The organism is Pseudoalteromonas sp. T1lg21 (assembly GCF_002964625.1).
Taxonomy (GTDB): domain Bacteria; phylum Pseudomonadota; class Gammaproteobacteria; order Enterobacterales; family Alteromonadaceae; genus Pseudoalteromonas; species Pseudoalteromonas gelatinilytica.
The window spans coordinates 1-57,671 of the sequence record NZ_PQBX01000060.1 but is presented as its reverse complement, the minus strand read 5'-3'; the positions used below and the strand labels follow the sequence as shown (position 1 = coordinate 57,671).

56 protein-coding genes, 2 rRNA genes, 1 pseudogene and 1 riboswitch (1 of these 60 running past the window's edge) are annotated in these 57,671 nt (G+C 41.4%); of the genes and pseudogenes, 22 read left to right on the top strand and 37 right to left on the bottom strand.

Annotated features, from left to right (window positions below; all coding sequences use genetic code 11):
• On the top strand, positions 1 to 522 hold the end of the coding sequence (locus tag C2M25_RS14145) for an alpha-L-fucosidase (protein ID WP_158679729.1). It extends 828 nt beyond the left edge of the window; only the last 522 of its 1,350 coding nucleotides appear in the window; its start codon lies beyond the left edge, outside the window; it ends in the stop codon at positions 520 to 522.
• Positions 523 to 647: 125 nt separating this feature from the next.
• Here C2M25_RS14145 and nqrM read toward each other — a convergent pair whose 3' ends face one another.
• The 11 genes from nqrM to C2M25_RS14085 all read right to left on the bottom strand — a co-directional run bounded on the left by nqrM (position 648) and on the right by C2M25_RS14085 (position 10,828).
• Positions 648 to 860: a (Na+)-NQR maturation NqrM gene (gene nqrM, locus C2M25_RS14140; RefSeq protein ID WP_036966498.1), complete on the bottom strand. Its 213-nt coding sequence runs from the start codon at positions 858 to 860 to the stop codon at positions 648 to 650.
• A gap of 340 nt (positions 861 to 1,200) precedes the next feature.
• Positions 1,201 to 2,232 carry an FAD:protein FMN transferase gene (locus C2M25_RS14130; protein WP_063706301.1) on the bottom strand — a complete coding sequence of 344 codons (1,032 nt, stop codon included), beginning with the start codon at positions 2,230 to 2,232 and terminating at the stop codon, positions 1,201 to 1,203.
• A 112-nt stretch (positions 2,233 to 2,344) separates the two neighbouring features.
• On the bottom strand, positions 2,345 to 3,571 hold the full coding sequence (gene nqrF, locus C2M25_RS14125) for an NADH:ubiquinone reductase (Na(+)-transporting) subunit F (protein ID WP_105175303.1): 1,227 nt from the start codon (positions 3,569 to 3,571) through the stop codon (positions 2,345 to 2,347).
• 19 nt (positions 3,572 to 3,590) lie between these two features.
• Complete coding sequence (nqrE, locus tag C2M25_RS14120) at positions 3,591 to 4,199, bottom strand: NADH:ubiquinone reductase (Na(+)-transporting) subunit E (protein WP_016708692.1); 609 nt, start codon at positions 4,197 to 4,199, stop codon at positions 3,591 to 3,593.
• Between the two features lie 10 nt (positions 4,200 to 4,209).
• A complete protein-coding gene (locus tag C2M25_RS14115) occupies positions 4,210 to 4,842 on the bottom strand; it encodes an NADH:ubiquinone reductase (Na(+)-transporting) subunit D (protein WP_063706298.1) in 633 nt (210 codons plus the stop codon).
• Positions 4,842 to 5,594, bottom strand: coding sequence for a Na(+)-translocating NADH-quinone reductase subunit C (locus tag C2M25_RS14110; protein WP_063706297.1), 753 nt, complete (start codon positions 5,592 to 5,594; stop codon positions 4,842 to 4,844). Before C2M25_RS14110 ends, C2M25_RS14115 begins: the two co-directional genes overlap by 1 nt.
• Positions 5,587 to 6,789, bottom strand: coding sequence for an NADH:ubiquinone reductase (Na(+)-transporting) subunit B (locus C2M25_RS14105; RefSeq protein WP_063706296.1), 1,203 nt, complete (start codon positions 6,787 to 6,789; stop codon positions 5,587 to 5,589). The genes C2M25_RS14110 and C2M25_RS14105 overlap by 8 nt, the downstream gene beginning before the upstream one ends.
• Positions 6,790 to 6,793: 4 nt before the next feature.
• A complete protein-coding gene (locus tag C2M25_RS14100; protein ID WP_063707181.1) occupies positions 6,794 to 8,137 on the bottom strand; it encodes a Na(+)-translocating NADH-quinone reductase subunit A in 1,344 nt (447 codons plus the stop codon).
• Positions 8,138 to 8,485: 348 nt separating this feature from the next.
• Entirely contained in the window at positions 8,486 to 9,679 is a 1,194-nt protein-coding gene (gene fabV / locus C2M25_RS14095; protein ID WP_105181392.1) for an enoyl-ACP reductase FabV, read from the bottom strand.
• A 177-nt stretch (positions 9,680 to 9,856) separates the two neighbouring features.
• The gene (locus C2M25_RS14090) at positions 9,857 to 10,168 is read right to left on the bottom strand and encodes a BolA family protein (RefSeq protein ID WP_054554277.1); all 312 of its coding nucleotides are present in this window, start codon (positions 10,166 to 10,168) and stop codon (positions 9,857 to 9,859) included.
• Positions 10,169 to 10,240: 72 nt separating this feature from the next.
• Positions 10,241 to 10,828, bottom strand: a complete 588-nt coding sequence (locus tag C2M25_RS14085) for an alpha-ketoglutarate-dependent dioxygenase AlkB family protein (protein ID WP_105181391.1) — start codon at positions 10,826 to 10,828, stop codon at positions 10,241 to 10,243.
• A gap of 41 nt (positions 10,829 to 10,869) precedes the next feature.
• Between C2M25_RS14085 and C2M25_RS14080 the strand changes: the two genes are divergently transcribed.
• The 4 genes from C2M25_RS14080 to C2M25_RS14065 are packed head-to-tail and all read left to right on the top strand — an operon-like array spanning position 10,870 to position 14,604.
• Entirely contained in the window at positions 10,870 to 12,003 is a 1,134-nt protein-coding gene (locus C2M25_RS14080; protein WP_105175306.1) for a methyltransferase, read from the top strand.
• Between the two features lie 13 nt (positions 12,004 to 12,016).
• Entirely contained in the window at positions 12,017 to 12,568 is a 552-nt protein-coding gene (locus tag C2M25_RS14075; RefSeq protein WP_105175307.1) for a YajG family lipoprotein, read from the top strand.
• A 2-nt stretch (positions 12,569 to 12,570) separates the two neighbouring features.
• A complete protein-coding gene (locus C2M25_RS14070) occupies positions 12,571 to 13,188 on the top strand; it encodes a peptidylprolyl isomerase (protein WP_063706285.1) in 618 nt (205 codons plus the stop codon).
• A gap of 36 nt (positions 13,189 to 13,224) precedes the next feature.
• Complete coding sequence (locus tag C2M25_RS14065; protein WP_063706283.1) at positions 13,225 to 14,604, top strand: AmpG family muropeptide MFS transporter; 1,380 nt, start codon at positions 13,225 to 13,227, stop codon at positions 14,602 to 14,604.
• Between the two features lie 118 nt (positions 14,605 to 14,722).
• Here the strand turns inward: C2M25_RS14065 and C2M25_RS14060 are convergent, their stop codons facing one another.
• A complete protein-coding gene (locus tag C2M25_RS14060; protein WP_054562310.1) occupies positions 14,723 to 14,962 on the bottom strand; it encodes a helix-turn-helix domain-containing protein in 240 nt (79 codons plus the stop codon).
• A gap of 311 nt (positions 14,963 to 15,273) precedes the next feature.
• Here C2M25_RS14060 and C2M25_RS21860 point away from each other — a divergent pair, with 311 nt between their 5' ends.
• Positions 15,274 to 15,447, top strand: coding sequence for a hypothetical protein (locus C2M25_RS21860; protein ID WP_165385093.1), 174 nt, complete (start codon positions 15,274 to 15,276; stop codon positions 15,445 to 15,447).
• Positions 15,448 to 15,486: 39 nt separating this feature from the next.
• On the opposite strand, the gene C2M25_RS14055 is transcribed toward C2M25_RS21860, so the two are convergent.
• From C2M25_RS14055 to erpA, 3 genes are all read right to left on the bottom strand, one after another.
• Positions 15,487 to 18,561 (bottom strand): efflux RND transporter permease subunit, encoded by a 3,075-nt coding sequence (locus C2M25_RS14055; RefSeq protein WP_105181390.1) that lies wholly within the window; start codon positions 18,559 to 18,561, stop codon positions 15,487 to 15,489.
• Positions 18,562 to 18,563: 2 nt separating this feature from the next.
• Positions 18,564 to 19,655: an efflux RND transporter periplasmic adaptor subunit gene (locus C2M25_RS14050; protein ID WP_234003583.1), complete on the bottom strand. Its 1,092-nt coding sequence runs from the start codon at positions 19,653 to 19,655 to the stop codon at positions 18,564 to 18,566.
• 104 nt (positions 19,656 to 19,759) lie between these two features.
• Complete coding sequence (gene erpA / locus C2M25_RS14045; RefSeq protein WP_036966451.1) at positions 19,760 to 20,098, bottom strand: iron-sulfur cluster insertion protein ErpA; 339 nt, start codon at positions 20,096 to 20,098, stop codon at positions 19,760 to 19,762.
• Positions 20,099 to 20,278: 180 nt separating this feature from the next.
• Between erpA and C2M25_RS14040 the strand changes: the two genes are divergently transcribed.
• The 7 genes and pseudogenes from C2M25_RS14040 to C2M25_RS14010 all read left to right on the top strand — a co-directional run bounded on the left by C2M25_RS14040 (position 20,279) and on the right by C2M25_RS14010 (position 30,722).
• A complete protein-coding gene (locus tag C2M25_RS14040) occupies positions 20,279 to 22,654 on the top strand; it encodes a diguanylate cyclase domain-containing protein (RefSeq protein ID WP_105181389.1) in 2,376 nt (791 codons plus the stop codon).
• A 71-nt stretch (positions 22,655 to 22,725) separates the two neighbouring features.
• Positions 22,726 to 24,057, top strand: coding sequence for a transporter substrate-binding domain-containing protein (locus C2M25_RS14035; protein WP_105181388.1), 1,332 nt, complete (start codon positions 22,726 to 22,728; stop codon positions 24,055 to 24,057).
• A 99-nt stretch (positions 24,058 to 24,156) separates the two neighbouring features.
• Positions 24,157 to 25,838 (top strand): annotated as a pseudogene (locus tag C2M25_RS14030) (chloride channel protein).
• Between the two features lie 20 nt (positions 25,839 to 25,858).
• Positions 25,859 to 26,293 carry a CopD family protein gene (locus C2M25_RS14025; protein WP_063706273.1) on the top strand — a complete coding sequence of 145 codons (435 nt, stop codon included), beginning with the start codon at positions 25,859 to 25,861 and terminating at the stop codon, positions 26,291 to 26,293.
• A gap of 104 nt (positions 26,294 to 26,397) precedes the next feature.
• Positions 26,398 to 27,414 carry an aspartate carbamoyltransferase gene (locus tag C2M25_RS14020; protein WP_063706271.1) on the top strand — a complete coding sequence of 339 codons (1,017 nt, stop codon included), beginning with the start codon at positions 26,398 to 26,400 and terminating at the stop codon, positions 27,412 to 27,414.
• Between the two features lie 72 nt (positions 27,415 to 27,486).
• Positions 27,487 to 28,767 (top strand): glutamate-1-semialdehyde 2,1-aminomutase, encoded by a 1,281-nt coding sequence (gene hemL, locus C2M25_RS14015; protein ID WP_063706269.1) that lies wholly within the window; start codon positions 27,487 to 27,489, stop codon positions 28,765 to 28,767.
• Positions 28,768 to 29,066: 299 nt separating this feature from the next.
• Positions 29,067 to 30,722, top strand: coding sequence for a methyl-accepting chemotaxis protein (locus C2M25_RS14010; RefSeq protein ID WP_158679728.1), 1,656 nt, complete (start codon positions 29,067 to 29,069; stop codon positions 30,720 to 30,722).
• On the opposite strand, the gene mrcB is transcribed toward C2M25_RS14010, so the two are convergent.
• The 5 genes from mrcB to C2M25_RS13985 form a co-directional block, all read right to left on the bottom strand.
• The gene (gene mrcB / locus C2M25_RS14005; protein ID WP_105181386.1) at positions 30,706 to 33,030 is read right to left on the bottom strand and encodes a penicillin-binding protein 1B; all 2,325 of its coding nucleotides are present in this window, start codon (positions 33,028 to 33,030) and stop codon (positions 30,706 to 30,708) included. The genes C2M25_RS14010 and mrcB overlap by 17 nt on opposite strands.
• 91 nt (positions 33,031 to 33,121) lie before the next feature.
• The gene (locus C2M25_RS14000) at positions 33,122 to 33,283 is read right to left on the bottom strand and encodes a YqaE/Pmp3 family membrane protein (protein WP_082401591.1); all 162 of its coding nucleotides are present in this window, start codon (positions 33,281 to 33,283) and stop codon (positions 33,122 to 33,124) included.
• A gap of 160 nt (positions 33,284 to 33,443) precedes the next feature.
• Positions 33,444 to 34,673: an ammonium transporter gene (locus C2M25_RS13995; protein WP_105181385.1), complete on the bottom strand. Its 1,230-nt coding sequence runs from the start codon at positions 34,671 to 34,673 to the stop codon at positions 33,444 to 33,446.
• A gap of 9 nt (positions 34,674 to 34,682) precedes the next feature.
• The gene (locus C2M25_RS13990) at positions 34,683 to 35,021 is read right to left on the bottom strand and encodes a P-II family nitrogen regulator (RefSeq protein WP_054554260.1); all 339 of its coding nucleotides are present in this window, start codon (positions 35,019 to 35,021) and stop codon (positions 34,683 to 34,685) included.
• 181 nt (positions 35,022 to 35,202) lie between these two features.
• Complete coding sequence (locus tag C2M25_RS13985) at positions 35,203 to 36,432, bottom strand: diguanylate cyclase (protein ID WP_063706258.1); 1,230 nt, start codon at positions 36,430 to 36,432, stop codon at positions 35,203 to 35,205.
• Positions 36,433 to 36,676: 244 nt separating this feature from the next.
• On the opposite strand from C2M25_RS13985, the gene C2M25_RS13980 reads away from it, so the two are divergent.
• The 7 genes from C2M25_RS13980 (at position 36,677) to C2M25_RS13950 (ending at position 43,361) form a co-directional block, all read left to right on the top strand.
• Positions 36,677 to 38,194, top strand: a complete 1,518-nt coding sequence (locus C2M25_RS13980) for a S10 family peptidase (protein ID WP_105181384.1) — start codon at positions 36,677 to 36,679, stop codon at positions 38,192 to 38,194.
• A gap of 117 nt (positions 38,195 to 38,311) precedes the next feature.
• Complete coding sequence (locus C2M25_RS13975; protein WP_105181383.1) at positions 38,312 to 38,878, top strand: hypothetical protein; 567 nt, start codon at positions 38,312 to 38,314, stop codon at positions 38,876 to 38,878.
• Between the two features lie 13 nt (positions 38,879 to 38,891).
• Positions 38,892 to 39,488 (top strand): 5-formyltetrahydrofolate cyclo-ligase, encoded by a 597-nt coding sequence (locus C2M25_RS13970; RefSeq protein ID WP_105181382.1) that lies wholly within the window; start codon positions 38,892 to 38,894, stop codon positions 39,486 to 39,488.
• Between the two features lie 54 nt (positions 39,489 to 39,542).
• Complete coding sequence (gene rpiA, locus C2M25_RS13965; RefSeq protein ID WP_105181381.1) at positions 39,543 to 40,196, top strand: ribose-5-phosphate isomerase RpiA; 654 nt, start codon at positions 39,543 to 39,545, stop codon at positions 40,194 to 40,196.
• Between the two features lie 14 nt (positions 40,197 to 40,210).
• Positions 40,211 to 41,440 carry a phosphoglycerate dehydrogenase gene (gene serA, locus C2M25_RS13960; RefSeq protein WP_063706246.1) on the top strand — a complete coding sequence of 410 codons (1,230 nt, stop codon included), beginning with the start codon at positions 40,211 to 40,213 and terminating at the stop codon, positions 41,438 to 41,440.
• 409 nt (positions 41,441 to 41,849) lie between these two features.
• Entirely contained in the window at positions 41,850 to 42,203 is a 354-nt protein-coding gene (locus C2M25_RS13955; RefSeq protein WP_105181380.1) for a hypothetical protein, read from the top strand.
• 216 nt (positions 42,204 to 42,419) lie between these two features.
• Positions 42,420 to 43,361: a hypothetical protein gene (locus C2M25_RS13950; RefSeq protein WP_234003582.1), complete on the top strand. Its 942-nt coding sequence runs from the start codon at positions 42,420 to 42,422 to the stop codon at positions 43,359 to 43,361.
• A 21-nt stretch (positions 43,362 to 43,382) separates the two neighbouring features.
• Here C2M25_RS13950 and C2M25_RS13945 read toward each other — a convergent pair whose 3' ends face one another.
• The 4 genes from C2M25_RS13945 to yaaA all read right to left on the bottom strand — a co-directional run bounded on the left by C2M25_RS13945 (position 43,383) and on the right by yaaA (position 45,909).
• A complete protein-coding gene (locus tag C2M25_RS13945; RefSeq protein WP_105181379.1) occupies positions 43,383 to 43,670 on the bottom strand; it encodes a type II toxin-antitoxin system RelE/ParE family toxin in 288 nt (95 codons plus the stop codon).
• Positions 43,657 to 43,914 (bottom strand): ribbon-helix-helix domain-containing protein, encoded by a 258-nt coding sequence (locus C2M25_RS13940; protein ID WP_105181378.1) that lies wholly within the window; start codon positions 43,912 to 43,914, stop codon positions 43,657 to 43,659. The genes C2M25_RS13945 and C2M25_RS13940 overlap by 14 nt, the downstream gene beginning before the upstream one ends.
• 161 nt (positions 43,915 to 44,075) lie before the next feature.
• On the bottom strand, positions 44,076 to 45,011 hold the full coding sequence (locus C2M25_RS13935) for a mechanosensitive ion channel family protein (RefSeq protein WP_105181377.1): 936 nt from the start codon (positions 45,009 to 45,011) through the stop codon (positions 44,076 to 44,078).
• 118 nt (positions 45,012 to 45,129) lie between these two features.
• Complete coding sequence (gene yaaA, locus C2M25_RS13930) at positions 45,130 to 45,909, bottom strand: peroxide stress protein YaaA (protein ID WP_105175317.1); 780 nt, start codon at positions 45,907 to 45,909, stop codon at positions 45,130 to 45,132.
• A gap of 221 nt (positions 45,910 to 46,130) precedes the next feature.
• Between yaaA and tal the strand changes: the two genes are divergently transcribed.
• Both tal and C2M25_RS13920 read left to right on the top strand, forming a co-directional pair.
• Entirely contained in the window at positions 46,131 to 47,081 is a 951-nt protein-coding gene (gene tal / locus C2M25_RS13925; protein WP_105181376.1) for a transaldolase, read from the top strand.
• Positions 47,082 to 47,267: 186 nt separating this feature from the next.
• Entirely contained in the window at positions 47,268 to 47,456 is a 189-nt protein-coding gene (locus C2M25_RS13920) for a DUF3545 family protein (RefSeq protein ID WP_063706234.1), read from the top strand.
• A 32-nt stretch (positions 47,457 to 47,488) separates the two neighbouring features.
• Here the strand turns inward: C2M25_RS13920 and ung are convergent, their stop codons facing one another.
• The 13 genes from ung to rrf (C2M25_RS13855) form a co-directional block, all read right to left on the bottom strand.
• The gene (gene ung, locus C2M25_RS13915; RefSeq protein ID WP_105181375.1) at positions 47,489 to 48,163 is read right to left on the bottom strand and encodes a uracil-DNA glycosylase; all 675 of its coding nucleotides are present in this window, start codon (positions 48,161 to 48,163) and stop codon (positions 47,489 to 47,491) included.
• Positions 48,160 to 49,017, bottom strand: coding sequence for a cobalamin-binding protein (locus tag C2M25_RS13910; RefSeq protein WP_105181374.1), 858 nt, complete (start codon positions 49,015 to 49,017; stop codon positions 48,160 to 48,162). The genes ung and C2M25_RS13910 overlap by 4 nt, the downstream gene beginning before the upstream one ends.
• 1 nt (position 49,018) lies before the next feature.
• Complete coding sequence (cobO, locus tag C2M25_RS13905) at positions 49,019 to 49,618, bottom strand: cob(I)yrinic acid a,c-diamide adenosyltransferase (protein ID WP_054562333.1); 600 nt, start codon at positions 49,616 to 49,618, stop codon at positions 49,019 to 49,021.
• A 9-nt stretch (positions 49,619 to 49,627) separates the two neighbouring features.
• The gene (locus C2M25_RS13900) at positions 49,628 to 51,112 is read right to left on the bottom strand and encodes a cobyric acid synthase (protein WP_105181373.1); all 1,485 of its coding nucleotides are present in this window, start codon (positions 51,110 to 51,112) and stop codon (positions 49,628 to 49,630) included.
• A complete protein-coding gene (gene cobU / locus C2M25_RS13895; RefSeq protein ID WP_063707175.1) occupies positions 51,112 to 51,639 on the bottom strand; it encodes a bifunctional adenosylcobinamide kinase/adenosylcobinamide-phosphate guanylyltransferase in 528 nt (175 codons plus the stop codon). The genes C2M25_RS13900 and cobU overlap by 1 nt, the downstream gene beginning before the upstream one ends.
• A complete protein-coding gene (locus tag C2M25_RS13890; RefSeq protein WP_105175322.1) occupies positions 51,636 to 52,442 on the bottom strand; it encodes an adenosylcobinamide-GDP ribazoletransferase in 807 nt (268 codons plus the stop codon). The genes cobU and C2M25_RS13890 overlap by 4 nt, the downstream gene beginning before the upstream one ends.
• 1 nt (position 52,443) lies before the next feature.
• Positions 52,444 to 53,505, bottom strand: a complete 1,062-nt coding sequence (gene cobT / locus C2M25_RS13885; protein ID WP_105181372.1) for a nicotinate-nucleotide--dimethylbenzimidazole phosphoribosyltransferase — start codon at positions 53,503 to 53,505, stop codon at positions 52,444 to 52,446.
• A gap of 3 nt (positions 53,506 to 53,508) precedes the next feature.
• Positions 53,509 to 54,498: a FecCD family ABC transporter permease gene (locus C2M25_RS13880; protein WP_105181371.1), complete on the bottom strand. Its 990-nt coding sequence runs from the start codon at positions 54,496 to 54,498 to the stop codon at positions 53,509 to 53,511.
• Positions 54,491 to 55,321, bottom strand: a complete 831-nt coding sequence (locus tag C2M25_RS13875; protein WP_105181370.1) for an ABC transporter ATP-binding protein — start codon at positions 55,319 to 55,321, stop codon at positions 54,491 to 54,493. Before C2M25_RS13875 ends, C2M25_RS13880 begins: the two co-directional genes overlap by 8 nt.
• A 103-nt stretch (positions 55,322 to 55,424) precedes the next feature.
• Positions 55,425 to 55,492: riboswitch (cobalamin riboswitch) on the bottom strand.
• Between the two features lie 60 nt (positions 55,493 to 55,552).
• Complete coding sequence (locus C2M25_RS13870; protein ID WP_105181369.1) at positions 55,553 to 56,170, bottom strand: histidine phosphatase family protein; 618 nt, start codon at positions 56,168 to 56,170, stop codon at positions 55,553 to 55,555.
• 84 nt (positions 56,171 to 56,254) lie between these two features.
• Complete coding sequence (locus C2M25_RS13865) at positions 56,255 to 56,683, bottom strand: FKBP-type peptidyl-prolyl cis-trans isomerase (RefSeq protein ID WP_105181368.1); 429 nt, start codon at positions 56,681 to 56,683, stop codon at positions 56,255 to 56,257.
• Positions 56,684 to 57,250: 567 nt separating this feature from the next.
• Positions 57,251 to 57,365, bottom strand: a 5S ribosomal RNA gene (gene rrf / locus C2M25_RS13860).
• 58 nt (positions 57,366 to 57,423) lie between these two features.
• Positions 57,424 to 57,538, bottom strand: a 5S ribosomal RNA gene (gene rrf / locus C2M25_RS13855).
• Positions 57,539 to 57,671: the final 133 nt, after the last annotated feature.

Below are 57,671 nucleotides of genomic sequence, written 5' to 3'. Positions count from 1 at the left end.
CCTACTAATCAAGAACGGTTAGGTAAATTACCATTAGAAATGGCACAAACAATGAACGGTAGCTGGGGATTCAGTTTAACTGATGATAATTACAAAACGACTAAAGAGCTCGTGCAAACCTTAGTAAGTGCCGCTGGAAGAAACGCTAATTATTTACTTAATACAGGCCCAATGCCAAACGGTAAAATCCAACCAGAAAACCTAAAAACCTTTGCCGAAATTGGTCAGTGGCTAAAGGTGTTCGGTAAGAGTATATACGGCACTCGAGGCGGCCCTATTTCCCCGCAAAACTGGGGAGTGAGCACTCATAATAATGAGAGTATTTTTATTCATATACTCAACTGGCAAGCAGATACATTAAGTATAGAACTTGCAACTCCTATCAAGTCTGCAACAAATTTAAAGACCTCAAAACCTATTAACTTTAAACAAGTTGAAGGTGTTATTACGTTAGAAAATTTGACGTTTGATAATGAAGAGTACGTTCAGGTCATTGAGCTAACGTTAAAACCAAATGATTAGCCGCTAAAAAGTTAAAAGTCTCGGTTTAAAAATAAAGATGACTGTCCACATAAAACATATTTAACAGTGACTGTCCTTGTAAAATTTAGGTATTAAAAAAGCGCCTTTGGGCGCTTTTTTTGTGGTTAAAGAATTTGATTCTCTTTCCAGGCTTGTTCTTTTGCCATGCGCTTTTTACGCTTGTCACATGGGTCGTCACAGTCGCAGGCTTTGTCAATTCCAACAGCGCCTAAGCCACCACAACTACTGGCCATAGATTTCTTTTGCACAATCATGCCGACAGCCATCGCTGCCACAATTAAAATAAGTAGACCAAATGTTAGAAGAAAAAGTGACATTGCTTTGCCCCTATCGTCAGCAATTAAATCAAGCCCAATGTATTGGGCTGCATGTATTATATACCCAAACCACCCCAAGGTGCGAGTTTCAGTTGGAATTAAAAGTGATTTAGGCAAGGCATTGATTGCAAGCAATAGTGGTTCTATTGTTAAAATCAATAACGCAGTATAAATCGCTTTTAAACCAACCTTTTGGGTGCTTCACAGGCGCTTACTCTCATCGTTGTTACTTCTTAAAAGGGACTGCCATTTTGCAAAGTAACGCCTTGATATTAAGCACCTGTGAAACGCTGAATTCTGCATCTTGGGGCGGCTTGGGTATACACTGCTTCTTGCCCTGCTACAAATAAGGTTTAAAAGCGGGGCTAGAATATGTCACTAAGCCATTGTCAGACTTACCAATTAAATACACAGGCAAATCGTGCTCTTCTGCGTATTTCTGCGCACGCTCCATGCCCATCACAGTTAGTGCGGTAGCTAAACCATCGGCTGTCATTGCTGATGGGCTTAATACAGTTACAGATACTAAATCATGACGACTCGGCATGCCTGTCATTGGATCAATTAAGTGGCTATATGTTACACCATCCATTTCGTAAAAAATTCGGTAATCACCCGATGTCGCAATACCATTGGTACCTGGTTCAATTACCTTATGTACTTTACGAACACCTGGCTCAGCATCTGGCTGTTCAATTGCAATTTTCCACGTGATGTTGTCTGGCTTAATACCCGATACACGTAGCTCACCACCAATCTCAACCATATAATTAGTCAGGCCATGGCTTTCAATTACTTCTGCTACTTTATCAATACCATAACCTTTAGCTGTTGCAGAAAATGACAGCTCTAAACCATCAATTGTTTTCATCAAACCCGCATCAGTAAGTTTAAGCTTATCAACGCCAATTTTAGCAACCATTGCAGCCAACTCTTCATCCGTTGGGCGCTTAGTTGGCTTTTTATCTGGACCAAAGCCCCACAAGTCAATTAGGGGCCCCATAGTGACATCTAACGTTTTTGTTGATTCACCAAGGCGGATTGATTCAGCTACCACATTTCTAAAATCAGCACTAATTGGCATCACCTGCCCTGCTGGTAGTTGATTAAACTGGTTAATTTCTGAATCAGGAATGTAAGTCGACATTGATTGGTTTACATCTTTAAGCACTTGCTTAATTTCAGGATGTAAATCAACACCTGCAAGTTGCGATGGCTCTGCATACACCTTTATATGATAGGTAGTCCCCATAGTCTTACCTTCAAAATAAAGCTCTTCGGCCTTATCAGCTTGACTGCAGCCAGCCATGAGTAAAGTCATAGTTAGTAGGAAAAAGGCCATCAAGCCTTGGCGATAAAACACTCTATTCATAGCATTCACCTTTTGGATACCACACAATTAGGTATAGAAATAAAAAAGCCTCGTAACACTGAGTGCTACGAGGCCTGTATTCTAACCAAAACTTATTGTTTTGTGTATGGTGTTAGCCACCGAAGTCATCTAATAAGATGTTTTCGTCTTCTACACCAAGATCTTTTAGCATGTTGATAACAGCCGCGTTCATCATTGGAGGACCACACATGTAGAACTCACAATCTTCAGGCGCTTCATGATCTTTCAAGTAGTTTTCATAAAGTACGTTATGGATGAAGCCTGTGTAACCTTCCCAGTTATCTTCTGGTTGTGGATCAGACAGTGCTGTGTGCCATACGAAGTTATCGTTTTCTGCAGCTAAGCCATCAAAATCTTCTACGTAGAACATTTCGCGCTTAGAACGTGCACCATACCAGAAACTCATCTTACGCTTAGATTTTAAACGCTTAAGTTGGTCAAAGATATGTGAACGCATTGGTGCCATACCTGCACCACCACCTACGAATACCATTTCCGCATCAGTGTCTTTCGCGAAGAATTCACCGAATGGACCAGAAATAGTCACTTTATCACCTGCTTTAAGTGACCAAATGTACGAAGACATTTTACCACATGGCAGGCTTAGGTCTCTTGGCGGCGGCGTAGCGATACGCACGTTAAGCATGATGATGCCTTCTTCTTCTGGGTAGTTAGCCATAGAGTATGCACGAATTGTTTCGTCATCTACTTTAGACTCCAGATTGAAGAAACCGAAGTGGTTCCAGTCGCCACGATACTCTTCAGGAATATCGTAATCAGCGTATTTAACGTGGTGAGCTGGTGCTTCAATTTGAATATAACCACCTGCACGGAACGGTACTGATTCGCCATCAGGGATACCAAGCTTAAGTTCTTTGATGAACGTTGCTTTGTTATCGTTAGAGATAACTGTACATTCCCACTTCTTAACACCGAAAATTGACTCTTCAAGTTCAATTTCCATGTCGTTTTTAACATTTACCTGACACGCTAAACGACAGCCTTCACGAGCTTCACCTTTAGAGATGTGATCAAGTTCTGTTGGTAAGATATCACCGCCACCTGAATGAATGTGTACACGACACTGACCACAAGAGCCACCGCCACCACACGCAGATGAAACGAAGATACCTGAATCAGCTAGTGCACCTAAAAGCTTGCTACCTGCTGATGTTGTAATAGCTTTTTCTGGGTCGCCATTAATACCGATGGTGATATCGCCGCTTGCTACTAATTTAGATTTAGCACCAATGATAACTAAAACTAAAATAACAACGATAGCGATGAAAACACCAACACCTAAGAAAATCTCATTCATGATTTATCCTCGCTACCTATTAAAGTGAAATACCAGAGAATGACATAAAGCCAAGACCCATAAGACCAACAGTGATGAAAGTAATACCTAAACCACGTAAGCCATCAGGAACGTCTGAGTACTTCATTTTTTCACGGATACCAGCAAGTAAAGTAATTGCTAGTGCCCAGCCCACACCTGAACCGATACCATAAACAACAGACTCGCCGAAGTTATAGTTACGCTCAACCATGAAAGATACCGCACCGAAGATCGCACAGTTAACTGTGATCAGTGGTAAGAAGATACCTAACGCGTTGTAAAGTGCAGGGAAGAACTTATCTAATGCCATTTCAAGAATTTGTACAAGTGCTGCAATAACACCGATGAAAGTCAAGAAACGTAAGAAGCTAAGGTCTGCCTCTGGGTAGCCAAGCCACTCTAATGCACCTGGTGCAAGAACAGCGTGATAAACCAAGTTATTTACTGGTACTGAGATACCTAGTACCACGATAACTGCCACACCTAGGCCGATTGACGTAGTTACTTTCTTTGATACCGCAAGGAAAGTACACATACCTAGGAAGAAGGCTAAAGCTAAGTTTTCGATGAAAACCGCTTTTACAAATAAACTAATATAATGTTCCACTGCTCGCCCCTTACGCTTTTGCTTCTACTTGGTCTTTCTTCACGGTACGAAGTACCCAGATGAATAAACCAATAATGAAGAACGCACTCGGTGGTAAAATCAATAGACCCATTGGTTGATACCAGCCACCGTTTTGTACTAGTGGAATAATATCAACACCGAATAGTGAACCTTTACCGAATAACTCACGGATGAAACCAACAGTTAATAGAACTACTGAGTAGCCTAAACCGTTACCAATACCGTCTAAGAAAGACATTACTGGTGGTGACTTCATTGCGTATGCTTCAGCACGACCCATTACGATACAGTTTGTAATGATTAGACCAACGAATACAGAAAGCTCTTTTGCCGTAGCGTAAGAGAATGCTTGTAGTACTTGGTCAACAACGATTACTAGTGATGCGATGATCGTCATTTGCACGATGATACGTACAGATGAAGGGATCTGGTTACGAATACACGAGATAAAGAAGCTAGAAAACGCAGTTACTAGTGTCAATGCGATTGACATGATTAGTGCATTTTTTAAGCTTGATGTTACCGCTAGCGCAGAACAAATACCAAGTACTTGTAGTGCGATTGGGTTATTTGCGAATACCGGGCCAAATAGGACCGACTTCATTTCTTTAGTATCAGCCATTATTTCAACGCTCCTTCACGTACTTTCGCAAGGAATGGACCAAAGCCATGCTCGCCAGTCCAGAAGTCAACTGTGTGATCAACACCGTTTGAAGTTAATGTTGCACCAGAAAGACCATCGATTTGATGTTCGTTCTTCGCACCGCTCTTCATGATATTGATTGGTAACTCTTTACCTTGCCATTTAGCAGTCCACTGTGGATTTTGGATTTCACCACCTAGACCTGGCGTTTCGTTGTGCTTGTAGAAATTGATGTTTTTAACAGTTTCAGCATCGCTTTCAAGCGCTAGGAAACCATACATTACACCCCAAAGGCCGTAACCTTGGATAGGTAGAATGATTGCGTCAATAGAACCATCTTCTTTTTTCGAGATGTATACAGGCGAGTTTTTAGTCATACGCTGAATACCAGCGATATCTTTAATACCCTCTGCTTTTAACGCGAAGCTGATGCTTTGATCGAACTTGCTTTTCTCGAAATCAAATGAGTTAGGATCAACACCTTCAACAAACTCACCTGTGTTCATGTCTACAACGCGAGCTTCGATTTTTGAGTTGAATGTATCAGATACAGAACCTGATACTGCAACACCTGCAGCCGCTAAGATATTACGTTGAATATCTTGTGTTTTGTTAGCTTGCTGTAAAGGACGAAGCTGAACTGAAGCAAACGATACGATGACTGCACACACTAAACATAGTGCAACAACAACGGATAGCGTTTTGCCGATTGATTCGTTATTACTAGACATTACGTGCCAACCTCCGCTTGATATTAGCTTGCACTACAAAGTGATCGAATAATGGTGCAAATAAGTTAGCAAATAAGATTGCTAGCATCATACCTTCTGGGAATGCCGGGTTAACAACACGGATCATTACAACCATAAAGCCGATTAACGCACCGTAAGCGAACTTGCCTTTGTCAGTGAATGATGCAGATACTGGGTCTGTTGCCATGAAGAACATACCAAATGCAAAACCACCAAGCACTAAGTGCCAGTGCCAAGGCATAGCAAATACTGCGTTAGTTTCAGAACCAACTGTATTTAGTAAGAATGCCGTTGCAACCATACCTAGGAATACACCTAGTACGATACGCCAAGAAGCGATACGCACATAAATTAGGAATAAACCACCGATTAATAGTGCTAGTGTTGACGTTTCACCGACAGAACCTTGAATGAAACCGTAGAACGCATTCCACCATAGTTCCATGTTGTTGTAATCAAGTGAACCAACCACTGCTTGACCAAGCATAGTTGCACCAGAGAATGAATCTACTGCAGTCCATACTGTGTCACCTGAAATTTGCGCTGGGTATGCGAAGAATAAGAACGCACGACCGGCAAGAGCAGGGTTAAGGAAGTTACGACCTGTACCACCAAAGATTTCTTTAGCGATTACAACACCAAACGTAATACCTAGTGCAACTTGCCATAAAGGAATCGTTGCAGGCAGGATTAGTGCGAATAATACAGATGTTACGAAGAAACCTTCATTTACTTCGTGCTTACGCACTGAAGCAAATAGTACTTCCCAGAAACCACCTACAGCAAACGTTACTGCATAGATAGGTAGGAAGAAGCAGGCACCGTAAAACATTTTCGCGCCCCAACCAGATTCAGCAGTTAATTCACCACCGAATAATTGGAACAGACCAACTTGCCATGTGTTTGCTAGTTCAAAACCTTGTGCTAAAGCACCTGCGGCCTGATGACCGATGTTGAACATACCAAAGAACATTGCAGGGAACGTCGCCATCCACACTAAAATCATCATACGTTTTAGGTCGATGTTATCGCGAACGTGTGTTTTGCCTTTATTTACGTAACCAGGCGTATAGAAAATAGTCGCTGCAGCTTCGTAAAGCGCATACCATTTTTCGTGTTTACCACCTGGTTCAAAATGCGGCTCAATATCTTCTAGAAATTTCTTTAAACCCATCTCTCTAGCCTTCCTTCTCGATCGTAGTCAAGCAATCGCGTAGGATTGAACCGTACTCGTATTTACCAGGACAAACGAAGGTACATAATGCTAAATCTTCTTCGTCAAGCTCTAGCGCACCTAACGCAATTGCACCATCAAGATCACGTGCGATTAAATCACGTAATAATAGTGTAGGTAGGATGTCTAAAGGCATAACACGCTCATAGCTACCAATTGGAACCATGGCACGCTTCGAACCACCTGTTGAAGTCGTCATATTAAATAGACGGCTAGGAGTAAGGTGAGATAAGAAGGTACGTGTTACTGAGAACTTGTTAGCACCTGGTGCAATCCAACCGAATAGCTCTTTTTCGCGACCTTCAAGTAATACAGATACTTGAACATGGTAACGACCTAAGAACGCGTGTGGACCTTGAGAAATAGCGCCTGATAATACAGAACCAGAAATTACACGGTTATCACCGTCTTCTAATTCGCCAGCAACTAAATCATCTAAAGATGCACCTAGCTGAGTTTTCACTAAGCGTGGGTTTTTAACACGAGGACCAGCAAGCGAAACTACACGGTCAGTGAAGATTTCACCTGTCAGGAATAAATTACCAAACGCGATTACGTCTTGGTAACCTAAGTGCCAAACCTGCTTACTTGCAGAAACTGGGTCTAAGTTATGAATGTGTGTACCAACAAGACCTGCCGGATGCTTGCCACCAAACTCATGTACTTCTACTTGAGGGATTGATGAGCTAGGCACTTGGCTACCTGCTTGTTTACAAACAAATACTTTGCCGTCAGTTAAACGAGATACCACAGCTAAACCAGCTTCAAATGCTTGAGTGTTCTCAGCAATGATTACTGCAGGATCTGCAGCTAGCGGGTTAGTGTCGATAGCCGTCACAAAGATAGAGCTAGGATTTGCATCCAAAGCAGCTACTCTGCTAAATGGGCGAGCACGTAGTGCTGTCCATTGACCTGACTGAACTAGTACTTCTTTCACTTTTTCACGGTCTAAGCTCGAAAGCTCGTCGGCCTTGAAAGAGTCAAAGGTGATTTGCTCACTGCCATTAACTTCAATAACAACAGATTGCAGCACACGTTTAGCACCACGATTGATTTCTTTAACTACCCCAGAAGCTGGTGCAGTAAATAAGACGCCTGGGTTCTTTTTGTCTTCAAAAAGTACCTGGCCTTTTTTGACTTGGTCATCCACGCGAACATGCATGGTTGGACGCATACCAATATATTCTTCACCTAGCACAGCTACACGTTTGACGGCAGAACCATCATGAATAACTTGCTGAGGTGCGCCCTCTATCGGTAAATCCAGACCTTTTTTTATGTTGATCATACGCACTTGCATTACATTAACGGAAAGAAACTGAAAAATCGTACCAACCACGTCGCTATTTGATATGCTCAAGTCACATTCTAAGTATCAAAGAACAGCTTGTTGAACACCCCAAACAAGCAACGCGGTAAACTCCTCACATATATTACCCGAATTTTAACATCAATCAGGGTGACTATGCGAGAGCAAATATTAAATTTATACGACAGATGTGGTTATTTAGACTGCAAAAACCGTTTGAATAAAATTCAATATAGACCAAAGTGCTATTGATGCAGATTTATTTTCATCCAGAAACAAAAAAGTCGCTTAAAAAAGCGACTTTTTAAAAATAAATTTGTTCAGCGATTAATCGATAAGCTGTGAAATCGCAACATCAGGATTCACATCTTGCTCGTAATCTACACTGTCGATACCAAAACCAAATAAACGTAAAAACTCATTGTGGTAACCCACGTAATCCGTTAATTCGTCAATCGTATCTGTATCTACTGTATCCCAAACATGTTGCACACGAGCTTGAACATCATCTTCTAACTCTTTGTAGTTTTGGAATAAGTGACCACCTTCGTCAAAACGTGGGGTCTCGCCGTAAAGGTTTTCAGTAAATAACGCATGAATTTGCTCAATGGTACCTTCGTATGTGCCGTCTGCTTTCATTACTTTGAATAAAGCAGAGATATATAAAGGCATAATTGGAATTGCCGAGCTTGCTTGTGTCACAACCGCATTTAATGAAGAAACATACGCTTCGCCATTTAAGTCTTTTGTAGACTCTTTGATTGCTTGCGTTGCACGGTCAAGGTCTTCTTTCGCTTTACCAATTGTCGCATGACCGTAAATTGGCCATGTTAATTCTTTACCGATATAGGTGTAAGCGGTTGTTTTGAAGTTATCAGCGAGTACATCCGCTTCTTTTAATGCGTCAATCCACATTTCCCAATCTTCACCGCCCATTACTTTAATTGTATTGTCGATGTCTTCTTGGCTTGCTGCTTCAACGGTTACTTCATCAATCACGCGCTTTGAAGTATTTAAGTTCTTCGTGGTGATATCAGAGCCAATTGGCTTAAGCGTAGATGAGTAAGTTTCGCCTGTATTTGGATCAGTACGACGAGGAGACGCAAGGCTGTAGATAACTAAATCAATTTTACCTAAATCAGCTTTGATAGTATCAATTGCTTTTTGCTTGATTTCGTTAGAAAACGCATCGCCATTGATATTTTTAGACCATAAACCAGCTTCTTCAGCCGCTGCTTGGAAAGCCGCAGTATTGTACCAACCTGCAGAACCTGTTTTACGTTCGCTACCTTCTTTTTCAAAGAAAATACCTAACGTTTTAGCACCGCCACCAAATGCAGCCGTGATACGTGATGCTAGGCCGTAACCTGTAGACGCACCAATCACTAATACATTCTTAGGTGCATTGCTCAGTGGTCCTTGCGCTTTCACATAATTAATTTGTTCTTGTACGTGCTCAGCACACCCTACTGGATGCGCGTTAGTGCAGATAAATCCACGAATTTTAGGCTTAATGACCATTGATCATCCTATATCTATCACAATAAAAATTAGCGCTAGTTTAAAGGCTAATAGTTAAAATACAGGTCTGATCAGTAAAACTTTTCAGACCCACTTAAATCTTTCGAGCTTAAAACCCCAAATGACAAGCCGTTTAGAGTGACTGTCCTTCTAACTTTGGGTGACTGTCCCGCTAAGTTAGTCGAACTTTGAACCACCTAAGCATTTTGGTGATTCAGGTGCCTGTCCATGTTGTTCACTGAACTCTTCTGGAGTAAATGTGTGAATCGCTAATGCATGAATGTGGTTTGCTAATTCATCTTTTAATAGTTCATTAATTTGACGGTGACGGGCAAGTAAACGTTTACCTGCAAATTCTTCACTCACAACCACCACTTTGAAATGCGATTCAGTTCCACGGCTATGCATATGGCTTTCATTGACAACATTCAGGTGTTTACATTCGATACCCGCAGCAAGCTTTTGCTCTATTTGTTGTTGCATTGACATGTGTCATAGACCTTTAATAAGAAAATAATGCCAGCTACTATATCAAGGGCATGAGTCATTTTGCCAATGATTTTATATGATTGAACGAAAGGTAAGGTTAATTCGAGGGTGTTTGAGTCTTTGCTGCTTTGGCAAACTATGCTGGTAATCACGCTGGCTAAAACCATTCATGATTAAACAGCTGCCACTTTGCAGCACAATGCTATGTTGTTCATTATTATGTTTGTGTTTTATTTTAAAAACGCGTTCAGCACCAAGTGAAACTGAAGCGATAGTTGGTTGCTCACCAAGTTCTTTCTCATCGTCACTATGCCAGCCCATACAATCATGACCATCTCGATACAAATTAACTAAAAGCGCATTAAATGGTATCTGCAAAGTTCTTGATAAGCGTATACGCATGGCATCAAGCACCTCTGGCCAAGGCTCAACGATTAACTGTGAACCCGAATAACCATAATTTACGTCCTGATCAGCAATAAAGCATTGCAAACGCGGGATCACATGGCTTTTTCCATATACCTTTATACTTGGTTGCTGCCAATTAAGATGCTGCTGAAGATAGTAAAATAACTCGAGGCTTTTTTGTGCGCTCAATGTATTAGCTTGGTAAGAAAACCCATCAGGCAAATGATTAGGGTTGGCGTTTGGCTGTTGCATGTTAGAATTTACCTATACATTAATACTTTCGTAAAATCATGATGACCACCCAAGCACAGCTCGGTGATAACACCTATACACTAGAACGCTTTCCGTTAGATCAAAAAAATCGCAGTCTTCAAGCGTGGGACTCAGGCGATGAGTACCTTATCGATTACGTACAAGAGCACTATCCAAACGCAAATTCAATTCTAATACTCAATGATAGCTTTGGCGCCCTAGCCTGTGCTTTTAATACATTAACAGTTTATTCAGTTAATGACTCGTATATTGCTCATCAAGCTACCCGTTATAATTTACAGGCCAATGAGTTATCGACAGATTCTTTAACGCAACTGGACTCATTAGCAGCATTACCTAATCAGGTTGATTTAGTGATATTAAAAGTGCCACGCAATTTAGGCTACTTGCAGCATCAACTTGCTGCAATCAGTACTGCTTTACCTGCAGACATCGACGTCATTGCAGGGGGTAAAACGAAAGATATTCATAACTCAACAATTAAGGCTTTTACTCAGTATATTGGGGAAACATCAACGAGTTTAGCCGTTAAAAAATCTCGATTAATCATTAGCAAAACAAGTAACCTTGATAAAAAAGCCCCTTTCCCAGTTAACTGGCCGCTTGAAGGCAGTGAGTTTGAAATTCAAAATCATGCCAATGTATTTTCTCGTGACTCATTAGATATTGGCGCGCGTTTTTTCTTTAACTATTTGCCACAAACAAGTAAAGCTCGCAGCATTATTGATTTAGGCTGTGGTAATGGTGTTGTTGGCTTGATGACTCTCAAACGTTGCCCTAAAGCCCATGTAACCTTCGTTGATGAATCGTATATGGCCGTTGAATCAGCCAAATTAAACGTCACGCACAATCTACCAGAGCAATTAGACCAGTGTGAGTTTGTCCAAAATGATTGCTTAACCGATTTCCAACCTAATTGTGTTGACCTTGTTTTATGTAACCCGCCATTCCACCAAGCGCAAGCGGTCACCGATCATATTGCTTGGCAAATGTTCAAGCAGGCGAAACACACATTAAAGCACGGTGGTGAATTAAGAATTATTGGTAATCGTCATCTAGACTATCATGAAAAGTTAAAACGCATGTTCGGCAATTGTAAGCTATTAGGGTCTAACAAAAAATTTGTCGTATTGAGTGCAACAAAGAATAATTAATGGAGCTAACTAAATGAAAAAACTACTACCTTTATGTGCGGTACTTGCGCTTGCGGCGTGTAGCAACCAACCAAATCAATTAATATTGAATCCGGTTTATCAAGGCGGGAAAATTTCAAATCTTAGTACCAGTGTAAGTACTAGCGTAATTGATTTACGTGGCGACAATGTAACTCTGAAAATCATTGAATCAGATAAAACTAAAACGCTTGCCAGCCCTGGAATTACTGACTCTGTGAAAAGTGCCTTAGACAGTGCGTTAAGCCGTAATGGTGCAAATATATCTAACCTTGCCACAACGCGATTTGAATTAGATATTCACCAGTTGCAAGCTGTGGTTACTGAAAAAATGATGACACATACAAGCGATGCAACGATTGAGTTAGGCTTAAGAGTGATCAGAAACTCAAGCACTTTCAGCAAAGTATACCGAGGTAATGCCAACCTTGAAGGGCCACTTAGTCATGACCGTGCAAAAATAGAAGGTCAGCTGAATAAGTTGACTGAGCAAATAATTACCCGCATTGTATCTGACCCAGAATTAATCGCCTATTTAGAAGGTTAACTATGAAGCGTATTTTTTTACTCAGTTTTATTTTGCTTTTTGCTCACAGTTCATTCGCAGCGACAGAGGGTAAATTCATTCAAAAAGATAACATGTTTCCTCGCGTAGAAATTGTCACGACCCTTGGCAGTATTGTGGTCGAAATGGATCGTTCGCGCGCACCTATCACAGTAAATAACTTTTTGACTTACGTTGCTGATGGTAGCTATCAAGGTAGTGTGTTTCACCGTGTTGAACGTGATGAAGACAACGAGCGTGACTTTGTTATTCAAGGCGGTGGTTACGATAAAGACTATGATGGTCTACATGAAAACGACCCGATTTTTAATGAAAGTGGTAACGGTTTAAAAAATGATATGTATAGCATCGCTATGGCATACCAAGACCGCAAACCACACTCGGGTACACGTCAGTTTTTTTTCAACATGGACGACAACGACCATCTTAACCCTGGTCGAGATTGGGGTTTTGCTGTATTCGGTATGGTAATGGATGGCTACGAGACATTAGACAAAATAATGCGTGTAGAAACTGCATTCAACGAAAAAATTGGTTACAGCTTCGTACCCAAAGATCCTGTTGTTATCTTAAACGTAAAAGTGCTTGACGCTAATAAATAATAAATAGGGGCGCATGCCCCTAAAACTGGCAACACTATGACAAAAACCCTTTCTATTTCAGAGTATTTCTCGTACTTCAAAGATAAACGTTTAATCAATATATTTATCTTTGGTATCAGCAGCGGCTTTCCTTGGGTATTGATTGGCTCTGTTATGTCGGCTTGGCTAAAAGATGAAGGGCTAAGCCGCAGCATGATAGGGTTATTTGGCATCGTGTTTGGCGCGTATAGCATTAACTTTTTATGGTCACCGCTTGTTGACCGTGTAAAGTTACCTGTTTTGTTTAACTGGCTTGGCCAGCGCCGTAGCTGGATTTTACTTTGTCAGTCAGTTATTTTTATTGGCACCTTTTCACTTGCAGGGCTCGATATTAAAGCTAACCTCTGGTTTGCTGCCGCGCTGTGTTTAGTTATTGCAATCGCTTCTGCGACTCAAGATATTGCTATTGATGCATTTCGTATTGATACTTTGGCCGAAAATGAAAGCCATAAAGCCACCGCAGCGGCTGCAATGGCCACCTCCGGTTGGTGGAGCGGCTACGCCCTATTGGGTGCCCTGCCATTTTATATGGCTGACATTCCTTCCATTGATTGGCCGCAAGTTTACTTTTTCTTATCTGTAGTGATGCTGCTATTAATGAGCAGCGTATTTTGGGCAAAAGAGCCCGAATCAAATCGCGATGCTGTACAAGCAGAGCTTGAGCAAACCTATCAACAAAAGCTGGCTGGAAGTACGCAGACTCGCTTTGCTAAAGTTATTGCTTGGCTTGCTGTGACCGTTTTTGACCCTTTCAGAACCTTCTTCGCCCGCAATGGCGTAAAAACAGCATTAGCTTTATTAGCCTTTATTTTCTTATTTAAAATCGGTGAAGCGTTTTTAGGGCGAATGTCTATCGTGTTTTATAAAGAAGTGGGCTTTTCAAATAGCGATATTGCGACCTTCTCCAAAGTGGGTACTGCAGTACTCACCATTGCTTTTACTTTTCTAGGAAGCTTATTCAATCAACGCTATGGTATTGTTAAAGGCTTATTTATTAGTGGTATTGCGATGGCAGCCTCAAACTTAGCCTTTGCTTGGATTGCGATTGCAGGTCCTAAACTAAGCTTGTACGCGTTTGCTATTATCGTTGATGGTTTTACTCAAGCTTGGTCACTGGTTGCCATGGTGGCGTTTATATCAATGCTATGCGACAGAGCATTTAGTGCAACCCACTATGCGCTACTTGCTTCGTTAGGTAATTTAGGTAGGACGTTACTTTCAAGCTACAGCGGCGTCGTTATTGATGACTGGTTGGGGGGAAACTGGGCGATGTTCTTTGTACTAACTGCATTGATGGTGATCCCATCACTGGTATTTTTATTCTTAATTCGCCATAAGCTTTATGCGTTAGAAAACAACTATCATCAAAATAATTAACAAATTTGATACGTATGTGATTAAAGTGAGGAAAATGCAAGGGAGGGACTTTAAATAGCGCTTCCTTGCACTATTTGTATTACTTTAAAAGCGGCGTTTCACTTTTAGTAATGAATAATTAAGCGTCTTTAAGTAAGTTAAGACCTTCGTATGGGTCAACTTCTAAAGCATCGCAATAACGCATGAATTCAATTACATCTAAACGACGTTCTTGGTTTTCAATTTTACCAATGAAAGAATGTGGCGTACCTAAAACCTGTGCAAGGCTACGCATTGTGTGACCTTTTTCATGACGCTTAGTTTTAAGCCATTTCGTTAATTTCGAGTTTTCTTCAGAAGAAACTGTTTTACCCATCATAAAATACATCTCCTACTAGATGATTCAAGTTAATAATTTAAGAGTGAAATTTGCCCGTCTCACTCTTGGACACATTATATACTAATAATTTTCAGTTTGAATGATTAATTATACAAATGTCCACCTTTTAGGTATGGACCGTTTTAGTATACAAGTCTAAGTGTAGCTAAAATTAAAGCATGTGCTCTATAGTTAACTGGTTAACTGTACCAAAAAATTGATCAATTGGAAGTCTAACAAGATGAAAGTATCACTTTAAAATCTGCATATTTATGCTTAAAGTGTATGTAAATACTGAAAAAGGTTAAGAAATGTTTCGTATATTATTTTTGTTGCCAATTGTACTATGTGTCGCATGGTACCTATTTTTAAAACAAAATCGTGTACCAATTAAGCAAGGCAAGAAAGGGTTTGTGTATATTTTAATCGCCTCTGCGTTAGTTTTAGGCTTCTTTTTACTGATGATTAAAGTGACCCAACACTAGGGTCACTCATTTTTAATTAATCAGTAACGAATTTACCGATTACCGACGACGGTCTCGCAGCATTAACAAACAAGGCGTAAGTACCAGTGTTAATACTGTGGCAAATGTTAAACCACCCGCAACGGCTGTTGCCAATTGCACCCACCACTGAGTAGATGGCGCACCAAAATCAATATGACGGTTAAATAAGTCAATATTCACTTGCAGTACCATCGGCATTAATCCCAAAATGGTGGTCACAGTCGTTAACAATACTGGCCTTAAACGCTGAGCACCAGTTCGTAAAATCGCATCTTTTGCTGCCAGACCTTGGTTACGTAAAACATTATAAGTATCAATCAGTACTATATTGTTATTAACCACAATACCGGCAAGCGAGATAACCCCAATGCCCGACATCACGATACCAAACGGTTGCTGTAATACGATTAAGCCCAAGAATACACCCACAGTTGAAAACAGCACGGCACTTAAAATCAAAAATGCCTGATAGAAGCTATTAAATTGTGTCACCAAAATGATACCCATCACAAACAGAGCAACCACAAAAGCCTGTTCAAGGAAGGCTTCTGATTCATCTTGATCTTCGGTTTCACCGCGCACTTTAATTTTCACGCGCGGGTCTAACCCTTGCTCTTCTAACTGCGCTTGTAAGCGCGGCAACGCTTTGGCAAGTTGTTCACCCGGCTTCATGTCTGCATTAACGGTTACAACGCGCTGAGAATCAACACGGCGGATAGTATCCACTTTAGGAGCTGCTTGGCGCTCAACAAAATGACTAATTGGCACTTGTCCGTGTATGGTTTTTACACGTAACGTTTCAAGACGCCCTAAATCTCGCTTGTCATGAGGAAAGCGTACGCGAATATCAATCTCGTCATCAACATCATCGGGGCGGTATTCCCCTAGTTTTAAACCATTAGTAATAAGCTGAACATTCGCCCCTAGCATACTGGCATCCGCACCAAAACGAGCCGCATCCGAACGATTCAATTTAAGTTGCCACTCAATGCCCGGTTTTGAAGCACTATCATCAACATTTCGAAACGCGCCATCATTTTCGATGGCTTGCCTTACTCGCTTTGCTTCACTATTAAGCACATCAACAAACCGAGAGCTCAGCTCAATACTTAGCGCTTTACCACCACCGGGGCCATTTTCATCTTTACGAAGTTCAATTTCGACACCGGCATAACTTGCCGTGATTTCGTTAACTTGGCTGATTATATCTTCGGCAGGTGGACGCTCATCCCAGTCTTTTAGATTCATTCTAAACGTGCCTACCTGATCTTTACCGCCAGTACGAGCATACAAAGTTTTAATACCTTCCACTTTTAAAATGCGTGACTCAATGTCTTTCATAATCACGTCTTTTTCAAATATAGATAAGTCACTGTAAGAACGTACTTTGATATTAACGCCATTTGGCTCAACATCAGGAAAGAACTCAACGCCTAGCTTAGAGACAGCAAATGCAAAGAATACCAAAATAGAAAACACGATTGCAGCAGCTAGGCTCCACCAAGGGCGCTCTGTTGCATAATCAAGCACTCGAATATAACGCCCAAGCATCCCTTTGATTTGCGTTAAATCGCCGGACTCTGCTAACTCTAAATCCTGTTTTTGCTGTTCAGAGAGCGGCCGTGACTTTCCTATTAATCCACCAATAGTTGGCACAAACACCAATGCCATAAGTAATGACGCAGACAAGGTGGCAATAAGCGTAATCGGCAAGTATTTCATAAACTCGCCCATCATTCCCGGCCAAAATATCAATGGTGCAAAGGCCGCTAATGTCGTTGCCGTAGAAGCGATGATTGGCCACGCCATGCGCTCAGCAGCCAATTTATAAGCAGCCTTGCGTGGTTTGCCTTCACTCATTGCTCTATCTGCAAACTCACTAACAACAATTGCGCCATCCACCAGCATACCGACAGCCATGATGAGTGCAAAAAGCACCACGATATTCACCGTTAAACCAAACACAGAGATCACTAAAATCCCGGTTAAGAATGAGCCCGGAATGGCAATCCCCACTAAGAAGGCGGTGCGCGCGCCAAGTACCGCCACAATAACGATAACCACCAACAATACAGCAGACAGCACATTATTTTGCAGATCAGAGAGCATCATTTTCACGTCTTTTGACATGTCGCCGGTGTAATCAACTCGTATATGATCAGGCCAAATTTTCTTGGCCTCATTCACCACTTTTTTAACTTGATCGACCGTATCAATAATATTTTCGCCAGCACGTTTTTTTACTTCCAGCGAAACCGCGTGGCGGCCATTAATACGTGCGATTGAGGTTGGGTCTTTATACGCTCGACGAATTTTTGCTACGTCCATAAAACGCACCACCCTATCACCAACGACTTTCACGGGTTGCTCCATCACATCTTGAATTGTCTCAAATACCGATGGGATTTTTACAGCAAAGCGTCCTTTACCAGTATCGAGTGTCCCTGCAGCAACTAAGCGGTTGTTATTTGATAGCAGTTGAATGATGTCACTCGGTTCAAGACCATAAGAAATCATCGCAAGTGGATCGACCTCAATTTCGACCATATCTTCGCGGTCACCACCTACATCAACTTCTAATACGCTAGAAATGCTTTCTAGTTCATCTTTAAGATTACGGGCAATAGTGAGTAAACCTCGCTCTGGCGCATCACCTGACAAGGTTAATGTAATGGTTGGCTGCTCATCTTCCATCAAGATTTCATGAACTTCTGGCTCTTCTGATTCAGAAGGCAGTTTTGCCTTAGCTAAACTAACTTTATCTCGTACATCAGCTAAGGCTTCTTTAGGATCCATACCCGCGATAAACTCAAGGGTCACAGAGGCATGCCCTTCACTTGCCACCGCTGACATTTCTTTTACGCCTTCAATCGAGCGGAGCTCAATCTCCATTGGCCTAACTAATAGCCGCTCAGCATCTTCAGGGGAAATACCGTCATGAATAATCGACACATAAATAAAAGGAATGGTGACATCAGGATTCGCTTCTTTAGGGATGGTTTGATATGTCACCCAGCCCGAGATCAGCAACAAGATGAAAATAGATAAAACTGTACGCGTGTGAGTCAACGACGCTTCGATTAAGTTTTTCATACCTAGTTGCTCGTAGCTTCAGTAAATACAGGCTCTACTTTATCACCGGCACGCACAAAGCCTTGACCGAGGGTAATAACATTCGCTTTCTCACCTAAGCCCCAAAGCCAAACGCCCTGCTCTGTGGTTTTTGCAAGACTTACTGATTTAAACTCAACAATATTGTCGTCATTAACGACTTTTACCCCGATATTCCCTTGTTCGTCTAGCGCCATAAAAGCCGGGCTTAATAACATGGCAGGTTCAGTTGGCAACTCAATATTAAGCTGAGTAGAAAAGCCTGCTTTATATTTCATACCTGGGTTTTCAAATGCCGCTTCAATACGAAATGTATTCGTGCTGTCATCCGCAACAGATGCAATGTAACGAATTCGACCCGGATAGGTTTTGTCATTTAAAACATGAGCAAAAGTAGCCTGTCCAACTTCTAAGCCTTGTACTTCTTTTTGAGTAGCATCGGCTCTGACAATTAACGGGTCTAAATCAGCAAGCTGTAAAATAGGGTCGCCTATGCCAACATAATCACCAATTTCGACTAAACGTTTGTTGATAACGCCATCAAAAGCAGCACGCACCTCTGTACGCTCTAGTTTTAATTCAAGGCTTACCAAGGTTGCTTTTGCTTGTTGCAACATTGCTTGTGCTTGCATGGTCAATACTTTGTTTTGTAAACCTTGCTGATTAAGTTTAAGCGCGCCTTCGTATTCAGTTTGATACTGTGCCACTAAGGCTTCTGCTGATGTGATTTGAGCGGCTAAATCTGATTTATCGAGGCGTAAAATAACCTGTTCTTGTTTAACAAACTGACCTTCTTCAACCAATATTTCGAGTACTTGTCCTGCTTGCCTAGCGCTAATATTCGCTATTTTGTCAGGCTCTGATTTACCATAAAAGGTCAGGTTTTTATTAATATTCTCAGCAACCAACGGCATCACTTGCACTTTCGGCAATCGCTCTTGGGCATGCTCATCACTTTGCTGTGCTTTTTGATCTGCTTTGCTATCCCCAGATAGCATCCACAGTACAATCACCAAAACAATGGCAATGGCTAAAATATAAGGTTTTTTTTCTATTGTTTTAATTATATTTGGCAACGCAAAATTCCTTCTGATAATGCGTAAAATTTAGCAAAGGCGGGATGTTATGGGAAGTTAAAGCAATAAAAAAGCCACATTAAGTGGCTTTCATAAATAATTCATTAAACGCTGAAGCTGGCTCCGCAACCACAGGTTGTTGTTGCGTTAGGGTTATTAACAAAAAAGCGTGCGCCTTCGAGCCCTTCAGTATAGTCAACGGTACCATCGACCAAGTACTGAATACTCATAGGGTCAACAACGAGCGTTACACCATTTTTAACAATTTCTAAATCGCCAGGGTTAGCTTTTTCATCAAAAGTAAAACCATATTGGAAACCTGAGCAACCACCACCTGTTACATAAACACGTAGTTTAAGATCTGGATTCTCTTCTTCTTCGATTAACTGTTTAACTCGAACAGCTGCTGCATCGCTGAACTTGATTGGTAACTCATCTGACATACCAAAACCCTCAAAACCTATAATGGTTGCAATTATCTAATACCCGAGTGTTTTAATCAAGTATCGACAACGAGTCAACTCAATTATAAACAAGCGAACTGGATAACCCATTTGCCTTGGACTAAAGTTAATTTGTACTACATTTAGACTGGCGTGATTTTGCACTGAGGGAAGATAATTGTGATAGAGCATTTCAGGCTGCATTTTATAACTGATCAATTAAGCAGTGCGCAGGTCATTCCGGCTGAATACGATTTACTCCTTGTGTTTGCTTCTATTCTTACAGCCGTATTTGCTTCGTATATTTCTTTTTTATTATCAGCTCGAATCAAACACTCCTATCTAAAAAATGAAAGTCAGATCTGGACCATCATGGCGTCGTGTTTTTTAGGTATAGGTATTTGGGGTATGCATTTTGTTGGCATGCTTGCCTACAACTTACCCATCCCGATTGAATACAACATTAGCATTACCTTGATATCAATTTTGCCAAGTGTCTTTGCCAGTTACATCGTCCTATCACCAGCACTACAAACCGACAAAGGGCTACTTTTTAGAAGTGTGCTAATGGGCGCTGGCATTGGCTCGATGCACTTTGTTGGCATGATGGCGATGGTTATGCCTGCCAATATGGCTTATGAGCCTTGGTTATTCTCGTTATCGATTATAGTAGCGGTTGTGTTGTCAGGCCTTGCATTAAAAATTAACGAACTAAGACTTACCAAAGGGGTTCATCAAACACGGATGAATCTAGTTGTTGCCTTGGTAATGGGCAGTGCAATTTCAGGAATGCATTACATCGGTATGATTTCGATGTCGGTTTTTGAAACTGAATACACCACCTATGTTACAACTCACGACTACTCGACGTTAGCACAACTTATTATCATTATACTGGTGGCATTAAGCCTGTTTGTATTGGGTGTTGTTGAGCTCAGAGCAAGGAGCTTATTATCAGCGAAATTAAAAGCTGTACTAAATACCGTACAAGATGTGGTTATTAGCTTTAATAATGAAGGAAAAATTGAATTTGCAAACCCCGCTGCAATCCATGTATTTGGTTATCAGCCGCATGATTTAATAGGCAAGCATATTCGTACCCTGATCCCTGAAAAATCGTTAGAACTGGATGAGATTCTTCGAGACTCACAGCTTAGCAAAAGGACGGCAGGAAAAAGTAGCAGTCGACTCTTAAAAGGACAACGATCGAATAAAAAACGATTTCCTATTACGTTAACTATCAGCTCTATTGGTAAAAAAGAGTCAGGACCTTATGTGGCGACGATAAAAGATTTGTCTGATATTCGAAACCAAGAGGCCTTCACGCAAACCATTTTCGATAATTTACCCATCATGTTGTTTGTTAAAGATGCTGAGCATTTAACATTTAGCCATGTCAACAAAGCCGGCGAACAATTACTTGGCAAAAATAAAGACCAACTTATTGGGCTCAATGACTTTGATATTTTCAGTAATGAGCAAGCAGTGAGCTTCGTGCAAACTGACCGCGATGTATTGAAAAGTGATGAGACCCTTACTATAGAGGAAAAGCCAGTTACTATTGATGGCAATACCCATTACTTAAGAACACGAAAACTCACCATTAAAGACAGTAATGGTAAAGCGCAGTATTTATTGGACGTTTCTGAAGATGTCACTGAACTAAAACAAGCTAAAACCGAGCTTGAAAACTTACACCAACGCATGGCCATGGCCGCTGATGCGGCCCATATTGGTATTTGGGAGTGGAACTTTGAAACCAATGAACTGATTTGGGATGACTGGATGCACACCTTATTTGAAATCCCAAAATCAGAATTTAAAGGGGACTATTCAGCTTGGGCAAATAGCTTGCACCCAGATGAATATGAAGACGTGACAAACAAGCTAAAACTCGCAATTTTAAATGGCGAAGAGTTTCATGCTGAGTTTCAAATTGTTTTACCTTCTGGCAAAACTCGCTATATCAACGCCGATGGACGAATATACGGCAACCGTATGATTGGCGTTAATTTCGATATCACGAAACGTGTTATGGCAGAGAAAAAAATTAGGCAATTAGCGCAAACAGATCACCTAACAGGTTTAGCGAATCGCAGTGCCCTTGAGCGATTTATCAAGCAAGAATTTGCGCGGGTGGAACGAACAGGCTCTAAAGTTGGCTGCCTGTATTTTGACCTTGATAAATTTAAGCCAATTAACGATACCCACGGTCATGCGATTGGAGATAAAGTACTGATAGAAGTTGCTAAACGTCTGCAAGACACCGCTCGCAAGACCGACTGCGTTGCACGCATTGGTGGTGATGAGTTCGTGGTTATTGTGACTGACATAGAGAACCAAGTACAAATAAACCGTGCACTATCACGTTTGATCTGCGCAATTAAGGCGCCGATAAAATCAGAGTGTGGTGACTTGCTCGTTGAGGCAAGTGTTGGTTTTGCCCTTTACCCCGACGATGCCCAATCATTTGATGAGTTGCTAAGCATGGCCGATAAACGTATGTATGACCAAAAACATCACTGCTTTAGCTGTAATGTTATTAGCTGTAAATAAGCAAAGAAAAAATGCTATTAAGTTTAAATTAGACGTATACTTATTAAACAATTAATGATAATTCTGTTTCCATGCTTACTCGAATTTTTCCTCTTATCGTACTTGTTTTCAGCTCATTTGCAGCTGCCAATGCTACGTACCAAGAAACATGGAAAATTACCTCTTTAGAAGCCCCTCCTTATGCAAGTAGTACAATGGCAAATGGCGGCGATGCCATTGCATTATTAAGAGATACGCTTGCTAAAAAATCGATAAACCTTGAGGTTGAATATTTACCTTGGCAAGATGCAATAAAAAAAGCCCAGTTAACTGGCTACCTAGGCTATTACCCTGCTTGGCCCTCTGAAATGATGCCCGGATTTGTTGCCTCACCCACTATTTTAAATTCTCAATTAGCCGTCATTACCACCCAATCTAACCCACAAGATTTTGAAAATATTGAGCAGCTTTTTAGTGAAAATAAAGTCGGCGTTGTTGAGCCTTATATCTATCCAGATGTGGTTGAAAAAGTGATTCAATCCTATGCAGGTAGCATAGTACAAACAGCAAACGATGAAGAACTATTTCACTTGATGCAAACTAAGCAGATTAATTTTGCGATTACTGCACCAAAAGTACTTAACTATTTTGCTGAGCAGCAAAACCTACCAGAGCCCAAAATAGTGAGTCAATTTACCGACTTCCCATTAGTGATTGGCATACGTAATGACGATGAAAACAAAGCTAAAATTGCCTTACTGAATGATTTATTTGCCGCTAAACAACCTTTAGTGCAAAACTACTCTCGACCAAATAAGTTGTTACTAACCTATATAGACATACCGCGAATAGCCCCTTTTAAAGCGTTTATTGAACAGGTTTATAATGATTTAAATATCAAAACTAAAATGCAAGCAACGCCATCCCGCAGAGGTGTGTTATTACTTAATGCAGGCATTGTTGATGGCGATATCGTGCGTTCAAAAAGCAACCTTAAAAAGTTCGAGAATGTTATTGTCGTAGAACCAAGCCTTGGTATTATCAACTTGGTGCTCCTATGTAGAAAATCGCTGCCATGCGATCGGGATAACTTATACGACCCTCGCAATCGGGTTATGAGTTCGATTGGTGATGTCGAAGTCCTCAACGAATTTGATATAAAAGCTGAGATCATGCACAACGAAGATTTAAGTCACACGCTTACCATGCTAAAAAAAGGCCGTGTTGATTACGCTCTTTATCCTGCGCTCAATAATGATATCAATACCTATAAAAAAGACTTCTCTGTGGTTGTATTAAGGCAAATGGCTGTTAATACCATTATTCATAAAAAACACGCCCCGCTTGTAGATGAATTATCCAACGCCATTCGTGCTCGCTTACCTGAATTAACACAGCAAATTAATCAACACGGCACAGATTAGCTATATTTACCCAAAAAGCGGATAAAATTATAAAATCCCAACGACTTAGTGAATTTGGTTTGCTAAACTGCGGCTCAAAAGTGCTGTGAGGAAATATGCATGTGGCTTGAGAGACTGAGACGTCGCCTAGCAAAGCCTAAAACATCTGTGCAATTGTGCTTACTTGGTGTAAGTGCAGGACTAATTGCGGCAGTGTTAATCATATTCTTCCGCCTTACCATCATGTTTTTTCAAAGCTTATTTTTAGATAAGCCTGATGACTTCACAACATTACCGACCTTTGAGCGAATATTACTTCCAGTTGGTGCAGCGCTGTTAATTGCCTTATTTGCGGCGCTTACAGGATTTAAACATTATCGTTTGGGTATTCCGTTTGTAATCCACCGCATTAAAAAACACTATGGCCATATGCCGCTTTACAACACGGTAAACCAATTTGTCGGTGGTGCATTAGCCCTTATTAGTGGTTTTTCGGTCGGTCGAGAAGGCCCATCAGTACACATGGGTGCAACAGGTGCCAGTTTATTGGCCGATAAGTTACATCTTCCACACAATGCCATGCGTACCCTCACTGGATGCGGTGTAGCAGCCGGGATTGCGGCTTCATTTAACACCCCACTTGCTGCCGTTATTTTTGTAATGGAGGTAGTGCTCAGGGAATATAAAGTGCATATTTTCGTGCCCATTATGCTCGCTGCGGTTACCGGTGCATTAGCAACTCAATTTGTATTTGGTGATGCTTCAGAGCTTGCCCTTATAACCATGAATCCATTGAGTGGCTGGCATTACCCATTTTTAATCATATTTGGTATGGCACTTGGTGCTGTTGCTTATGCATTTAACCAAAACTTGATGTTATAATCCGCACCTTTAAACCGCTAAGTATGTTCCCTCGTCTATTGCTGGCAGGTTTAATCGCGGGCTTAATTGCTTATATGGTTCCCCATGCGATGGGCTCGGGTATGAGCGCTATCACTATTGCCATTGAATCACCAGATGATGTGCAGTTTTTAACAACCATTTTGATTGCCAAATTACTCGCCACCTTATTTGCTATTGGCTTGGGTATCCCTGGCGGGATTATCGGCCCAGTCATTGGGCTTGGGGTATTAATGGGCACCTTAATGGCCTTTTTCGCGCAGTTTATTAGTCCGGGCGTTGATATCACAGGGACTTATAGCATGCTTGGCATGGCGGGATTATTGGCTGCCACATTGCACGCACCACTAGCAGCACTCACTACGGTTATGGAGTTAACCTCAAGCCCAGAGATTATTGTGCCAGCCATGTTGGTGATTTCAACGGCTTATGTCACGGCGTTGCAGTTTTTTGGTAACCGCTCTATTTTTATGCAACAACTCGATTTCCAAGGGCTTGAATATCAAATATCCCCTGCCACAGAAGCCTTACAAAAGGTAGGTGTGATGGATGAAATGGATGAACAGTTCAAACTACTCTACAGTGACGACAAACAACAAATCAAAGAATCGCTCGATGCCCTTGATAGCCAAACACCGCTTATTGTCCATGACGAAGAAAATGGCTATCGCCTTGCAGAATATGATTTAAGTTTGATGTCTGACCAAAACAGTAACATCAAATATGTCAGCCTTGCCGGTCTTAGCAGCCAGGCGACTTTAGCCGATGCTTTTGATTTACTTAAAGATAAACGCAGCGGTGCGGTGTATATTTACAACCTGCTTGATAACCAACAAATTATGGGTCTTTTGCGTTGGGACCAAATCAGACATATCCTTACCATACGCAACAGCTTGTTATAACAATTAAAATGGATGCTTAAATGACTGCGCTATTAGTTTATAAAACCTTCCACGTATTTTTTATGATTGCTTGGTTTGCCGGTATTTTTTACCTGCCACGACTGTTTGTTTACCACGCGATGAGCGAAGAAAAAGCCTGTAACTCAATGCTAAAAGTAATGGAGCGCCGTTTACTGTATTTTGTCACCCCGTTTGCCGTTTTAACACTGGTGTTTGGCGTTTTAACTATTGTTGAATATGGCCGTGATTGGTTTAGATACAGTATGTGGCTGCACTACAAACTCGTATTAGTAATTATTCTTTATATCTATCATGGCTACTGCTTTAAATTACTGGCTGATTTTAAGCATGATCGCAATAAACGCAGCGATCGTTTTTACCGTATTTTTAATGAAGTTCCGGTACTCATCCTTTTAGCTATAGTGGCACTGGCAATTATTAAACCTAACTTATAATTTGCTGCTGTGTACGCTAAAAATTTGCTATAGTACTGCGCAAATTTATGCGGCCTCCCATACCGAGTGCCAGCGCCCTATAAATGTGATTAGGAACAAACCCCATGCTAAGTTTCCAAGGTGAAAATATCCTGTCGGTCAATCAGCTTGATCGAGATTGTATTGAACGTATTTTTGCAGTTGCTAAGAAAATGGAGCCTTATGCTAAAAAGCAAAAGCGCACCAATGTTTTAGAGGGCGCAATTTTAGCGAACTTGTTCTTTGAACCAAGCACGCGTACTCGCGTAAGTTTTGGTACGGCATTTAACTTACTAGGTGGTTTAGTCCGCGAAACAACAGGCATGCAAAGCTCAGCGCTTGCAAAAGGTGAGTCTTTGTATGACACCGCTCGCGTTATCTCAGCGTATGCAGATGCAGTCGCAATGCGCCACCCTGACGCAGGCTCTGTTGCTGAGTTTGCCACCGGGTGTGACGTGCCAGTGATTAATGGCGGTGACGGCCCGAATGAGCACCCAACTCAAGCCTTACTTGACTTATTAACGATTGAACGTGAACTTGGCCGTTTCAACCAAGGTATCGACGGTATGCATATTGCCCTAGTGGGTGATTTAAAATATGGCCGTACTGTGCACTCTTTATCTAAATTACTGTGTCATTATAAAGACGTTAAATTCTCTATGGTGGCACCTGATGGCTTACAAATGCCAGACTACATTTTAGATGCCGTTGATAACGCAGGCCATAAAATTCAAGTTGTTGATAAAATGGAAGGCAATTTGGCGGCCGATATTGTGTATCAAACCCGTATCCAAGAAGAGCGCTTCCCTTCACAAGAAGAAGCTAACAAATACCGTGGTGGTTTCCGTATCAGTCAGGCTATTTACAACGCACACTGTAAGCCAAACTCTGTATTGATGCACCCACTCCCTCGTGACAGCCGTTTAGAGGCAAACGAGCTTGATAACGATTTAAATAGCAACGACAACCTAGCAATTTTCCGCCAAGTACAAAATGGCGTGTTAATTCGCATGGCGTTGTTTGCTCTAACCTTAGATGTTGCTGACAAAGTTGAGCAATATGAAGTCGACGTGCCTTGGTTTAGCCGTAAACGTAATAGCTAACTTGCTTCGTTTGGGGCTCGTTGAGCCCTCGCAAACCAACTCATTTAACGTGACAACCTAATAGGACTATTCATGACAATTAGCCAAGATCTTTTTAATCGCGCGCAAGAATCAATCCCAGGCGGTGTTAACTCACCAGTTCGTGCCTTCAATGGCGTTGGCGGTACTCCTTTATTCATCACTAAAGCAGAAGGCCCTTTTACCTTTGATGCTGATGGTAACCGTTATATCGATTACGTTGGTTCATGGGGACCAATGATCATGGGTCATAACCACCCTGCCATTAAACAAGCGGTATTAGAAGCCGTTGAAAATGGCCTAAGCTATGGTGCGCCAACCGAAACTGAAATCTTAATGGCCGAAAAAGTAAAAGAGCTAGTACCATCTATCGAAAAAGTTCGTATGGTAAGCTCAGGGACTGAAGCTACAATGAGTGCGATTCGCTTAGCACGTGGTTTCACTGGCCGTGACAAAATCTTAAAGTTTGAAGGCTGTTACCACGGTCATGCTGACTCACTACTAGTAAAAGCAGGCTCAGGCGCACTGACTATGGGTGTACCTAACTCACCAGGTATTCCTGAAGATTTTGCTAAGCACACCTTAACTGTGTCGTTTAACAACCTTGATGAAGTAAAAGCAATTTTTGCAAAATACGCTGACGAAATCGCTTGTATCATCGTTGAGCCAGTTGCTGGCAACATGAACTGTATTCCACCTGTACCAGGCTTCTTAGAAGGTCTGCGTGAGGTGTGTGATGAATACAAATCTGTGCTTATTTTTGATGAAGTAATGACAGGTTTCCGTGTTGCCTTAGGTGGCGCACAAGCTTACTACAACATCAAACCAGACCTAACGTGTTTAGGTAAAGTAATCGGTGGCGGTATGCCAGTGGGTGCATTTGGCGGTAAGAAAGAAATCATGGATTTCATCGCACCTGTTGGCCCTGTTTATCAAGCGGGTACATTATCAGGCAACCCAATTGCCATGGCAGCAGGCTTAAAGTCACTTGAGCTATTATGTGCTGAAGGTTTACACGATGAACTAGAAGCTAAAAGTAAAGCAATTTGTGAAGGCTTTGAAGCCGCTGCGAAAAAAGCAGGCATTGCACTTACAACAAACTATGCAGGTGGTATGTACGGCTTCTTCTTTACTGATAAAGAAAAAGTAACTAGCTACCAACAAGCGACTGAGTGTGATTTAGAGCGCTTCAAAAAGTTCTTCCACTTAATGCTTGAAGAAGGAGTTTACCTAGCTCCTTCAGCGTTTGAAGCTGGCTTTGTGTGCGCTGAACACTCTGAAAAAGAGATCAACGACACCATTGCAGCTGCAGAGCGCGCATTCGCGAAGCTTTAATCCATTTATTTTTGAACAAAGCCCTCACATGAAAGTGTGAGGGCTTTTTTTATTTGAATGAAAAATTCCTATTTATCGGTCTATCTAGTTTCGACTGACAATGTTTCGAGGCAACTGTGAATAGGCTAATTACACCTGCTGTTAATTTAATGGCGCAACTTAAGTACAAACACAAAATAACTTTACTATTTAGTTTATTGGTTTTCCCACTTTGTCTTAGCTTGTTTTTCTTAATAAGCCTTTTAAATCAAAATATTAAAATTTCACAACAACAGTACAAAGGAATTACGAGTTACCGTTTGCTGTTAACACATGTTGTCGATAACAATCAACAAGCAATGCAGAGCTCAGCGCAGCAACTTGGGTATTTAAAAAATGCTAACAATACTGGCAATATTCTGGAGCAAGTATCAATTGAGTCACAATTAGCAGTCAGTCAAAATTTAGCAATCAATTATTTAAATCGCACCCTTGTCACTCACTTACCTGACATAATCTATCACCTGAATGAAACCTATCAGAGCACTGATCAAGTACTAAAACAGGGCCAGTTCACACCTGCAAGTTTTATTACTTTATCCAATCAAATTAAAGCGCTACCGCAACTATCATCGCAATTCAAAGATGCGTTCACGATTGCAATTGAACAAGATAGTAACTTAAAAGAGCAGCTTTCCCCTGCTACAGAGGCTCTCATTGAAAACATAACTCAGTTCTCACAACAGCTAACTCAAAAGCTGCTCGAGCCAGACACGATTGAATTGAGCCAAGCACAATTTTTGAGTTTAAAAACCAGCTTAAAAGAAAGTATTGAGCGCTATATAGCAACCACTGAACCCACTCTTATGCGCATCATCAGCGACAAGTTAAGCCAGCAGCAATTCATACTGTATCTAGTTATTGCAGCTGCTCTTTTGTCTTTGATGATTGCCAGTTACTTGATGCTTGGTTTTTATCGGCTCGTTGTTGATACATTAGATCTGTTTTCTAAAACGGCTAACCGCGCAGCACGGGGCGATATATCAGCACGCTTAAACGTAACAGGAAAAGATGAACTAACCACAATTGGTAAAGAATTTAATCATGTACTGGCATCATTTACTTTAATGGTGAATGAAGTTAGACACACAACAAATAGTGTCATAGCAACAACGAATAGCGTTACGAATCATTCTGAAAAAACGAATCAAGATGTACAAGTACAACAGCAAAGAGTTACCACGATTAGCCAATCGTTATCTGATATGAATCAAGCAGCAGAGCATGTTGAAGTGTCAGCATCACAAGCCATTGAGTTAGCCTCGTCAGCCGCTAAGCAAGTGCAAAAAGGGGCAGATGAAAGTGCACACTTAGCCACACATATGAGTCTTTTACAGCAAGAGTTTAACGAGGGTCTTGCCGCTTTAGCTTTACTAGCGAAAGATAGCCAAGCGATTAGCAGCGTGAGTAATGGTATTAATGAAATTGCCGAGCAAACTAACCTACTTGCATTGAATGCAGCTATTGAAGCAGCCAGAGCCGGTGAGCAAGGCCGTGGCTTTGCCGTAGTCGCAGATGAGGTAAGAACACTTGCAAAACGCACTCAGCAGCAAACTCATGAGATCCATCAAATAATTAATTCGCTACAGGGGGCAACAAAACTCACCCAAGATAAAATGCAAGCAAGTGTACAGAAGATGGAGCAAGGTTCACAAAGCGCCGAGCACACTAAAGATAACTTATTAGCTGTCGCAGCATCAATATCTGATATTGGCATGCAAGGAAAACAAATTGCAGTGCAAGTCAGCCAGCAAGGCACTGCCATTCAAAACGCTTTACACCACGCTGAAGATGTCAGAGATCTTGCCAAAGATACTGAGAAAAGTGCACTAATGGCAATGGATAGCGTACAAAATTTAGCTCAACTTTGTGTTGAGCTAAATAATTCAATGGCCAAGTTTAACGCTGACAATTAGGTCTAGGCTCAAACTCGCTTGCACGAATGGGGAGCTGCACCACTTTGCCACAACCCGGAGGCGCTTGCAGGCCGGTTTCTTCATTAATGAATGCCCAACGAATAGAAGCCGGACGAGTATCTGCTATGGCTTCAGGGTTGAGTGGTTTAAGGTAACGAATGTAAGCTTCTAGTGCGCCAACACTGCCAGTTAAACCTGTGCTCTTGTTATCGTCGCGGCCAATCCATGCAACGGTCACGGTGTTTTGGTCAAAACCGGCAAACCAGCTATCGCGTAATTCGTTACTAGTGCCTGTTTTACCAGCAAGCTGAATCGATGGGAAATGAGCATTTAGGCGTTTAGCCGTGCCATCTTTAGTCACGCGCTTCATTGCATACTTCGTCATGTAAATTGATGCATCATCAAAGCGTTTTTGTGAGCTGACATCATGCTTATAAAGCACTTTACCTACTGAGTCTGTAAGGGCTGAAATAGACGTTAATTCACGGTACTGACCATCTGCGGCAAGGGTTGTATAAAGCTGCGCTACTTCAAAGCTAGATAGCTCAAGTGCACCTAAAAGTAACGACGGGTATTGATCAATACGTCCTTCTACACCTAAACGCTTCAAGGTATCAGCGACTTTATCTACACCAACATCAAGACCCGTGTTAACCGCAGGAATATTAATACTGTTACTAAATGCTTTATAAAGAGGCATAGGGCCGCGGAACTGCTTGTCGAAGTTCTCAGGTTGCCACACTTTACCCTGCTCATTAGTCACTTGCAGCGGTGAGTCATCCACCAATGTGGCAACATTAAACTGACCACTTTCAAACGCAGTTAAATAAACCGCAGGCTTAACCAATGAGCCAATATTACGTTTGGTATCAAGCACACGGTTAAAACCAAAATAACGCACGTCACGGCCTGCAACTAACGCCGATACCCCACCCTTTTCAACGTTAACAGAGATCATCGCCGCCTCAAGTTCTTCGGTATTAGGGCGCTTTTCAAGGTATGGTAGGCTTGCTTCAACCGACTCTTCCATGGCCGTTTGCTTTTGTAAATCAAAATAGGTGAATACTCGAACCCCCGCATCCAACACTTGTTGATCGGGTAATAGACGTTTTAACTCACGGTCAACAAGCTCTAAGTAACCAGGATATGACTTTTGCAGGCTGTCTTTCATTGGTGCAATATCAATAGGGCGCTTTAATGCTGCGCGATATTCACGGGTATCAATTAGCTTATTTTCAACCATTAAACGTAGTACTAGATCACGGCGTTCCATTGCACGTTCACTATAACGACGCGGGTTGTAATATGAAGGACCTTTAACCATAGCCACTAATAGCGCAATTTGGTCGTATTCAAGCTCATCCACAGGCTTTGAAAAATAAAACTCAGCGGCAAGACCCATACCGTGAACACCTTGATTGTAAGACTGACCCAAATACACTTCATTCAGATAGGCTTCTAAAATTTCATCTTTGCTGTAGCGGTAATCTAATATCAAGGCGATAAGCGCTTCATTAAACTTACGCACCAGTGAACGCTCACGGGTAAGGTATATATTCTTTGCTAATTGCTGGGTTAATGTACTGCCCCCTTGCACTGTACGTCCGGCTTTAATATTACTGTATAAAGCACGCATAATTGACCACACAGATACACCATGGTGTTGATAGAAATTACGATCTTCAACCACCAGTAACGTATCCTTTAGCATCGGCGGAAATTTATCAAGCGGCACAAACTCGCGGTCTTGCTTTGAGTCATTACCAATACGAGCTATTTGAACTGGCTCTAATCGAGCATTATTTAAACGACGGCCAAATTTATCTTTGATGGTTGCTAATTTCTGCCCTGAAAAACGCAGCTCAATAACGTGTGCATCTTCAAGGCCGTCATAAAACTCAAATTCACGACGGTACACTTTAATACTGTTAGCAGATTTAACATACTGACCTGTTCGGCTTAGCTTGTTTACAGATGAGTAATTTAAACGGTTTAGCTCCCAAATGACCTCTTGCTGAGATAAATACTGCCCAGGATAAAAGCTCATTGCACGGGCATATACTTGTGCGGGTAACTGCCATTTATTGCCTTCAAATTGACGAGTAATTTTTGCATCCAAATAAATAAGATACAGCACCATGGCAATAATGACTGCCAACGTTAATTTCCAAAAAATTGACCAAAGTTTTCGTAGCACACCCGCTTTCGCTGGTGCTTGCGATGAGCTTGAACGTTTAGCGGTAGTATTTTTTGACGACGCCTTCGGTTTACTAGACGACTTTTTTGCAGGAGTTTTTTTATCAGCCATTGAGTTCGCTATAGGTCAGTTAATTTTACAGGATTACACCGTGAATAGCGTAATGTTAACACCTGTAAAATTAACAGTCACTTAAACTCGTTTAGCGTGTACACAACCAGAGGGAGTGGATCACAGCAGGTATAAAGAAGATAAAGCATAGAATAATGTTAATCACTAAGTCTTTACCCGCACCCGCTTTTAAAAATACCGCAACAGGCGGTAAAAACAGCGAAATTATTATAAGCAAGAGTTTGTTATCCATCGTTTTTCCTTGTTAGTTTGGAATATTAAGCATAGTCAACAAATAGCTATTTCGCCTATCAGAAAAGGCTTATTTAAATGCAAAAAAGCCCTACCTAAGTAGAGCTTTGATTTGAACACACAATGATATTGTTGTGTGCGTGCAATTGCACGCACTGAGATTAGTTACTGCGAACTGATACAAACTCTGGGTAAGCATCGATACCACAGTCATGTTGATCCATACCGTTTAATTCTTCTTCTTCGGTAACACGGATACCCATGGTATTTTTCAGGATTGCCCACACGATTGATGACGCGATGAACACAAATCCTAAGATACATACTAAGCCAATTAATTGATTAACGAAGGTTGCATCTGAGTTTGAAAGTGGCACTAACATGATACCTAATGCACCACATACACCGTGTACAGAGATAGCACCTACTGGGTCATCGATTTTTGCTTTATCAAGAGCAACGATGCTAAATACAACCAGAGAACCACCTAATAAACCAAGTAAACAAGCAAGTAATGGTGTTGGTGATGCTGGCTCTGCTGTAATTGTTACCAGACCTGCTAATGCACCATTAAGAACCATAGTTAAATCAGCCTTACCCCATAACACTTTACATACAAACAGTGCTGCAATTGCGCCACATGCTGCTGCTGCGTTAGTGTTTACGAAGATTTTACCTACTGCTGTTGCGTTTTCAGCGTCAGAAATTAATAGTTGAGAACCACCATTGAAACCAAACCACCCCATCCAAAGGATTAATGTACCTAGTGTTGCTAACGGTAAGTTAGAACCTGGAATTGGGTAAATTTCACCGTTTTTGCCGTATTTACCTTTACGAGCACCTAAGAATAGTACGCCCGCTAGCGCTGCTGCAGCACCTGCGCCGTGAACGATGGCAGAGCCTGCGAAGTCAACAAAGCCCATTGCTGAAAGGAAGCCTGCGCCCCATGTCCAGTAGCCTTCGATTGGGTAGATAAAACCCGTTAAGATAACGGTAAATACTAAGAATGCCCATAGTTTCATACGCTCAGCAACCGCACCAGATACGATTGACATAGCTGTCGCTACGAACACAACTTGGAAGAAGAAATCAGACTCTAAAGAGTGATTTGCATCAGCAGCTTGAGTGCCAATTAATGCACCAAATGATGGGATAAAACCACCTTCTGCGTTATCAACATACATGATGTTGTAACCCACTAATAAAAACATAGTGCAGGCGATAGAAAATAGTGCAACGTTTTTAGTTAGAATTTCTGTTGTATTTTTTGCACGAACTAAACCTGCTTCAAGCATAGCGAAACCAGCCGCCATCCACATTACTAAAACACCCGACATCAAAAAGTAAAATGTGTCGAGTGAGAACTTCAACTCTACGATAGTGTTTTCCATAATTCCCCCTTAAATTGCTTCTTCATCAAGTTCGCCAGTACGGATACGAACGATTTGGTCTAGGTCGTAAACAAAAATTTTGCCGTCACCAATTTTGCCTGTTGAAGCAATTTTTGTGATGGTTTCAACAACGCGTTGACAATTTTCGCTACGAGTTGCAATTTCAAGTTTGATCTTTGGAATAAAATCGACTTGGTATTCAGCTCCACGATATAGCTCAGTATGACCACGTTGACGGCCAAAGCCTTTAACGTCGACAACTGTCATCCCCTCAATGCCTAAATCAGCCAATGCTTCACGTACATCATCAAGTTTGAATGGCTTTATTATTGCACTAATCATTTTCATAGTGGCCCCCTTCGGACGCTTATTGTTATCCTGTTGGCTTATACAATCCAACCTTTGTGCCACTATTTTTTATTATTTATTTTCAATAAGTTAAAAAACAAATTTGGTTTTTGCACAAAAAAAATGCACCCTAATGGTGCATTTTTTTAACAATTAACCAGCGCTGGTGCAATTAGCACAACTATAGCTTTACTAAGCAGTTCCGATCTTGCTGTTTAGCTTGGTATAGCGCCTTATCAGCAATGCGCATTGCGGCTGTAAGCGATACTTTTTGGAATTGAGTCATACCAATACTCATGGTTAATGAGTAAGGCTCACCATTAATTGAAAAAGCATGACTCGCTAACTGCTCTCTGAAGGTATTGAGCCTTGATTCGGCCTTAGCTAAATCCATATTATGCAGTACCACAGCAAATTCTTCGCCGCCAATTCTCGCGATGGTGAAGTCATCAAATTTAGTCTTTAAAAATGAAGACACTTGTTTTAGTGCCTGATCACCGGCTTCGTGACCAAACTGGTCGTTCACATTTTTAAAGAAGTCGATATCAAGCAAAGCCAGTACGTTTTCTTGCTCAACATTTTTAAGCAGTTTTTCAGCGTATTGATAAAAATAGCGACGATTATGCAAGCCTGTTAAATGGTCGCGGTATGCGCTTTCTTTTATATCGGCTATTAAAGCAAGCTGCTCCATGGTTTGCATAACGCGGCAATGAAACTCTTCATTCATAAACGGCTTAGTTAAAAAGTCGTTTGCGCCGTATTTAATAAAGCGCGCCGATAACCCATGCTTACCAGCACCTGATAAGCCGATAATTGCTAAGTCATCACGGCCGCGGAAATTACGTACCGCTTTAACGAGCTCAAAACCATCCATCGTTGGCATAGCATAGTCAGTAAGTAATAGCTTGATTTCAGGGTCATCTTTAAGTATTTGGAGTGCTTGCTCACCATCTTGGGCATCACGCACATCAAATAATTGCTTTTCGAGCATTTGCTTCATTAAAGTGCGGCTTAGTACTGAGTCATCCGCTACCAGCGCTTTGCTACCATCGTTTCTAAGTAATTGTGCAACAAGTTTTATCGCATAATGGTAGGAGTCGCGGTTATCTTTAACGACATAATCAACCACTCCCAGCTCTAACATTTGCTGGCGGATGTATTCATCAATCTTTGATGTCAGAACAACGGTCGGGATGTTTTTTGATAAGGTGTATTTAGCTACTTCGCCGTTCATCGCATCAGGTAGCGTTAAATCGACTAAAGCCAAGGTGTAATCGTGCTCTGATATTAAAGAGACGCCCTCTTTTAAAGACCACGCAAAGTCGACAGCCACATCTAAATAGTGAGCAGCGAGGTGACGTAACACTTGCTGTACTACTTTACTGTCTTCAACTACTAATACTCTTTGCATTGCAACTTCTCTTTCTTAAGCACGTGTACACAGATTATAAACACGCTAAATATACGTCATTTTTTAATCCAGCTAAATAATTAAGCAAAATATCTTTGCTAAAAAAATGCACTTTTTTGTAATCCGCTCAGCATTTTCGGCTATTTTTCTGTTTAACGGCTAATATTGGTCACTAGTCTCATTAGTTTGTCATCGAGTTGGCTTTACTTTTTAATAGCTGCAATTCGAATAATAAGGAATCAACATGAAACTAGTTAGTTTTATTGGCTTGTCAGTGACAGCACTAACTCTGACCTTCAGCACACCAAGCTTTGCTGATAATGAACGTCGCATCGACGTAGACAGTAAAGTGGTTACTGAGCACAAAGCCCGCATTAATGGTGAACGCTTTTCATACACTGCAACCACTGGCACTCAACCAGTATGGGACGAGCAAGGCAATGCTGTCGCAACACTGCAATATACTTATTATACTCGCGATAAAGTAGACGACAGAACAAAACGTCCTCTTGTATTCTCGTTCAACGGCGGCCCTGGCTCTGCCTCTGTGTGGATGCACCTTGCTTATACTGGACCACGTGTATTAAAAATTGATGACGAGGGCTACCCAGTTCAACCTTATGGTGTAAAAGATAACCCTTATTCAATTTTAGATGTGGCTGATATCGTTTATATCAACCCTGTTAATACTGGTTACTCGCGCGTTCTTGAAAACGAGAAGGGTGAACTACCAAGTAAATCCGACCAGCAAAAAATGTTCTTTGGTGTTAACGCAGACATCAAATACTTAGCAGAGTGGCTAAATACCTTTGTTTCGCGCAACGAGCGCTGGCGCTCACCTAAGTTCTTAATTGGTGAGAGCTATGGTACGACTCGTGTTTCGGGTCTTGCTCACGAATTACAAAACCGTCAGTGGATGTATATCAATGGCGTTATTTTAGTATCACCAACTGAAATTGGTATTAAACGTGAGGGCCCTGTAGAAGCTGCAAACCGCTTACCTTACTTTGCGGCAACGGCTTGGTACCACAAAGCACTTAGCGCAGATTTACAAGCAAAAGACTTAGACGAGTTACTTCCTGAAGTTGAACAATTCACAGTGAATAAGTTCTTACCAGCGATTGCTAAAGGTGGTTTCTTACCTGCAGATGAAAAACAAGCCATCATCAAACAAGCAGCAAAATACGCGGGTTTATCTGAAAAGTTTGTTGAGCAAAACAACTTAGATATTCCAACAAACTTCTTCTGGAAAGAGCTATTACGTGAGCGAGGTCAAACGGTTGGTCGTTTAGATTCTCGTTACCTAGGTATCGACAAACGTGATGCAGGTGAGTCTCCTGATTACTGGGCTGAGCTTACGTCATGGTTACACTCATTCACGCCTGCAATTAACTATTACCTTCGTGAAGAGCTTAATTACAAAACAGATATCAAATATAACCTGTTCGGAAATGTGCACCCTTGGGATCGCACAGGCAACAATACTGGTGAAAACTTACGTTTAGCGATGGCACAAAACCCATACTTGAACGTGATGATCCAGTCTGGTTACTACGACGGTGCAACAAACTACTTTGATGCTAAATACACAATGTGGCAGTTAGACCCAAGTGGCAAAATGAAAGACCGCTTAAGCTTTAAAGGCTATCGCAGTGGTCACATGATGTATTTACGTCATGCAGATCTTGAGTCATCAAACAATGACTTACGTGATTTTATCCTTAAATCACTCCCAGCCGAAGGCAAAGCTGCTAAATACTAACCAGCGTATTTGCAAACCAAAATAGAAAAAGCCCGTTTTATACGGGCTTTTGTTTTTCCGCTAATCTTTTTGGGTATATACTCAAGTCATTGATTTAAGGATTTGGATAATCACCTAATGGCAGAAAAATTTCGTGTAATGTTTGCAGGGCTTGAGGCCGGTGTTGAGCAAGCACAAGCAACAGAGCAACTAGCCGCAAAACTAAAAACAACCACTGACAAAGTCGCTGCCCTGTTTGAGCACAAGCCATTATTTGCACCAAGCGAGCAAGACAAAGCGTTAAAGCAAGCTAAGTTATTAGCCAGTGTAGGTATTAAAGCCAAGCTCCAACCAATGAATCAAGCAGCCACCAGCACGCAATCAACAGATGCGGCAGCACAAACCAAAGAGCGTGAAGAACGCATTTTTGATGCGCTTGATTACATCACCAGTAGCCTTATTCGCCTAGAAGAAAAGCTAGATGACTTAGAGCAACGTTTACCTGAACTTGAGAATAACAGCGTTGTTGATAGCGACGATAGCTGGCAAGAAGATGACCTACTGCTTGAAGAAGAATTAACAGAGCCCGTTAAAAAGCGTTCAAACACCCTACTCTATTCGCTTATTGCGATGGTCATTGTGCTATTGATCATTTTAGGTGTGGTGGAACTTTTTCCTGAACTTTTCTCCTTTTTAGAAAGTTAATACTAATATTGACATGAGCAACACACGAGCAGAAATTAGACAATCCATTCGAAAAAAGCGCAATTCACTGACTGTAGAACAACAAAAAAATGCAGCAATTGCGCTGAAAATGAATTTTACTCAACACTTAAAATCACTAAAAACCACCAAAAATGCCCACATAGGCATTTATTTTAGCAATGACGGAGAATTAGACACCTCATTGTTAATTAAAGAATTATGGATGCAAGAGCAGCATTTATACTTGCCTATAATTCACCCCTTCAATGGCACAACTTTATACTTTCAGAGGTATGAAGAAAATTCACCCATGACTGCAAATCGCTATGGTATCTTGGAGCCCAAGTTAAATTGCAGTCAAATATGTCCTTTAGACAAGCTTGATATTTTACTTATGCCGTTAGTGGCATTTGATGATCAAGGTAACCGTTTAGGAATGGGCGGTGGGTTTTATGACAAAACGTTGGCTCGGTATTACCAAGAGAATTGGCAAAAACCAATTTTGATTGGCCTTGCCCATCAATGTCAGCATGTGCCGGCATTGCCGATTGAATCATGGGATGTACCGTTAAAACACATTATAACCCCAGAGAAAATCTACCAATGGTAAGCAAACTGTTTGTATACTATAGGCCTTCTCTGACAGCTAACTGAGCACATAATTATGACGCAAGATGAATTAAAAAAAGCCGCTGCCTGGGCAGCTCTCGAGTTTGTAAACAAAAATACCATTGTTGGTGTAGGCACAGGCTCTACAGTAAATCATTTTATTGATGCACTGGGTACTGTAAAAGACACCATTATTGGTGCGGTTTCAAGCTCTGAAGCTTCGACAGAAAAGTTAAAAGCACTGGGTATTGAAGTGTTTGAGCTAAACGAAGTATCAAGCCTTGATGTGTATGTTGATGGCGCAGACGAAATCAACCCACAAAATGAAATGATCAAAGGCGGTGGCGCTGCGCTAACTCGTGAAAAAATCGTTTCTGCAGTAGCAAAGCAATTTGTATGTATTGTTGATGAATCAAAAGAAGTTACAACATTAGGCGCATTTCCACTTCCTGTTGAAGTGATCCCAATGGCACGCAGCTATGTAGCGCGTGAACTTGTTAAACTTGGCGGTGACCCTGTTTACCGCGAAGGTGTTGTAACAGATAACGGTAACGTCATCTTAGACGTACATAATTTAGATATCAGCAATGCCAAAGAATTAGAGCTAACAATCAACCAGATTGTTGGTGTAGTAACAAACGGCTTATTTGCCCATCGCGGTGCAGATAAAGTCATTATCGGCACCAAAAATGGGCCGCAAATAAAGTAAATAGGAATGAGGATATGAGTAAGGTATCGTTAGCAAAAGACAAAATTAAAATTCTCTTGCTGGAAGGCGTGCACCAAAGTGCTGTAGAAACGCTTAAGCGTAATGGCTACAGCAATATTGATTACGTAAAAACATCCTTACCTGAAGACGAGCTCATTGAGCGCATTAAAGATGTGCACTTTGTAGGCCTTCGTTCTCGCACTCATATTAATGAAGCGGTATTAGAAGCAGCTGAAAAGCTAGTCGCAATCGGCTGCTTCTGTATCGGTACTAACCAAGTCGACCTGCAAGGTGCCCGTGAACGTGGTATTGCGGTATTTAACGCGCCATTCTCAAACACCCGCTCTGTTGCAGAATTAGTACTTGGTGAAATCTTATTACTGCTTCGTGGTATTCCAGAGCGTAATGCCCTAGCACACCGCGGTGGTTGGTTAAAATCAGCCAATGGTTCATTCGAAGCCCGTGGTAAAACACTCGGCATTATTGGTTACGGCCACATTGGTACACAGCTAGGTATCATGGCTGAAAATATCGGTATGAACGTAGAGTTTTACGATATTGAAGACAAGCTAACACTAGGTAATGCAACGCAAGTTCATAACCTAACTCAGTTATTACAACGTGCTGATGTTATTAGCTTACATGTTCCTGAAACGCCGCAAACGAAAAATCTAATCGGTATGGCTGAGCTTGAAGTAATGAAGCAAGGCGCTATTTTAATTAACGCGTCTCGCGGTACTGTTGTTGATATCGATGCACTAGCTGAATCACTCCGTGAGAAAAAGCTGAGCGGCGCTGCAATTGACGTATTCCCTGTAGAGCCAAAATCTAATGATGAAGAGTTTGTTTCTCCTCTACGTGGTTTTGATAACGTGATTTTGACGCCACACATTGGTGGTTCAACTCAAGAAGCACAAGAAAATATCGGTATTGAAGTAGCGGGTAAACTTGCTAAGTACTCAGATAATGGTTCAACCATTACTGCGGTTAACTTCCCTGAAGTATCACTACCTGAGCTTGCAAACCGTAGCCGTTTATTACACGTACACCACAACCGTCCGGGTATCCTAACGCAAATTAACCAAGCGTTTGCACAGCACGGTATCAACATCGCTGCTCAATACTTACAAACTGACGAAGCGATTGGTTACGTAGTTATTGATGTCGATACAGATCACTCAGAAGTGGCACTTAAAGAACTAAGTGCTGTTGAAGGTACAATCAGAGCCCGTATCCTTCACTAATCGTTGGCATAACAAATTAATAAAAAGCGCAAACAGTTAAACTGCTTGCGCTTTTTTGTAGGACAAAATTTTAAGCTCTAAGTCATAAATAGCTCACCGTAAGCGTGAAGTTTATTTCGCGTTAACACATAAGAAACTACATCTCATTCCATAAACTTTTATTCAAAATTTAGATCTTAAATCACATTAAAACCCACGTTCTCCATCTTAAACAACCAATATCTAATTATTAATATATTTGAGAAAAACTTATTAATAACTAAAAAATAAAGGTTAACTCGGTTGAAAAAATCAAAACTTAAGTACTAAATTCAAAATCCAAGAGTACAAAAGGCCATTTCTCAAGTTAATTTCCTCTTTACTCCCATCAACTTTAAATTTATAAATAATAAAAGGAATTAAATCATCAATGGAACCTGAGATTGTTATTTTTTATACATTGTTTTCTCTATCAATAATAATTCCTTATGGGCTAGCATTAAAAGTCGCAATAAAATATGCAAAATTGAAAAGGTTCAGGGAAGGCCTAATGGTATTATCCCTACATCTACTCTGGTCTAGTTGGTGTATGGTAGTCATTGGAGGCCATGGCGCTTTAATCTTTCCTTCTCCAACTTTTATCGCATTGCTTTTAACTCATATAGAAAATGGGATTGAAATTGCACCAAACATATGGTTTAACACAGCTATACCTATCGCAATATATTTAGTAACCTTTGCTATCCTTGTTGAAGTAGACAACAGAGAAATCCCACCAAATTAATAAAAAATAAATTAAAGTATAAAAATAGTAACTCTATAGGATTTATAATTTAAGCTCTAAGTCAAAAATAGCTCACCGTAGGCGTGAAATTCATTTCGCGCGAATTTACACTCCCAACCTCCTTTAAATTATTTAACAGATCCAGGTCATTTGTGTTATTTCTCAGATATCGACATAATGCATCACTATACTCAAATCACCATTGGAAGGTTTATTTTGAAAAGACTGATATTTACTTTATTGCTTATTATTCCTCTATTTTGCACATCAACTGAACTACCAAGCGAATTTGAAAATAATTTAATCTACTTAACCCCAAAGCTCAGTGATGGCACGACAGTAAAATTTTTCACCGATACTGGTGGTGGTTGGAATGCAATTTCAAAAGAACTTAGTAAAAAATATCAATGGAAGATTGAAAGTAGAGAAACTGAAGACGGTGCCATTGAAGTTACTGACATGCCGCAATTTGATAAAAGTGCTTGGATACCCGTCGCAGGACTGAACAATTGGTGGGCAGGTCAGTTACAAGTAGTGCCAAGAAAAGAAATAAATTCATCTAATAAGTTGGATGGCACCTTAGGCGGCAGATGGCATGCTGAAAAAATCATCGATTTTAATTACCTAGATAAAAGCATCACAATTTTATCCAACGTACCTGAAACCACTAACTTCTCAGAAGTACCTCTAGGTTTCCAAAAGAATGAATTAGGTAATTATACGTTAGGTTTTCCGAGCATTTATATATCGGTAGATGGTGTAACGATTCCAATGTTATTCGATACTGGCGCTTCTGCTTGGCCTTCAAATGAAGCTCTTGAGCAACTTAATTTATCCGGTGAAAAAGTCGCAACCTCTTTTATCACTGCGTCCATATTTGACAATTGGGTGAAATCTCACCCTGAATGGACGGTGATAGAAAAAGCATGTTTGTTATCTAAACAATCAATGATCAGAGTGCCAGAGCTAAAAATAGCAAATAAAGTGGTGGGCCCTGTTTGGTTTACTCGACGAGAAGATAATAATTTTCATCAATTTATGTCTTCTATGATGGACAAACAAATTGATGGTGCGCTAGGGGGGTCAGCGCTTAAATATTTGAGAGTTATAGTCGACTACCCTAATGAACGAGCTTGGGTTAAAAATGAGATGGAATGAGGGTTAAAAGGCCATGCTCGCTCAAAGATTGGCTTGAATGTCTTGCCTGCCTAATACTCTCATAATTTCTATATTACCACCTTGAATGCGATAATAAATGCTATCAACACCACAAACAGCTCGTCGATAACCTTGCCTAATTTCATCTACTGCAGGTGCTAAATAAGGTTGCTTTGCCAATTGCTCAAAACGATCAAAAAACTTATAAAAATAAGCATCAGCCTGATTTTCACCATATTGCTCTAAACCACGAAACCAAATTCGCTTCAAATCAGCTTCGGCTTGAATATTAAGTTTATAACTTCTCATCCTTACTCGCTTCTTCCTTGAAACTAGCTAACATTTGACTTGGTGATTTATCTGAAAGTCCACTTTTCTCTGCTTCAATCAATTTCATACGAATAGCTTCAATTTCAGAAGCTCGCATTTGCTCTTTTCTAATCAAATCTCGAAGTAACTCACTGTCACTCGCATAATTACCAGAAGCGAGCTGTGCTTGCATCCATTTTTCTTGTTGGGCAGTCACAGTGATACTTTTTTTTACCATCGCCATAATTTACTCATCTTAAACAGATCTAATCCAGATATAATCCTACTTAGTACTACTACAATCAAGCTTAGCTTATTGGTGCTAGTAATCAACTATACCTTTTACTTGGCTTCCCCCCCCTCAAACACTTCCCTGTGTAAATCACGCCGATGAGTCAGTAAATTTTACTCACCAGTCGCTTGTGCTTCTGCGTCTTTATCTTGGTGTTTTTCGCTTATCATGGCATTTAATTTCTCGCCGCCTTTGATACCAAAATCTAATGTGCGGATTGGGAATGGGATGGTCATGTCAGCTTCGCTTAGCGCGTTTCTTACTGCCACAACAGCCTTGTGACGAACGGTCATGAAATCCGCTTCGCCGGGATATTTAATCCAAAACCAAACCAATAAGTTGACACTGCTATCACCAAAGCTTTCGGCGTATACGGCGGTTTCTTCTTGTTTAATAACAAAATCAAACTCATTGATTTTTTTAACAATCACCTCAGCGGCTTGCTCGGGGTCGTCGGCATACGAAATACCCACAGGCACCTCGATACGACGCACACCTAAGGTGCTGTAGTTGCTGAGTATATTTCTAAATAGAATCTTGTTAGGCACTAAGATGAGTTGTCCATAAAAATTCTCAATGAGGGTATTTCGAAGGTTAATCGCCTTAACGGTACCAAACACGCTCTCGGTGCGGATTACATCTCCTGTTTTGAATGGTTTGCGAATCCCCATAGCAATACCCGCTATAAGATTCTCTGTCATATCCTGAAAGGCAAAACCAATAGCGAGGCCTACGATACCCGCACCGGCTAGTAATGAGGTGACCGTGCCTCTGAGGCCCAAGAAATCAAGGGCTACAAATAAACCTACACATAACACGATAACCTTCACTATCGATGACATTAAGTCGGCGATTTGTGAAGACTCTAATGAACGTCTTAATAGTTTTCTGAGCATTGAACCGACAAGACGCGCCAGCAATGAAAATACAATGGTGATGATCACTGCGACAATGAAATTTGGAATATGGCTTATGATGATATCAACCCAGCCACCGAGCTTTTCTTCTATAAGTTTTTCGGCCTCACCGACGGTTGGTATTTTTAACATGCGACTACCTGATACATTAAGAAACATAACAAGTGTTTTGCAAAATAAGCGCCAGTTTCATACAAGCACAAAAAAGCCGTGCTTAGCACGGCTTTAACAAATTCTTTTAAACTCAGAATTAGTTTTGTTCTTCTCGTAAGAAAACAGGCTCTAATTCTTTTACTGTTGCATCGCTGCTAAAATAATAACCCGCAACGGTGAAATCTTTTAAATCACTTAATTGGGTAATTTTATTTTCAATGATGTAACGCGCCATCATGCCGCGAGCTTTTTTAGCATAAAAGCTGATCACTTTATATTGGCCGTTTTTACAGTCTTTAAAATGTGGGGTGATGATTTGTGCGTTTAATGCTTTTTTATCAACCGCTTTAAAATATTCGTTCGAAGCAAGGTTTACTAAATACTTGCTATCTTGCTCAGCAAGCACTGTATTAAGCTTTTCGGCGATGACACTGCCCCAAAACTGATATAAGTTTTTACCGCGTGGGTTTTCTAATTTAGTGCCCATCTCAAGGCGATAAGCTTGCATTAAATCTAATGGCTTAAGCACACCATAAAGGCCAGACAAAATACGTAAGTTTGACTGTGCGTAATCAAGGTCAGCATCGCTAAGAGTTTGCGCATCTAAACCACCGTATACGTCACCATTAAATGCTAGCACCGCTTGTTTTGCATTATCTTGCGTAAATGGCTGTGACCACTCAGCGAATCGTGCCGCGTTTAAACCAGCTAGTTTATCGCTGATTTTCATTAGGCTACCAATTTGAGCTGGTGTTAAATCACGGCAAACTGACATTAACTCTTCGCTGTGCTCGAGTAATTCAGGTTGAGTGAATTTATCGGTCGTGGCTGGTGTTTCGTAATCTAAATTTTTTGCTGGTGAAATAACAGTGATCATACTTAGCTATTGACTTGTAATTTGTTTGATGTCAATTTCAACATTAATTGAATCAAAATGCACGTTTTGTTTCGTCCTGCCTTAATCCGCTGCACTTTCATACATAATGCCTTAGTTTTCCAAATTGAGGACATTTGACCTATTAAACACTGTCATAGTGTTGCAGCATTAAGGCCGCTATAATGGATTTTCTATTAACTTGCTTGGAATGAGGAAAGCAAATGACTTCAGCACTACAAAGGCTTAAACAACATTCATCTATTGTTGCAGATACAGGTGATATCGAAGCTATCAAAAAGCACCAACCAGAAGATGCAACAACAAACCCATCTCTACTTTTAAAAGCCAGTGAAATTGAAGCGTATAAGCCTTATTTAGATAAAGCGTGGCAATATGCCAAAGAAACCGAGCAAGATGCAGCTAAACAACTAGAATTAGCATGTGATTACTTTGCTGTATTAATTGGTAAAGAAATTAGCGAAATCGTTCCGGGTTATATCTCAACAGAAGTTGACGCACGTTTATCATTTGATACCCAAGCGACTATCGACAAAGCACATACGTTACTGAGCCTTTACGAAAAAGAAGGCGTTAGCAAAGATAAAATCCTAATCAAAGTTGCATCAACTTGGGAAGGCATCAAAGCTGCAGAACAGCTTGAAAAAGAAGGCACTAAGTGTAACTTAACGCTGTTATTCTCTGAAGCACAAGCTCGCGCATGTGCCGATGCGAATGTATTTTTAATTTCACCTTTTGTTGGCCGTATCCTAGACTGGCACGTTGCTAACGGCATGGAAAAACCAACAGATCCGCTAAACGATCCTGGTGTGCAGTCAGTACGTAGCATTTACGAATTCTACAAACGCCATGATTACAAAACGGTTGTTATGGGTGCAAGCTTCCGTAACACAGGCGAAATCATCGCGCTTACAGGTTGTGATAAGCTAACGATTAGCCCAGCACTTTTAGAAGAGCTTGGCCAATTAACTGATGCACAAGAATACCTACTAGAGAGCGACTTTACTGTTGAAGAAAAACCAACACCATTAACTGAAAGCCAGTTCCGTTGGTTACACAACCAAGATGCTATGGCAACAGAGAAATTAGCTGAAGGTATCCGCTCTTTTGCTGAAGCTCAAATTGAATTAGAAGCTCGCTTCAAAGCGATGTAATTCGCACGACATCATTTTTTAAAACGCCACCGCTAGGTGGCGTTTTTGTTTCTAAAAAATCTCCGCTCATTGATCTATTCATCTATCAATCACAGTTCTGTAACAGTATTGTCACTTTTTTATTCTATTTTTGAGCAGCCTGTGGTATAGGTATTTCCGAGGTTAAAAAATCAATAGGAGAAGTTCATGGATAGCCTAGACGATATTTTAGAAATATTAGAAGGTCCTAGTACAACAAGAAAGACCTCTCAAAAAAACAAAAAAAGAAAATGGCGCGAAATCGAAGCTTTGAAAGATAAGCACAGACTTCGCAAAGAACTACAGGAGTTAGACTATTTCACTGAAAGCATTGAGCTTGATGAATTAGATTTTTAATTAAAGGCCCGTAAGGGCCTTTTGCATTTTTTCTATAGAATTTGTGGCAATGACCAATTGATTGGTGCTTTATTTTGTTCGGTAAGGATATGATTTACCTTTGAAAAGTGCTGACAACCAAAAAAGCCACGATGAGCAGAAAGAGGTGATGGATGCGGACCTTGGATCACATGATGACGCGAGGTATCAATGCGCTTACCCTTTTTCTGAGCATGTGCGCCCCAGAGCACAAACACCACACCGTCGCAGTGCTGATTGATAAGCGCAATCACTGCATCGGTAAATTGCTCCCAACCAAGGTGTTTATGAGAATGAGCCTGACCTTGCTCAACCGTTAGTACGGTGTTGAGTAAAAACACGCCTTGCTCAGCCCAGCTTTGCAAATAGCCATGATGAGGTATCTCAAAACCTTCGATATCTGTTGCCAGTTCTTTGTACATATTTTTCAAAGACGGCGGCAGCTTTTTAACTTCAGGCAATACCGAAAAACACAAGCCATGGGCTTGGCCTTCTCCGTGATAAGGATCTTGCCCTAAAATAACCACTTTGACTTCACTCAGAGGGGTGGCATCAAAAGCAGAGAATACCTGTTCATCTTTGGGATAAACGCTAACGCCTGCTGCACGTCTATCTGCCACATATTGCATGGTTTCTTGCATGTAGGGTTTAGCAAGCTCGGTATCTAGAAATGTTTGCCAATCGATCATTTTGAAGCCTGTATTTGCTGACGAGAAACGTCTATTTTACCACACATGTCGGTCAAACCATCAAGCATACGGGTTGTAAAACGGTGCAATAAGTCTGCGTTTACACTAATAAACTGGTTATGTTGCACCGCTGGCAATTCAGGCCATTGTCGCCAATCAATTTTAGGCTGAGGCTTTTTCGATTTTTCATCTGGAATAATCACTACCTCTGGATTGGCAACCAAAACATTTTCAATACTAATGCGCGGGTAGTCGGTATCGCTAGTAGCAAACACATTATCCGCATGGCAAATAGTTAATAGCTGATTGATCCAAGTATTTCCGCCAACTGTCATCATTGGCTCAGGCCATAATTGATAAAACACCGACACTTTCGGTTTGCCTTCTTGCGCTCTGCGAATAGCATTGAGTTTAGTTTCAAACTGTTTAGCTACTTTATTTGCCTTGGTTTGCAAATGCGTAAGCGTGCCTAGTTTACGGAGTTCATCAGCCACATTATCAACCTGATTTGGGTTGCTGTACGCTACCGGAATACCTAATTTTTCAATGTAAGCGAGATCTTCAGCTTTGTTGCCCGTTTTCCAAGCCAGAACTAAGTCTGGTTTTAACGACAACAGCTTTTCCATGTTAATTCCGTAATAGCCGCCTACTCGTTCGATATCATTCGCTTGCTGAGGAAAGTCTGCATAGTCAACGGTACCGACAATGCGCTCTCCTGCTCCAATCGCAAATAGGTTTTCAACAATGTGCGGTGCTAAGGCTACGATACGCTGCGGCTCTTTAATTTCATGAGCCTGAGCCAATGCAGGCAAATAAAATAAAACACCTAAGAGTGCAAACTTGATGGTTCTCATGTTAAAAATCGAACCCTTTTTGCGCTTTTATTCCTGCATCAAAAGCGTGTTTTACGTTTCTGACTTCACTGACTGTATCAGCTAAGTCGGTTAGTTTACGGTGCGCACCACGACCTGTAATTATCACCGATTGCATAGCAGGACGAGAGCTAACGGCTTCTAGCACTTCGTCTAAATCAATATAGCCGTAGGTGATCATATAGGTTATTTCATCTAGCATAACGAGGTTAATTGACTCATCCTTCAGCATTCTTTTTGCTTCTTGCCATGTCACTTGCGCAGCAGCGGTATCTGACTCTTTGTTTTGTGTTTCCCAAGTAAAACCGGTGTTCATAATAACAAATTCAACCCCCGCTTTTTCGAGTAGGTTGCGTTCACCACACTCCCATGTGCCTTTAATAAACTGACATACAGCTGCTTTCATTCCGTGACCTACCGCACGTGCAACAGTACCAAACCCAGAAGTCGATTTCCCTTTACCGTTGCCAGTTATAACCTGAAAAATACCCTGCTCTTTTTGTGCAGCAGCAATCCGTTCGTCGACTTTTTCTTTTACTTTTTGCTGGCGTTGTTGGTGCTTATCTTGATTCTGTTCGCTCATTGTTGTTCCTTATGTCTCTAAATTGAAGTTCTCATAAATATTGATGATTTGTTCAATATCGAGATTCTCTGCTACTACACTAGCTAAACGGTTTAACTGCTGTTCACGGTTTAAGTTAATATCAATCGGCTTAATTTGGCTATTTGGTGCAAGCCAAGTTATTAGCTCAGATACGCCTTCAGGGGTATCGAACAAGCCATGTAAGTAAGTACCTGCTACTTGGTTATCATCACTAATAAAACCATCTACTTTGAATCCACTTGGGTGTTCATTAAAACTCAAAAATGGCTTATCAAGTGCCGGCCCTTGACTAATCCCGGCGTGAATTTCATAACCTGAAATTGCTTTATCGCGATTGTTTAAATGAAGAATGCCAGAGACTTGGCTTAGTACTTTTTGTTGCCCTAATTGCGTTTCAAAGTCAGCAAGTCCGAGTCCTTCAGCACTGCCTAAATTAGACTCCACAGCATATGGATCTGCAAGGTAGTTGCCTAACATCTGCAGCCCACCACATACTCCTAGCACTTTACCGCCATAGCGTAAATGACGTGTTATTTGTTTATGCCAACCTTCATTTTTTAAAAACGCTAAATCGCTCAGTACATTTTTACTGCCCGGAATAATAATCAGATCAACACTTGGAATAGCCTGGGTATGACGTACATACTGTAAATCGATTTCGGGTTGTAATCGCAGTGCATCAAAGTCTGTGTGATTACTAATATGAGGAAGTAGCAGCACTGCTATGCGTAATTGTGGTTTATCGATCTGATTAGTTATAGCAACGGCATCTTCAGCATCGAGTGCTAAGTCATGTAAATAAGGTAGCACCCCAAGCACTGGTTTATTGGTGTATTGCTCTAACCAATCAAGGCCACCTTGCAATAACGCAATATCCCCCCGAAAACGATTAATTACAAAGCCTTTAACGCGAGCCTGCTCTGACTCAGACAACAAGGCTAATGTTCCGACTAAATGGGCAAAAACGCCGCCTTTATCGATATCGGCAATGATGATCACTGGGCAATCAACCGCCTCAGCGTAACCCATATTAGCAATGTCGTTTTCTCGCAGGTTAATTTCTGCGGGGCTCCCAGCACCTTCCACAACCAGTAATTCAAAACGCTCACTTAAGCGCTGCTGCGAAGTAAGAACTGCATCCATCGCCACTTTTTTGTAGTCGTGATAACTGCCCGCTTCCATATTCGACAGCGCTTTACCATGAACGATTACCTGCGCCCCAGTATCACTGTTAGGTTTTAATAAGATAGGGTTAAAATCGACTTCTGCGGGGACTTTTGCGGCCACAGCTTGCAAAGCTTGTGCGCGACCTATCTCGCCACCATCTGCGGTTACGGCGCTATTTAGCGCCATATTTTGTGGCTTAAAGGGCGCAACCTTTATGCCTCGCTCTGCAAAGATCCGGCAAAGTGCTGCTACAAGGGTACTTTTACCTGCATCTGAGGTCGTGCCTTGCACCATTAATGTTTTCATCATTGTTCTCTTTTTAAAGTTTGTGCAAGACCTGCAATTACAAACTCAACACGTGCAACTTGCTGTGCTAAGGCTTGATGCAACCAACCTGAATGATCAACAAACTGACGGCTTAATTCACCGAGCGGCACAATGCCATGACCGACTTCATTGCTGACAAAAATCACCTCACCCGGCAATAGCGATAGCACATCGAGTAAGGCCGCTTTTTGCTCAAGCCAAAATGCTTCACCATGCTGGCATAAGCAATTACTCAACCATAAGGTTAAACAGTCCACTAAAATACAGTTTTCAGCTCGGCTATGTTGTTGTAGTGCTTTAGCCAAATACAAAGGCTCTTCAACAAGTTGCCAATGCTTAGCGCGCTCTGCTTGATGCCTGTTAATTCGGGCTGTCATTTCTTCATCACCCGCATTTGCTGTGGCAATGTAGATAAGCGGCTTGTTTGAATCTGTTGCCAGCTGCTCAGCAAAACGGCTTTTACCGCTGCGAGCACCGCCTAAAATTAAAGTATGTTGTTGGCTCATAATAAACTCACCAAGCAAAGGTAAGTAACAAGCTCAGATACTTGCTGGGCTGCTCCTAAGCAATCGCCGGTGTAGCCTGATAGCTGTTTTTCAAACCAGCGCTTCAATAGTAAGCGAGTAACACAAAGCACACTGATGAGTATTAATAATTGCCCTAAAGTGAAGCCAAAAAACAACCATGCAATTGCTAACACCGCACCGCCTGTTGCTAACAGTATTTGATAACTTTGCGTGCTTAAATGCATCGCAATTGGTTTTACTTTAGATGTGGCGTCCTGACTTACATAGTCCATGTCTGCAATTAAACTTGTTGCGACAACCCGACTTAAGCTTTGCCCTAAAACAAGTGCAATAATCACAGTACTGGTTACTTCACTAAGTGCTACAAGTGTTTGGTACTTAATTAATAAGGCCATCACAAGCGCTGCAGCACCATAGGTACCTAAGCGACTGTCTTTCATAATGCTCAGCTTATCTGCAACGTGCCAACCACCACCAAAGCCATCCCAGACATCAGCTAGGCCATCTTCATGGAATGCCCCTGTGATTATCAAGCTAAACGCCATAACTAACGCGACTGCAATGGCTGCAGGGAATAACCAACTTAGCAGTAAAAAACTCAGCGCTAAAAGTGCACCTAATATCACACCGACCAATGCAAAATAGCGGCTGGCCTGATTGAGTGCCTGACTCGATACTGCAAAGTTTAATTTAACGGGGATACGCGTTAAAAAACTAAGCGCTAGCAAAAATAGCTGAAGCTGACTTGGAATAGAACCAGAAGTGTGTTGTTCAGTGCTCATATCAGACAACTTGCTCAACATTGGCATCGGCAAAACTTGCCATGTCATTGTAAAACGCCACAGATGCTTGCAATAAAGGTAAGGCAAGCGCAGCCCCGGTGCCCTCTCCTAACCGTAAATCAAGCTGCAATAATGGTGCTGCATGCAAGGCATTGAGCATTGCTTTATGCCCTTGTTCATCAGAGGCATGAGCAAATATCATGTAATCGCGAGCGTTTGCATTAATGTGAGTTGCAACAAGCGCTGCTGCAGTACAAATAAAGCCATCCACGATCACGGCCATGCCAAGCTCCGCAGCAGCTAAAATAGCACCGGTGATCTGAACAATTTCAAAACCACCTAATGCCGCAAGCGTCATTAATGGGTCGTCAAAATGAGCTTGATGTAATTGAAGGGCTTGCTCAACAACTTTAATTTTTTTAGCGATAACCTCGTCGCTCACACCTGTGCCTTTACCAACACATTGGCTGGCAGGTAAAGACAAAATGGCAGCCATTAATGCCGCAGCACTTGTGGTATTGCCAATGCCCATCTCACCAAAGGCGATGGTATTGCAGCCTTGCCCATAGAGTGAATGAACTCGCTGCTTGGCTAATGCAAACCCTTTTTCGACCTGATTAAGAGACATAGCCATTTCAGTATGCAGTGGTGCAGTGATGTCACCTAAACGCTGGTTATGCACACTTTTATCGTGTGAAGTAGCGAGTGTTCCTGCATCAACAACTTCCAGCTGCCAGCCCAGCTGACGACAAAATACATTAATTGCGGCGCCTCCTGCTGCAAAGTTTGCCACCATTTGCGATGTAACGCTGCTAGGAGCAATTGACACACCTTGGCTTGCCACACCATGATCGCCCGCAAATACAACTAGAGAAGGGTTTGAAATAACCGGTTTAAAGGCAACTAGCGCCTGCTCACTATCAAGCTGCTTTGAAAAAATAAGCGTTAATTGTTTGGCACAACTTTCAAGCTGACCTAAAGCGCCTAGCGGCTTTGTTTTAAGGTCTATTTTTTGTTGAATTACAGCCGAAAATTGCTGATTAAGAGGCATGATATTAAACATTAGCTACCTGCTCTGTTTACGAAAATAAAGTAAGAATAAAAAGAACACACTACCGATAGCGGCTGTGATCACACCAACAGGTAGTTCTTGGTTATTCAATAGGGTTCGGCATAACACATCGACCCACACCATAAAAATGCCACCTACCAAGGATGTCATAACTAAGTTATGGCTGCTGCCTTGCGGCGAAAAGTAGCGCACAATATGTGGGATCATCAGGCCGACAAAACCAACGCCCCCACACATAGCAACAAGCACCGCTGTTATTAATGAACTTAGCAGCAGCATCATGATCCGAAAGCGTTGCACATGAATACCCAAAGTCGCAGCACTTTCATCACCGAGCAGCATTGCATTTAGCTGACGACGAAATGCAATCATCAGCGTCATACAGGCAATAATAACGGCAAATGGCAGCCAAAGAATGTCCCACTGGGCACGAGAAAAACTGCCCATCGTCCAAAATAAAATAGCAGTGATAGCTTGTGGATCGCTAAAATAAAGCAGCAGACTAGTCAGAGCACTAAATAAAAAAGATAAAGCAACACCAGCGAGTAACATGGCTTCAACTTGGCCAACATGACAACGCCCTGCTATAGCAATAAGCAACAGCATAGAAAGTAAGCTTCCGGCAAATGCAGCAACTGACATACTAAAGCCAAAACTCACACCGGTTAGGGCTATAAAGCACACCACACCAAATGAAGCCCCAGAAGAAATACCAAACAAGTAAGGGTCAGCAAGCGGGTTTCGGGTTACGGTCTGCAAAATTAATCCCGCAAGAGCCAGTCCAGATCCCGCTAAAAATGCCAGCAGCGTTCTTGGCATGCGCAACTGCCAAATAATCCGCTGCACGAATTCATCACTGCCTTGGCTAAATAGGCCATTAAGTACCTCACTCAATGGTGTGTTTGCAGCACCAAAGCTCAGTGCTAAAAAACAACTAATAAGCCCTACGACAACACAGATACTTAAACGCATTGCATCAGTCATTTTGATGCTCCTGTGTCTGATAGCCATAAAAATAAGTGATGTGCGGAATAAACTTATCAGTACTTGATTGCGGATGAGCAGATACCGCTGCACAGACGCCAAATACATCACTCAACAACTGCTCAGTAAGTACCGCTTTTGGTTGCCCCTGACAAACCAAACGCCCCTCATCAATCACGATGAGTTCATCACATAAACTCGCAGCAAGATTTAAGTCATGAAACGAGGCAAGCACAGTCACATCAAGGGACTTTGCTAACTCCATTATTTGAATTTGGTATTTAACATCAAGGTGGCTGGTAGGCTCATCCATGATGAGCAACTTAGGTTGTTGTACGATTGAGCGCGCAATGAGCGCTCTTTGCTTTTCGCCACCAGAGAGCGAATCAAATGCTTGTTCACTGTGATGAGATAAACCAACCTGCTCAATCGCTTGAAAAACACGCTGCTTATCATTGGTAGACGTACCGCTGAAAAGTCGCTTATGAGGTGTTAAGCCTAAACTCACCACGTCGAAAAGAGACAAATTAAACTGCGATGGAGACTCTTGTAAAACCACAGCAACCTGCTTTGCATATTCGTCAGCACTGATTTGCCAGATATCTTGACCGCTTAGTAGCACAGCCCCTTGCTGAGGTTTCAAGTAACGATAAAGACAGCGCAACAGGCTTGATTTACCAGCTCCATTAGGGCCGAGTAGACCGATAAACTGCCCAGCGTTAAACTCAAGGTTAATTGATTTAAGTATCGTTTTATTCGCAGTACCCCAACTTAAATCAGACACTGATATTAATGGCGCAGCGCTAAGGCTATTTTGTTGCAAGCTTATTCTCTCTTGGCGAGTAATCGCAACGCACAAGAAAGCACTGGTAAGTACCAGAAAATGACGTGAGTTGACCCGCTCGATGATTAATTGTTAGTGCTAAGTATCTGGCTGACCATTATTTAGATGGATTACAGTTGCGGGTACAGCTGGAGAATTTCACCCCATTCCATAGCATATGAGTATTATGGCGGGCTAAGTAAATAATTCAATGAATATCGCTCTAGATGGCTAAAAAACAATTTTAGGCCAAGTTTGTCCTTGTTCATCTATATATACATCAACTGAAATTAGCCCTGCATAAGGAATATGAAAAACATTTAAATGTGTGGCTGATTGTTTTGGCATCTGACAAACAATAGCGAGAATTTGTTTAATCACCCCAGCATGGCTAATTACCAATGACTGTTCATGCTTAGATTCACACAATGATTGCAAAAACGTGTGCCACCATGCCTCTACCCGAGCGTAAAAGTCTGCCATAGATTCACCATTAGGTACGTTTACTTGCCAAGGGTGCTGCCAAAAATCACCGATATGAGGTTTACTCGTTTGCTGCCAAAGCTGTTGGTAATCTTGGCCATCCCAATCACCAAAATTAAACTCTTTCAGGGCATTATTATACTGTACATGCCATAAGTGTTGTTTTGCTAAATAATCAGCGTGGACTGAGCAACGCTTTAGCGGAGAGCTATATATGGCATTTAAATTTATGAGCTCAGCAGAAGCTTGGCGCATTTGCTTAAGACCAAGCTCTGATAAATCGACATCGATTTGCCCAGAAAGAATTCCAGGCGTAGCGATTTCGCCATGGCGAAGAAAGTAAACTCGTGAAGTAAATGCGTCCATAATGTTCCTCAGTATACCAATAGTGAACGTTAACGCGTTTTATATACTCTGTCGACTTATGCTAAGGCTGTTATGCTCAGAGAGTTAAGCAAAACGCATTAAACGAACATCAAAATGCAGCACTGCATTTGCGCCAATCTTGCCACCGTTACCTTTTTTACCCCAAGCAAGCTCTGGGGGGATCACAAATTCATAACGAGAGCCGATATTCATTAATAGCAACCCTTCTCTTAACCCTTCTATAGCTTCGGATAATGCGAACACCTCAGGCATACCCGCTTTATAACTGTCGGCAATGACACTGCCATCTGCAAGCATAATACGTTGATTAATAACCACTGTATCGAACTCTGATACGCTCTCTCCTGCAACATCATCAATCACTTTATACATTAAACCCGACGGGCATAGATGCGTATCTGGATGCGATGAGAACTTAGCAATAAATGCTTCACTATTTTTACGATTTAAACCTGAAGAGCCTTTTGACTTGGTCGTTTTCTTACGAGACACAGCAAACCTTAATTGTATTACAAATATAAAACGCTTTATCGCATAACAAGGTAAGTGAAGCAAGTTTGTGAGAGTAAAGTTGCAAGTTAGAGAGAGGAAAGATACGAGTTAGAAAGAGTAAAGTTTGAGGATCTGGCGTAGGTTGGGTAGAGCGCAGCGAAACCCAACACAGAGCTATCAGCTTTCAGCCGTCAGCGTTCAGCCGCACGGTGGGGTTGTTTGGTGCTGCGTCTCCCTCTGCCGGAGGCTTTAGGCTCTAGGCTCTAGGCTCTAGGTTCTAGGCTTTAGGCTTTAGGCTTTAGGCTTTAGGTAAAGTGTACTTGTAAGAATGGCTTTAGCCATGAATGTTTTGCTTTATTAATTCGGCACTGAAGTGCCTCCTACGGGGGGTTGCTGAGGGTGACTCTGTACTAAACAACCACACAGTTCAACTTTACCCTTGCTAACTAGCAACTCGCTAACTCGTGTTGGGTTTCGCTCCGCTCTACCCAACCTACCTGGCTAATGTCTGGTAGCTAAAACGCAAAAAAGCCCGACTCTTTCGAATCGGGCTTTCTCTAATTTGGATCCTGGCGATGTCCTACTTTCACATGGCAAATGCCACACTATCATCGGCGCTGTTTCGTTTCACTACTGAGTTCGGCATGGGGTCAGGTGGGTCCAAAACGCTATTGTCACCAAGAAAATTCTTTTCAATTTTCTTATTATTTTTAATTTAAAGTCTTGCGACTGAATTTGGATCCTGGCGATGTCCTACTTTCACATGGCAAATGCCACACTATCATCGGCGCTGTTTCGTTTCACTACTGAGTTCGGCATGGGGTCAGGTGGGTCCAAAACGCTATTGTCACCAAGCAAATTTGGTTTAATTCGCTCATCTGAGCAAATTAATAAATTTGGAATTCTGATATCAAGTAAATGTCTACTTTAGTTTCTTAACTTCTGTCTGTTACGCTGTCATAAAACGCGTTTGGCGTTGTATGGTTAA

Bases quoted from the DNA above. Each gene is read 5' to 3' on its own strand.
- nqrM (WP_036966498.1), bottom strand. From the start codon at position 860: ATGTCACTTTTTCTTCTAACATTTGGTCTACTTATTTTAATTGTGGCA.
- C2M25_RS14130 (WP_063706301.1), bottom strand. From the start codon at position 2,232: ATGAATAGAGTGTTTTATCGCCAAGGCTTGATGGCCTTTTTCCTACTA.
- nqrF (WP_105175303.1), bottom strand. From the start codon at position 3,571: ATGAATGAGATTTTCTTAGGTGTTGGTGTTTTCATCGCTATCGTTGTT.
- C2M25_RS14115 (WP_063706298.1), bottom strand. From the start codon at position 4,842: ATGGCTGATACTAAAGAAATGAAGTCGGTCCTATTTGGCCCGGTATTC.
- C2M25_RS14110 (WP_063706297.1), bottom strand. From the start codon at position 5,594: ATGTCTAGTAATAACGAATCAATCGGCAAAACGCTATCCGTTGTTGTT.
- C2M25_RS14105 (WP_063706296.1), bottom strand. From the start codon at position 6,789: ATGGGTTTAAAGAAATTTCTAGAAGATATTGAGCCGCATTTTGAACCA.
- C2M25_RS14100 (WP_063707181.1), bottom strand. From the start codon at position 8,137: ATGATCAACATAAAAAAAGGTCTGGATTTACCGATAGAGGGCGCACCT.
- fabV (WP_105181392.1), bottom strand. From the start codon at position 9,679: ATGGTCATTAAGCCTAAAATTCGTGGATTTATCTGCACTAACGCGCAT.
- C2M25_RS14090 (WP_054554277.1), bottom strand. From the start codon at position 10,168: ATGTCAATGCAACAACAAATAGAGCAAAAGCTTGCTGCGGGTATCGAA.
- C2M25_RS14085 (WP_105181391.1), bottom strand. From the start codon at position 10,828: ATGCAACAGCCAAACGCCAACCCTAATCATTTGCCTGATGGGTTTTCT.
- C2M25_RS14080 (WP_105175306.1), top strand. From the start codon at position 10,870: ATGACCACCCAAGCACAGCTCGGTGATAACACCTATACACTAGAACGC.
- C2M25_RS14075 (WP_105175307.1), top strand. From the start codon at position 12,017: ATGAAAAAACTACTACCTTTATGTGCGGTACTTGCGCTTGCGGCGTGT.
- C2M25_RS14070 (WP_063706285.1), top strand. From the start codon at position 12,571: ATGAAGCGTATTTTTTTACTCAGTTTTATTTTGCTTTTTGCTCACAGT.
- C2M25_RS14065 (WP_063706283.1), top strand. From the start codon at position 13,225: ATGACAAAAACCCTTTCTATTTCAGAGTATTTCTCGTACTTCAAAGAT.
- C2M25_RS14060 (WP_054562310.1), bottom strand. From the start codon at position 14,962: ATGATGGGTAAAACAGTTTCTTCTGAAGAAAACTCGAAATTAACGAAA.
- C2M25_RS21860 (WP_165385093.1), top strand. From the start codon at position 15,274: ATGTTTCGTATATTATTTTTGTTGCCAATTGTACTATGTGTCGCATGG.
- C2M25_RS14055 (WP_105181390.1), bottom strand. From the start codon at position 18,561: ATGAAAAACTTAATCGAAGCGTCGTTGACTCACACGCGTACAGTTTTA.
- erpA (WP_036966451.1), bottom strand. From the start codon at position 20,098: ATGTCAGATGAGTTACCAATCAAGTTCAGCGATGCAGCAGCTGTTCGA.
- C2M25_RS14035 (WP_105181388.1), top strand. From the start codon at position 22,726: ATGCTTACTCGAATTTTTCCTCTTATCGTACTTGTTTTCAGCTCATTT.
- C2M25_RS14025 (WP_063706273.1), top strand. From the start codon at position 25,859: ATGACTGCGCTATTAGTTTATAAAACCTTCCACGTATTTTTTATGATT.
- C2M25_RS14020 (WP_063706271.1), top strand. From the start codon at position 26,398: ATGCTAAGTTTCCAAGGTGAAAATATCCTGTCGGTCAATCAGCTTGAT.
- hemL (WP_063706269.1), top strand. From the start codon at position 27,487: ATGACAATTAGCCAAGATCTTTTTAATCGCGCGCAAGAATCAATCCCA.
- mrcB (WP_105181386.1), bottom strand. From the start codon at position 33,030: ATGGCTGATAAAAAAACTCCTGCAAAAAAGTCGTCTAGTAAACCGAAG.
- C2M25_RS14000 (WP_082401591.1), bottom strand. From the start codon at position 33,283: ATGGATAACAAACTCTTGCTTATAATAATTTCGCTGTTTTTACCGCCT.
- C2M25_RS13995 (WP_105181385.1), bottom strand. From the start codon at position 34,673: ATGGAAAACACTATCGTAGAGTTGAAGTTCTCACTCGACACATTTTAC.
- C2M25_RS13990 (WP_054554260.1), bottom strand. From the start codon at position 35,021: ATGAAAATGATTAGTGCAATAATAAAGCCATTCAAACTTGATGATGTA.
- C2M25_RS13985 (WP_063706258.1), bottom strand. From the start codon at position 36,432: ATGCAAAGAGTATTAGTAGTTGAAGACAGTAAAGTAGTACAGCAAGTG.
- C2M25_RS13980 (WP_105181384.1), top strand. From the start codon at position 36,677: ATGAAACTAGTTAGTTTTATTGGCTTGTCAGTGACAGCACTAACTCTG.
- C2M25_RS13975 (WP_105181383.1), top strand. From the start codon at position 38,312: ATGGCAGAAAAATTTCGTGTAATGTTTGCAGGGCTTGAGGCCGGTGTT.
- C2M25_RS13970 (WP_105181382.1), top strand. From the start codon at position 38,892: ATGAGCAACACACGAGCAGAAATTAGACAATCCATTCGAAAAAAGCGC.
- rpiA (WP_105181381.1), top strand. From the start codon at position 39,543: ATGACGCAAGATGAATTAAAAAAAGCCGCTGCCTGGGCAGCTCTCGAG.
- serA (WP_063706246.1), top strand. From the start codon at position 40,211: ATGAGTAAGGTATCGTTAGCAAAAGACAAAATTAAAATTCTCTTGCTG.
- C2M25_RS13955 (WP_105181380.1), top strand. From the start codon at position 41,850: ATGGAACCTGAGATTGTTATTTTTTATACATTGTTTTCTCTATCAATA.
- C2M25_RS13945 (WP_105181379.1), bottom strand. From the start codon at position 43,670: ATGAGAAGTTATAAACTTAATATTCAAGCCGAAGCTGATTTGAAGCGA.
- C2M25_RS13940 (WP_105181378.1), bottom strand. From the start codon at position 43,914: ATGGCGATGGTAAAAAAAAGTATCACTGTGACTGCCCAACAAGAAAAA.
- C2M25_RS13935 (WP_105181377.1), bottom strand. From the start codon at position 45,011: ATGTTAAAAATACCAACCGTCGGTGAGGCCGAAAAACTTATAGAAGAA.
- yaaA (WP_105175317.1), bottom strand. From the start codon at position 45,909: ATGATCACTGTTATTTCACCAGCAAAAAATTTAGATTACGAAACACCA.
- tal (WP_105181376.1), top strand. From the start codon at position 46,131: ATGACTTCAGCACTACAAAGGCTTAAACAACATTCATCTATTGTTGCA.
- C2M25_RS13920 (WP_063706234.1), top strand. From the start codon at position 47,268: ATGGATAGCCTAGACGATATTTTAGAAATATTAGAAGGTCCTAGTACA.
- ung (WP_105181375.1), bottom strand. From the start codon at position 48,163: ATGATCGATTGGCAAACATTTCTAGATACCGAGCTTGCTAAACCCTAC.
- C2M25_RS13910 (WP_105181374.1), bottom strand. From the start codon at position 49,017: ATGAGAACCATCAAGTTTGCACTCTTAGGTGTTTTATTTTATTTGCCT.
- cobO (WP_054562333.1), bottom strand. From the start codon at position 49,618: ATGAGCGAACAGAATCAAGATAAGCACCAACAACGCCAGCAAAAAGTA.
- C2M25_RS13900 (WP_105181373.1), bottom strand. From the start codon at position 51,112: ATGAAAACATTAATGGTGCAAGGCACGACCTCAGATGCAGGTAAAAGT.
- cobU (WP_063707175.1), bottom strand. From the start codon at position 51,639: ATGAGCCAACAACATACTTTAATTTTAGGCGGTGCTCGCAGCGGTAAA.
- C2M25_RS13890 (WP_105175322.1), bottom strand. From the start codon at position 52,442: ATGAGCACTGAACAACACACTTCTGGTTCTATTCCAAGTCAGCTTCAG.
- cobT (WP_105181372.1), bottom strand. From the start codon at position 53,505: ATGTTTAATATCATGCCTCTTAATCAGCAATTTTCGGCTGTAATTCAA.
- C2M25_RS13880 (WP_105181371.1), bottom strand. From the start codon at position 54,498: ATGACTGATGCAATGCGTTTAAGTATCTGTGTTGTCGTAGGGCTTATT.
- C2M25_RS13870 (WP_105181369.1), bottom strand. From the start codon at position 56,170: ATGGACGCATTTACTTCACGAGTTTACTTTCTTCGCCATGGCGAAATC.